The organism is Buchnera aphidicola str. APS (Acyrthosiphon pisum), from assembly GCF_000009605.1.
Taxonomy (GTDB): Bacteria; Pseudomonadota; Gammaproteobacteria; order Enterobacterales; family Enterobacteriaceae; genus Buchnera; species Buchnera aphidicola_I.
This window is the reverse complement of record NC_002528.1, coordinates 115,343-173,013: the sequence shown is the minus strand read 5'-3', so window position 1 is coordinate 173,013 and position 57,671 is coordinate 115,343. Positions and strand designations below refer to the sequence as shown.

The window sequence follows — 57,671 nt, the reverse complement described above, 5'->3', positions numbered from 1 at the left end:
TGATCATATCGTGGTCTTGGCAAAGCTGCTCGGATTAAAATAAAAAGAAAAATAAAAAAAATAATTTTTAAAATAAACCAAATACAACTGGGAATCCAAGGACCTAACCAACCACCAAAAAAAAGTGTAACTATTAATGATGAAACGGTAATAATAGAAATATATTCGCCAATAAAAAATAAACCAAACTTCATCCCAGAATATTCAATATGATAACCATCAGCTAATTCTTGTTCAGATTCAGGTTGATCAAAAGGATGTCTATGACAAACTGCTAAACCGGCTATGAGAAAAGTTAAAAAACCAAAAAACTGTGGAAAAACATTCCAGATATATTTTTGACTATTGACAATATCAGATATTTTAAAAGATCCTGACTGAGCGACTACACCCATTAATGATAAACCTAAAAATACTTCATAACTTAATGTTTGCACACATGCACGCATAGCTCCTAATAATGCATACTTATTATTACTTGACCAACCTGCAAATAATATTGCATAAACAGATAAACTGGCCATCATCAAGAAAAATAAAATCCCTATATTTAAATCAATAATAACAAAATGAGATGTAAAAGGAATAATAGGAATAACACACAGTAAAGAGGTAAAAGCTATTACTGGTGATAAAACAAAAATAAATTTTCTGCTAAAAGGAGGAATCCAATCTTCTTTAAATAAAATTTTAATCATATCAGCGCATAATTGTAAACTCCCCATCCAACCAACTCGATTAGGGCCATATCTATTTTGAAATACGGCTAATAGTCTTCGTTCAACTATACTCAACATAGCACTAGAGAATACTATTAATAATAAAATAAAAATAACTTTAAAAAAACAAAAAGTTATTTTAATCATGTTCTCTTCTAACCAAATCATTTAATAAATTCCTATAAAAATTCAATTTTTTCACCAACAAGTGCAAGAGGAAATCCTTTTCTTCCAATAGGCAAACCTATTTGTTTTTCAGTTAAATACTTAGATACTTGAACTGGCAAACAATAATCTTTTTTTAAACAGTTAAATTCTACTATAGAATCTTTTTTCAAACCCATCTTAATGGCATCTGATAAACCAATTAAAGCATACTCTAAAGGAGTATTTTCTTGTATTATAGAAGAATATTGAGTTAATTCTTCATTGCCAAATAGATGATAATAGGGGATTATATTCCAGTATTTTTCTTTTATAGAATTTTTTAAAACTATATTTGAATATACATCTGTTTTTTTTTCATATTTTTTAAAAATATGTATACCTGAATCACCAGATATTAAGTTTCTACCTACTTCTACCTGAAATTTATTCCATGCTTGAGGTGAATTCCATCCGGGGAACCAAGCAAAGGGAATATTCGATACAGACGAATTAGGTTGATTGTATCCTTCCATAGAAAATGCAAACATAGTATTAATATCTTTAGGCTGACAAGGTTCATGAACATCGATATTAGAACGCAAAGATGTTCTGCCACTAGAACGAATAGGTGACCGAGAAATTTTTTGACCATGGATACGAAGATTAGAATTTAATTCGTTTGTTTTTATTTGTTTAAAAATAGAATATTTTTCAGCATAGGAATTGATTACATCATCTAAATTAAACCAACATATTTCTGTATTATTAATTTTTGATTTGATAGTATGCAACCATTTCCAACTATCACATAGACAATTACTTTTATCATAAAAATTAGGATCATAAACTTGAAAAAAACGCTGTGCTCTTCCTTCAAAGTTTATTACCGTTCCAGAACTTTCAGTAAAATTTGTTGAAGGTAAAGATAACATGGATTTTTTAAAAGTTTGTGTGTACTGATGATCGAGAGTAATTATATTATCTTTATTCTTAAAAAAATACTCACAGTCATATTCAGATACAGAACGATACAAATCGTATTCCATAAAAATTACAGCATCTGCTTTTTCTTTTTTAAGATCATCTAATGCAGATTCTATAGACATGCCTCCAAGCAACTCTGCACCTAAAGAATTAACAGATGACGTTAACAAAGTCACACCAACATGGTGATCGGGAGCGCGAAATTTAATAGCTTTAGCTATATTTATTGATGCTTTAATAATAGAATCACTAAAAGAATGAGAACCTGAAATAATTAATGTTTTTTTAGATGAAATTAATCTATCAGAAATTAACAACACTTTTTCTTTTAATTCAGAATCTAAATTTGAAACTTTTGGTGAACTTTTATCTATCTCATAAGCGATAGAAGATGCTAAATTAACTTGTTTATCAATAGAAGCGAAATAAGACCATTCAGAAATATCATCTAATTTACTTTCATGTGTATGCATAATATATAAAGAATTTTTAAATTTTTCTGAAATATGAATATTAGATGATGTATTCCATTTCGGAATACCATATAAATTTTTTATATCTTGAACTTTTTTTTTCACTGCTTGACGCACTGCTAAAGCAACACGAGAAGATGTTTGTGTTAAATCTTCTCCAAGAACTAAAATTACATCATAACTTTCAATTTCTTTTAAAGATGGGATATATATATAATTATTTTTTAAAAATTCTAAAATCGATTTGATACATTCCTTCTCTTTGTTAGACATTCCGTTAGAAAAATTCTCTTTTCCTACAAGTTCTTGTAATGCAAAATTATTCTCTATACTTGATCTTGCAGAACCGACACCAATTACACGCTTATATCTTTTAAAAAAATCAACTCCGATTTTTATTGCTTCATTAAAATTTAATACATTAAGATCATTATACTTATTAACATATGTAGGTTTTTTAGGACGTGTATTCAAATTGGTATGTGAATACCCAAAACGACCAAGGTCGCATATTAAATAATGATTTATATTTTCATGATATCTATTTTCTATTCGACGTATTTCACCATAACGTTCTCCAATACTAATATTACAGCCGACACTGCAATTATGGCATATTCCTGGAGCGTATTGCATATCCCATTTACGATTATATTTTTTAGAATGAGTTTTATCAGTAAATACTCCAGTAGGACATAATTCTATTAAATTTCCAGAATGTTCACTTTCTAAGACACCATCTTCTATACGACCAAAATAAACATTATTATTGGAACCATAAACTCCAAAATCTACACCATCTGCATATTCATTATAATATCGAACACAACGATAACATGCAATACAGCGATTCATTTCATGTTTAATAAAAGGACCTAAATATTGATTTTTATGTGTTCTTTTTTTAAATCTATAATTCCGCATACTATGTTTGACCATAACGGTCATATCTTGCAAATGACAATGACCACCTTCTTCACATACTGGACAATCATGGGGATGATTAGTTAATAAAAGTTCAACAATAGCACTTCTAAAAACTTCTGATTCAGTACTTTTGATGGAAATTATAGCTCCATCAGTTACAGGAGTCATACAAGACATAATTAACCGACCTTTACGATCTTGAAAATTATCATATTGTGTAACAGCACACTGACGACATGCACCTAAACTTCCCAATAAAGGATGCCAACAAAAATAAGGAATATTTATACCCACTGATAAACAAGCTTGCAGTAAATTATCTGATTCGTTAACATTATATATTTTACTATCTACATAAATCTTAGCCATAAGAGAATAATTCCAAAATCTTTTATTCAGATAAATTTATATAAAAAAATTTATTTAAAATAAATATTTTCTATAAAAATTTCAATGTTTGAATTAAATACAATTAGATTGAATCCCAATAATTTTTTTATTTAAATCTCTTTTTCTTATATTGATTCCAGATTCAAATTCAGATCGAAAATATTTAATAGCACTTTGCAATGGTTCTATTGCCCCGGGCGCATGAGCACAAAATGTTTTTCCTGGACTTAAATGAGAGCATAGTTTTTCTAAGTTTTTCACATCATTTTTATGACCTTTATTTTGTTCTAAACTTTTTAATATTTTTACAATCCAAGGCAACCCATCTCGACATGGTGTACACAAACCACATGATTCTCGTGAAAAAAATTTTTCTATATTATATACAAGAGAAACCATGCTAGTTTTATTATCAACAGCCATAGAAAGAGCAGTTCCTAAACGACTTCCAGCCTGACTGATATTTTTAAAATCCATTGGCAAGTCTAAATGTTCTTCAAGCAAGAAATCTGTTCCCGCGCCACCTGGCTGCCAAGCTTTTAAAGAAAAACCGGACTTCATTCCATGAGCATAATCTTCTAAAATTTCACGAGCAGTGGTGCCAAAAGGTAATTCCCAAACACCGGGATTTCTTACATTTCCTGAGAACCCCATTAATTTAGTACCTGTATCAGAACTTTTAGATAAATTTTTATACCAACTTACACCGTTCAATATAATACATGGAACATTAGACAGTGTTTCAACATTATTCACACAAGTAGGTTTTCCCCACAAACCAAATACTGCTGGAAATGGCGGCTTCGATCTAGGATTAGCTCTACGACCTTCTAAAGAATTAATTAAAGCAGTTTCTTCTCCACAAATATATCGTCCAGCCCCAGTATGTAAAACTAACTCGATATTAAAATTGCTTCCTAAGATATTTAATCCAATAAAACCAAAATTAATTGCTTCCTGTATAGATTGTTTTAAAATATGCTCAGCTTGAACATATTCTCCTCTTAAAAAAATATAAGCACGAGAAACGTTTAATGCGTATGCGGACAATATTATTCCTTCAATTAATTGATGAGGAATCTTTTCAATTAATAATCTATCTTTATACGTACCAGGTTCCATTTCATCAGCATTACATATTAAGTAACCACGTTCTCTTGTATAAGAATGGTTTTGAGACATTAGACTCCATTTTAATCCAGTAGAAAATCCTGCACCTCCTCTTCCTTTTAAACCAGATTCTTTTACTATATTAATAACATCTTCTGGAAGCATTTCTTTTAATGCTTTCTTTAAAGATAAATAACCATTTTTATCACAATATTCTTTAATCCAAACAGTTTTTTGATCATCTCTTAACCGCCAAGTTAAAGGGTGCGTTTCTGAAATTCGTAAAATTCTATTCATTTATATGATTCCAGTAAACTTGGTATGGATTCTGGAGTTAAAACAGAATATGTATCTTCATTAATCATGATGGTTGGACCTTTATCACAATTTCCTAAACAACAAACTGGTAATAAAGTAAATCTATCGTCTTTAGTTGTTTCTCCTATCTTTATTTTTAAATAATTTTCTAGAGCTATTTGAATCCTTTTATAACCTGTCAAAAAACAAACTACACTATCACAATAACGAATAATATTACGACCCACAGGTTTACGAAAAATTTGACTATAAAAAGTAGCGACTCCTTCAACATCACTGGGGTTAATATGCAGAATTTCTGCAATAGCATAAATAGCTTGATCAGAAACCCAACCTCGTTTTTTTTGAACAATTTTTAACGCTTCTATAGAAATAGCACGAAAATCTTCATAGTATTTTTTTTGATTTTCTATTGCATTTATTTCTTCATTAGTTAATTTAAATTTTATAGAAATTTCTTGCATTTGACTTTTTTTTTATACATGATTATCTATCCACGTCAGACATTACAAAATCGATACTACCTAAATATACAATTAAATCAGATATCAAACTGCCACGAATAACTGAAGGTATTTGTTGCAAATGTGGAAAACTAGGTGTACGTATTCTTGTACGATAACTCATCGTACCACCATCACTAATTAAGTAATAACTATTAATTCCTTTTGTTGCTTCAATCATTTGAAAACTTTCATTTTCTGGAATTACTGGACCCCAAGACACTTGTAAAAAATGAGTAATCATAGTCTCAATATTTTGCAAAACACACTCTTTAGAAGGAGGCGTAGTCAATGAATCTTCAGATTTAAAAGGACCTGATGGCATATTACATAAACATTGTTTTAAAATAAAAAGACTTTGATAAATTTCTTCTACTTTAATCATTACTCTTGAATAACAATCACTAATTCCCGAACCCACTGGTACTTCAAAAGTATAATTTTGATATCCAGAATATGGCCTCCATTTCCTTACATCAAAATTTAATCCTGTAGCACGTAAACCTGCTCCAGTGACACCCCACTGCAATGCTTCTTTTTTATTATACTCAGCAATTCCTTTTGATCGATGGATTAAAATACTATTTTTTAAAGCAGTGTTTATATAGTATTTTAACCTTTTTGGCATCCAGTCAAGAAATTCTTTTAATAAAATATTCCAACCCTGTGGTAAATCATTAGCTACTCCACCAATACGAAACCAAGCAGGATGCATACGAGCACCTGTAATTGCTTCAATTAAATCATATATTTTTTGACGATCAGTGAAAGCAAAAAAAACTGGAGTCATACAACCTACATCTTGAATAAAAGTAGAAATATATAATAAATGACTATTTATACGAAACAATTCTGACATCATTACTCTAATTACTTCTGCTTTTTCTGGAACTGAAATATTTGCTAATTTTTCTACAGCTAAAACATAAGGAAGTTCATTTACACAACCACCCAGATATTCAATGCGATCAGTATATGGAATATAACTATGCCATGACTGCCGTTCTGCCATTTTTTCAGCTCCGCGATGATGATACCCAATATCTGGAACACAATCTACAATATTTTCACCATCTAACTGTAAAACAATTCTAAAAGCACCATGAGCAGAAGGATGATTTGGACCTAAATTTAGAAACATAAATTCTACATTGTCGTTCTTGCGTTTCATACCCCATAACTCAGGTTTAAATTTTAAACCTTCCATTTCTAAATCTTCTTTCTGCTCATTTAAGAAGAAAGGTTCGTATTCGGTTGCTCTTGCAGAATAATTTTTTCTTAATGGATGTCCTTTCCATGTACTAGGCATAATAATACGAGTTAAATTAGGATGATTATTAAAAATAATCCCAAACATATCCCAAGTTTCACGTTCATACCAATTAGCATTAGGAAATAAACCAGTAAAAGTTGGCAAGATCAAATCGTTTTCTAATAATGGTACTTTAATCATAATATCAGAGTTGCGTTCAATAGATATTAAATGATAAAAAACGGAAAAATCAGCTTTAGGTAAATCTTCTCGATGCAATCTAATACGTTCATCTACGCCATGTAAATCATAAAGCATGATATAAGGTTGAGATAAATGATATAAAAATTTTCCAACTTCTATTAATAATGTCTTATCAATCCAAATTATAGGAAAACCGGTTAAGGTAATTTGATGAAAACAAAATTCTTTACCAAAGAAATCAAATAAATTATTAATTACTGAATTATTTGAGTCTTCTTTATATTTTTTTTTTAATAAAAATGTATTTTTTTTTGGCATTAAATCAATCATATATCTCTCACCACTCAGTTTAAAATATAATAATATTATCATCTAAAAAATCAGTAATATTAAAGAAATTTATATATTTTAAATATATTATTAAATTTTTTCTGAAGTTGAAAGATTGATAATATTAATTCTTTTGCTTCTTTTTTGAACTCTTTCAGATGGCATCTTTTTATGATAAACACCTTGTTCTCCAATTACCCAGGATAACGGCCTTCTTTCTTCATTGATCAATTTTTGCAACAGTATTAAAGCTTGCATATACGCTTCAGGACGAGGTGGACAACCAGGAATATAAATATCAACCGGCAAAAATTTATCTACTCCTTGAACAACAGAATAGATATCATACATTCCGCCAGAATTGGCACATGCTCCCATAGAAATAACCCATTTTGGTTCTAACATTTGATCGTATAATCTCTGAATAACAGGCGCCATTTTTATAAATGGCGTACCTGCTATCACCATGACATCAGCTTGTCTAGGAGACGCACGTAATACTTCAGATCCAAAACGTGCAACATCATGAACGGAAGTAAAAGCAGATACCATTTCCACATAACAACAAGACAGACCAAAATTATAAGGCCATAAAGAATTTTTTCGACCCCAATTAACTAATTTATGTAATAATTGAGTAATTTTACCCATAAAAATATTCTTTTTTAAATATTCTTCTAGAGGATCTGAAACAGACTCAATCGTTTGTTTTGGATATTTTTTATTATTGTTATCAGAATCTGCTTTAGTTAAAGTATAATTCATTTTATGCCTCATTAAGGTAAAACATATTATATGTTAAAATAGTTGAATATTATTTTTAACTGAAGATGACCAGTTTAATGCTCGAATACGAACTAAATAGAACAATCCTAATAAAAGAGATATTCCAAACATTAAGGCTTCGCTAAATCCTATCCATCCAGATTCTTTTATACTGACAGACCAAGCATATAAATATAGTGCTTCAACATCAAATACAACGAAAAACATAGCAATTAAATAAAATTTTACAGAAAAATAAAGATTAGTATTACCGGATGATACAATCCCTGACTCAAAAGGGGTATTTTTATATCGAGAAGAAGACCTGCCTCCTAAAATCCAACTTAAACAAAGCATAAAAAAACATAATCCTAAAGAAAAAAATATAAACATAAAAAAGGATAAGTATTCATTAACTGCTTCAGTATTTATTAACATTAATTACCCCTGAAAATTTAAAAATATCTATAGCATTAAATATAGATTGTTTATATATATAAATATATAAAAAAACTATGTTATTAAATATATTAACGAATATGTTATTTTTAATAAATAAAAAACTTATAATTTTCAGTTATAGTTTGGTAAAACTTTATTTTTTTTTCTACTGCCCCTTGATGAGCGAAAAAGCGACCCCATCTAATAATCATTAAACATTTCAGATGCAAAGTATGATAAAACTTATGTAACTAATTAAAAGCCAAAAAAGTGGCCGCATAAAGGTTGCAAAAAACCCAATTTATCAAAATATTAAATAGGAGAAACTTTAATGGGTAAAATTATTGGTATTGACTTGGGAACAACCAACTCTTGTGTTGCCATTATGGATGGCAATAAACCACGTGTTTTAGAGAATGCGGAAGGTGATCGTACTACACCGTCAATTATTGCATATACTCAAGAAGGAGAAGTTTTAGTAGGACAACCTGCTAAACGTCAAGCTATAACTAATCCAAAGAATACACTTTTTGCTATAAAACGTTTAATTGGCAGAAAATTTAAAGATGATGAAGTACAACGTGATATAAAAATCATGCCTTATAATATTGTAAATTCTGATAATGGTGATGCATGGATTGATGTAAAAAAACAAAAAATGGCACCTCCTCAAATTTCTGCAGAAGTATTAAAAAAAATGAAAAAAACTGCAGAAGACTATTTAGGAGAAACAATTAAAGAAGCAGTTATTACGGTTCCTGCTTACTTTAATGATGCTCAACGTCAAGCAACTAAAGATGCAGGTAGGATAGCAGGACTAGAAGTAAAAAGAATCATAAATGAACCAACAGCTGCAGCACTAGCTTATGGTTTAGATAAAGGAAAAGGAAATAGAACAATAGCTGTATATGATTTAGGTGGTGGAACCTTTGATATTTCAATCATCGAGATTGATGAAGTGGATAAAGAAAAAACATTTGAAGTTCTTGCTACAAATGGAGATACACATCTTGGAGGAGAAGATTTTGATAGTAGACTAATTAATTATTTAGTAACAGAATTTAAAAAAGAACAAGGAATAGATTTAAGAAATGACCCATTATCCATGCAACGCTTAAAAGAATCTGCGGAAAAAGCAAAAATAGAATTATCATCCGCACAACAAACAGATGTTAATCTTCCATACATCACTGCAGATTCCAATGGACCTAAACATTTAAATATAAAGGTTACTCGAGCAAAATTAGAGTCTTTAGTGGAAGATTTAATATTACGTTCAATTGAGCCACTAAAAGTTGCATTAAAAGATGCAGGATTATCAGTAACAGACATAAATGATGTGATATTAGTTGGTGGTCAAACTAGAATGCCTATGGTGCAATCTAAAGTTGCTGATTTTTTTGGAAAAGAACCTAGAAAAGATGTAAATCCAGATGAAGCTGTAGCAGTTGGAGCTGCAGTACAGGGAGGAGTTCTCTCTGGTGATGTTAAAGATGTCTTATTACTTGATGTTACTCCTCTATCCCTAGGAATTGAAACTATGGGTGGAATAATGACATCACTGATAAATAAAAATACCACTATCCCTACTAAACATAGTCAAATATTTTCAACAGCAGAAGACAATCAATCAGCAGTTACTATACACGTGCTTCAGGGTGAACGTAAAAGATCTTCAGATAATAAATCATTGGGACAATTTAACTTAGACGGGATTAATCCAGCTCCTAGAGGAACAGCACAAATTGAAGTAACATTTGATATTGATTCCGATGGAATATTACATGTATCTGCAAAAGATAAAAAAACTGGAAAAGAACAAAAAATTACCATTAAAGCATCTTCTGGATTAAATGAAGAAGAAATTAAAAAAATGGTAAATGATGCAGAAGCTAATTCTGAAGCAGATCAGAAGTTTGAAGAATTAATTCAAACAAGAAACCAAGGTGATCAACTAGTTCATAGTATCAAAAAACAACTAAATGAAAATAAAAATTCAATTGAAGAAGAGAGTAAAAAAGATATTCAATTAGCTCTAAATAAACTAGAAAATGCATTAAAAGGAGAAGATAAGTCTGATATCGAAAAGAACATACAAAATCTTTTAAAAATATCTTCTAAGCTAACAGAAATCAATCAAAAAAAATCAGAAAAAGATCAAAAAGACAACAATATGTCAGCTAATAAAAAAGATGAAAATGTTGTAGATGCAGAATTTGAAGAAATTAAAGATCCGAAGAAATAATCAATTTTAATAAAATATTGAAAGATAATTATTATAGACTTTAAACTAGCACGGGCGTAGATAAACTTCTGCGCCCGTGTAATTATTTTTAAATCAGGTAGAGTAAGTTAGAATGGCAAAAAAAGACTATTATCAAATTTTAGGCATTCCAAAATCGGCTGAAGAGCGTGAAATTAAAAAAGCATATAAAAAACTAGCGATGAAATATCATCCTGACCGTAATCAAGGAGATAAAACCGCTGAAGGAAAATTCAAAGAAATAAAAGAAGCTTATGAAATTTTAATTAATGAAGAAAAAAGAAGTGCATATGATCAATATGGACATGCGGCTTTTGAAAATGGTCAGTCTAATAGTACATACAGCACTTTTACTAATTCCGCAGATTTTAGTGATATTTTTGGGGATGTTTTTGGTGATATTTTTGGTGGAAACAGAACTCAAAGAGCTAAAAAAGGAGCTGATTTATGCTATAATATGGAAATTACATTAGAAGAAGCAGTAAAAGGAATAAAAAAAGAAATTCAAATTCCAACGCTTCAAAAATGTAAAACATGTTACGGAAGTGGTACAAGAACGGGTACTAAACCTCGTTCATGTTCTACATGTCACGGCAAAGGACAAATACATATTAGAAAAGGTTTTTTTACAGTACAACAATCATGTCCTACATGCCATGGTAAGGGGACAATAATTACTGATCCGTGCAATTTATGTCATGGACAAGGGCGTGTTGAAACATATAAAATATTATCAGTAAAAATTCCACCAGGTCTAGATACCAATGATCGTATTCGTTTGAATAATGAAGGAGAAGCAGGTGCTAATGGCGCACAATCAGGAGATCTTTATGTTCAAATTACAGTCAAAAAACATCCTATTTTTGAAAGAGAAGGAAACAATCTATACTGTGAAGTACCGATAAATTTTACAATGGCAGCACTAGGTGGAGAAATAGAGGTGCCTACTCTAGACGGTAGAGTTAAACTAAAAATACCATATGAGACACAATCAGGAAAACTTTTTCGTATTCGTGGAAGAGGAGTAAAATCAGTACAAAATAGAAATCAAGGTGATCTATTATGTCGTGTTGTAGTCGAAACCCCTGTAAATCTTAATGAACAACAAAAAAACCTTTTGCATGAATTAGGTAATAGTTTTCACGGTTTTCGCGGCGAAAAAAATAGTCCTCGTTCAAAAAGATTTTTTGATGGTGTTAAAAGATTTTTTGATGATCTGACAAGATAAGATTCTATAAGTATTGCTTCTAAAAATTAGAGGCAATACTCTAAAAAAAATTATATTTTAGATATTTTTTTAATTTGTAATGATAAATTAGATTTATAGCGTGCAGCTTTATTTTTATGTATCAAACCTTTATTCACATGACTATCAATAATAGGTTGCATTTTTTTAAATGCATCTTCTGCTGTTGTTTTGTTTCCAGACATAATTGCTACTCGTACTTTTTTTACAAAGGTACGAATCATTGAACGTCGACTAGAATTTTTTTTACGACGTTTTTCAGAAGTTAATGCATCTTTTTTAGATGCTTTTATATTGGCCAATTTTTACCTCTAAATTTTAAAAAATTAAACATTTATTTGAAAAAACAATATTAATGAATATACTGAAAAAATATTATTATTTTAATTTTTAATTTCATTAAAAAAATTTTTTTTTAAAAAAATACTAAGAAATATTATATAAAAAAAACTATAAAATTTTTTTATTAAAAATTTTTCAATGTAATTTGCTTCATTTAATAAGGTCAACCTAATAATGAAGATTATACGAGGTATTCATAATATCAAGGAAATAAATTCTAATTCAGTTGTTACTATTGGAAATTTTGATGGGATACATTTAGGTCATCAAAAATTGTTTTCACATATATATCAAATAGGTCAAAAATATAAATTATCAACTATAGTTGTTTTATTTGAACCCCAACCGTTAGAATTTTTAAGAAAAAATAATGCTCCTGTTCGGATTACAAAGTTCCGTGAGAAAATAAGACGTATTAGTTCCTACAATTTTGATAGTATATTGTGTGTTAAATTTAATAAATCTTTTCAATCTCTAAGTGCAAAAGATTTTATCATAAATATATTAATAAATAAACTACACTTAAAATTTATAGTCATAGGAAATGATTTTAGATTTGGCTTTCAAAGAAACGGCAATATCAATCTATTAAAAAAACTAGGATATAAATATCAATTTAACGTCATAAAAATTCGACCATTATATAAAAACAATATAAAAATCAGTAGTACTAATATTAGAAAAGCATTATCTGAAAATAATATAAAATTAGCTTCTCTTCTCCTGGGTCGTGTATTTAGCATATCTGGCAGAGTAATCCATGGAAATAAAATAGGAAGAACCATGAATTATCCTACAGCAAATATACTTTTAAGTAAAAATTTTTTATTAACTAATGGAGTATATGCAGTTAAAATAAAATATTGCCCGAATAAATACGCCATAGGAATTTCTAATATTGGAATCAAACCTAGTTTTTCCAATACTCAAAAAAATAAATTACTTGAAGTGTATTTGTTTGACATAAAAATTGATTTATACGGAAAATATATAGAAATTTTTATATATAAAAAAATACGGGATGAACAATTTTTTCCTTCAAAAAAAGAATTAAAAAATCAAATATCACAAGATATTTTAATAGTTCAAAAATATTTTAACATTCATAAAAATTAATAAAAAAGAGAACAGAATGGATGATTATAAAGACACTTTAAATTTACCTAAAACACTATTTTCTATGAGAGGAAATCTTTCAAAAAAAGAACCAAATATATTAAAAAGTTGGAACGAAAATAATTTATATAAATTAATTCGAAAAAAAAACCAAGAAAAAAAAATATTCTTTCTTCATGATGGGCCACCATATGCTAATGGGAACATTCACATCGGACATGCAGTAAATAAAATTTTAAAGGATATTATTATAAAATCTAAAAATATGTCAGGTTTTGATGCACCTTATATTCCCTCTTGGGATTGTCACGGCTTGCCAATTGAACAGAAAGTTGAGGAAAAAATCAAGTCTAATCAAGGGGAAATATCGACTACAGAATTTCAAGAAAAATGTAGAAAATATGCGCAAGATCAAGTTGAAAAACAAAAAAAAGATTTTATTAGATTAGGGGTAATAGGTGATTGGGATAATCCCCATCTAACAATGAACTTTAAAAATGAAGCTAATATAATTAAGACCTTATCGAAAATTGTACAAAAAAAACATTTATATCAAGATTTTAAACCCATACATTGGTGCCTTAAATGTGCATCATCACTATCTGAAGCTGAAATTGAATACTCTAAAAAAAAATCAGATTCTATTATAGTTGGTTTTAAATTTAAATATAAATCAATTATAGAAAAATTATTTGATTTTCAAATTTCTAACAAAAAAGAAATTCATCTACTAATCTGGACAACAACACCATGGACTCTCCCTTCTAGTAAAGCTATTTCAATACATCCAGATTTTCAGTACCAATTAATAGAAACTGAAAGATGCTATTTAATCATAGCAAAAGAGTTAGTTGAAAAGACGTTAAACACACTAAAAATAAAAAAATCAATAATAAGAAATTATGTAAAAGGAAGATTTTTAGAAAAAATGATATGTTTGCATCCATTTTTAAAAAATATTGATTTGCCTGTAATTTTAGGAAAACATGTAACTCTTGAATCAGGAACAGGAGCTGTTCATACGGCACCAGATCATGGATTAGAGGATTATATTATTAGTCAAAAATATAATATTAAAACAAGTAATATAGTAAATTTTAAAGGGGAATACATCTCTAATACACATGACAAATTAGACGGTGTTAATGTTTTAGAAGCTAATTCAATTATTATAGAACTATTAATTAAAAATAATACATTCTTTCATCATGAATCTCTCATACATAGTTACCCACATTGTTGGAGACATAAGAGTCCGGTGATATATAGAGCCACTCCACAATGGTTCATAGATATCGATCAGAAACAATTACGTATTAAATTATTACAAGAAATAAAAAAAGTACGATGGATACCTGAATGGGGAGAATCAAGAATAGGAGAAATGATTAAAAAAAGACCAGATTGGTGTATTTCGAGACAAAGAAAATGGGGAGTTCCAATGTCTATCTTTATACATAAGAATACAAGAAAGATACACCCTAATACTTTTGTTTTTATGAAAAAAATAGCAAAAAAAGTAGAATTAGAAGGACTACAGGTATGGTGGAATATAGATTCAAAAGAAATACTAGGTGAAGAATATCAATCATATGAAAAAATTTTAGATATATTAGATGTGTGGTTTGAATCGGGAAATACACATACTACAATAAACTACAAGAACAAAAATTATACTAAAAAAAATGCAGATATGTTTTTAGAAGGATCTGATCAACATCGAGGTTGGTTCATGTCTTCACTAATAATATCAACTTTAATCAGTGAAAAAAAACCATATTCTGAAGTATTAACTCATGGATTTGTTGTTGATGGAAAAGGACAAAAAATGTCTAAATCTATAGGTAATACTATAAGTCCTAATGAAATAGTTGATACATTAGGAGCTGATATCTTAAGACTATGGGTTGCATCTTCTAATTATTCTAATGATATTTCGATTTCTAATGAAATATTAAAGAGTTCGTCAGATATATACAGAAGAATTAGAAACACGGCTCGTTTTATGTTAGCTAATATCAGTGATTTTGATCCTAAAAAAAATATAATATCTAAAGAAAATATGGTTCTTTTAGATAAGTGGGCTATAGGACAAACTAAAATAGTTCAAGAAGAAATTATTCAACATTATAATAATTATAACTTTCATGCGGTAATACAACGTTTAATGTATTTTTGTTCAATAGAAATGGGTTCTTTTTATCTTGATATCATAAAAGACAGGCAATATACTTTAAAAAAACATAGTCAGGAAAGACGTAGTTCTCAAACAGCTATATATTATATCATTAATTCTCTTGTACGATGGATAGCTCCAATTCTATCTTTTACTGCAGATGAAATATGGAGCTATTTACCAGAAAATAATTCTCAATATGTATTTATGGAAGAGTGGTTTGACAAATTATTTTATTTAGATCAAGATGACTTATTTAATTATCAATTTTGGAATGAAATAATTACAATTAAACATGAAATTAATAAATTTTTAGAAGAAGCAATACAAAATAAAACTATCAATAATTCACTTGAAACTTCTATTATTCTATATGTTTCACATGAATTATCAAATAAATTAAAAATATTAGAACAAGAAACAAAATTCATCTTTTTAACATCAGATATACAAATTAAGTTATATGATACAGCACCTAAAAATGCAAAAAAAAGCAAAATCGTCCCTTATTTGAAAGTTTCTTTAGAAAAAATTAAAGGAAAAAAATGTCCGCGATGTTGGCACTACTTTAATTTTACTAAAAAAAATATAAAAAATAGTGATATTTGTAATCGTTGTATTTTAAATACTATAGGAAATGGCGAAAAACGTATATTCATATAATGAAACAGAAATATTCTAAAAAATCAAAAAAATGGATTTATATAACCACAATAATTTTTATTCTTATTCTCGATATATCCAGTAAACGCTTGATCATAAAATATATAAAAACTTATGACACAAAAAAAATTTTTTCGGTGTTAAATTTTTTTCATGTACATAATCACGGTGCAGCATTTAGTTTTTTATCTGATCAAAACGGGTGGCAAAAATGGTTTTTATCAACTGTTAGCATACTGACTATACTAGTAATGACAAGAATTATTACTAAATTAAAAAAACAAGAAACAAAAAAAATAACTGCTTATTCTTTAATTATTGCAGGTGCAACGGGCAACTTAATAGACCGAATTTTTTACGGATTCGTAGTAGATTTTATTGACATACATATTAATGATTGGCATTTTGCTACATTTAATATAGCTGATTGTAGTATATTTATTGGAATTATTATACTTATGCGAATAAATTACTCAACATAAAAAGTTAAATGGTTTTTATATAATATTCAATTATTATTAATATAAATGGTTTGGAGATTATGTAATGAACATCATATTAACTAATCCTCGAGGTTTTTGTGCTGGTGTTAAAAGAGCAATTTTAATAGTTGAAAATGCATTAAAAGTTTATAAAAAAACAATTTATATTAGGCATGAACTAGTACACAATCAATATGTTATTAACACACTGCGTCAAAAAGGAGTTGTTTTTGTTGAAAAAATTGAACAAATTCCAGACTATTCAGTAGTTATTTTTTCTGCACATGGTGTATCAAAAAAAGTTGTACAAGAAGCTGTGAAAAAAAAATTAATTATATTAGATGCTACTTGTCCACTAGTAGAAAAAGTACATATAGAAGTCTCAAAATCTAGTGAAAAAGCAATAGAAACAATTCTTATTGGTCATAGAGGACATCCTGAAGTAGAAGGAACGATAGGGCAATATAATAATAAAAATGGAAAAATATATCTCGTTGAGTCTATAGAAGATGTACATAATTTATCTGTCCAAAATAGTAAAAAATTAAATTTTTTTACACAAACAACTTTATCTATTACAAATACAAAAAAAATTATTGCTGCTTTAAAAAATAAATTTCCAGAAATTTCTGGTCCCAATAAAGAAGATATATGTTATGCCACAACTAATCGTCAAATAGCGGTTCGTCAATTATCTAAAATTGCTGATATAATATTTGTAATAGGATCAAATAATTCTTCTAATTCTAATCGTCTTGCAGAATTAGGAAAAGAAACTGGAACATTTACTAAACTTATTAGTTCTTTTCTTGATATTAAAAAAAAATGGCTAAAAAATGTAAATTATATAGGTATTACGGCTGGTGCTTCAGCACCAGAGATATTAGTTACAGAAGTAATTCAATATTTAAGGAAAATAGGTGCTCATAAACCAATAGAAATGATAGGTGTTAGAGAAAAAAAAATTTTTAAAATTCCTAAAAAATTATTAAATATTAAAACAATTTTAGATGAAAACGGATAAAACATGAACAAAAAAACCCGTATAGCAATTACTGGTCCCATTGGTCGTATGGGTCGTATGCTTATTAAAGAAATACAAAACAATAAACACTCACATTTAACAGTTGCAGTGGTCCAAAAAAAACATCAATTAATTGGTCAAGATATCGGCCGAATTATTGGAATAGGAGAAATAGGTGTTCTTATTAGCGATGAGTTAAATATAAAAAAAAATGACTTTGATGTTTTAATTGATTTTACTAGGCCTGCAGGCACACTAGAATACTTGAAATATTGTAATAAATTCAAAAAAAATATTGTTATTGGTACTACAGGATTTTCAAAAGAAGAAATTGATATTATCAAATCATATTCTCAAAAAATTGCTATAATTATAGCATCAAATTTTAGTATTGGTATTAATTTGCTGTTTCAATTAATCAAAAAAACCACTCAAATTATAGGAAAAGATTCGGATATTAACATTCTTGAATATCATCATCGTAATAAAATAGATGCTCCTTCAGGTACAGCTTTGGAGATTGGAGAAGTAATATCAAAAGTAATGAATTGGAATTTAAATCAAGATTCTATATATTATCAAAAAGGAATAACTGGAATTAGAGATGCAAAAAAAATTGGATTTTCTATTGTACGCGCCGGTAATATTGTTGGGAAACATACTGTGATGTTTTCTAGTTATGATGAAGAAATAAAAATTACTCATACTGCGTCTAATAGAATGTCTTTTGCTCGAGGTGCTATACAATCAGCTCTATGGATTCATAAAAAAAATACGGGTTTATTTGATATGACAGATGTACTATCATTGTAATTAGGACTAAAAAAAATAATCTAGTTAATATTTTTTAGTTACCATACATGGTTATAATTAAAATGTATTTTATATTAGATAGAAAAATATAATTTTTAAGAACTTGCAAATGTATATCATGATAATAGACAAAAATATTAATTTTAGTTAAGATAAAATGTAATTAATACAATAGTAACAAAAACTCACATATAAAAAAAGTGTTTTTAATGGAGGGTGTTTTGAGCCAATTAGCAGTACTGGTTTTAGAAGATGGGACTAAATTTCATGGACGAGCTATTGGAGCTAAAGGAATAACTGTAGGCGAAGTTGTTTTTAATACATCAATCACTGGTTATCAAGAAATAATAACTGATCCTTCTTATTCACATCAAATTGTGACATTAACTCATCCTCATATTGGTAATGTTGGTACTAATTCTAATGATGAAGAATCATCCAAAATTTACATTAAAGGTCTTATTATCCGTGATTTATCACTCACTGCAAGTAATTACCGAAATAAAAAAAGTTTTTCTTCCTATTTAAAAGAAAACAATATTATTGCAATATCGGATATTGATACAAGAAAATTAACACGTATTTTGCGTACCAAAGGTTCACAAAATGGATGTATTATAGAAGATAAAAAACAAAATTATTCTATAGCATATAACAAAGCTAAAAATTTTATTAGTTTACAAGATTTAGATTTAGCAAAAAAAGTATCCACTAAATCTATTTATAATTGGGATCAAGGTAGTTTTACTTTTAAAAAAAATAATTTTTTTTCTATAAACAAACAAAAATTTTTATTTCATGTCGTTGTTTATGATTTTGGAGTAAAAAGAAATATACTTCGTATGCTTGTAGATAGAGGCTGTTATTTAACGGTCGTCCCAGCTATAACTGATCCTAAAACTGTATTAAATTTATCTCCAGACGGTATTTTTTTATCTAATGGACCAGGTGACCCGAGACCTTGCGATTACGCTATTCATGCAATTCAATATTTCTTAAAAACTAATATTCCTATTTTTGGGATATGTTTAGGACATCAGCTACTTGCCTTAGCTAGTGGAGCTAAAATTGTTAAAATGAAATTTGGGCATCATGGAGGCAACCATCCTGTTAAGGATATTAAAAACAACCGAGTAATTATAACATCTCAAAATCACAGTTTTACTGTAGATACTGAAAACTTACCCAATAATATAGAAATTACACATAGTTCGCTTTTCGATGGAACATTACAAGGACTATCCTTAACTAATAAATCAGCTTTTAGTTTTCAAGGTCATCCAGAAGCAAGTCCCGGACCACATGATGCTTCATATTTGTTTGATTATTTCATTAAATTAATCGTTTCTCAAAAAACTACACTCAGTAATTAATTAGGGAAAAAAAATGCCTAAATCTACTGATATAAAATCAATTTTAATTCTTGGGGCAGGTCCAATAGTAATTGGACAAGCCTGTGAATTTGACTATTCAGGTACACAAGCTTGTAAAGCTTTAAAAGAAGAAGGTTATAGAATTATTCTTCTAAATTCCAATCCCGCTACTATTATGACAGATCCTGATATGGCTGATGCTACATATGTCGAGCCGATCCATTGGGAAATAGTAGAAAAAATTATCCAAAAAGAAAAACCAGACGCACTACTTCCGACTATGGGAGGTCAAACAGCTTTAAACTGTGCTTTAGAATTAGATCATAAAGGTATTTTAAAAAAATATGGTGTTCAAATCATAGGTGCAACAGTAGACGCAATAAAAAAAGCTGAAAATAGAAAATTATTTGAACATTCAATGAAGAAGTTAAATTTAGAAACTGCGAAATGTGGTATCGCACATAACATTCAAGAAGCATTTTTGGTTTTAAATAACGTAGGTTTTCCATGTATTATTCGTCCGTCTTTTACCATGGGTGGACATGGAGGGGGAATTGCTTATAATCATGAAGAATTTGAAAAAATATGTGAAAGAGGACTTGAATTATCTCCAAGTACAGAACTTCTAATTGATGAATCGCTAATTGGTTGGAAAGAATATGAAATGGAAGTTGTTCGAGATAAAAATGACAATTGCATTATCGTATGTTCAATTGAAAATTTAGACCCTATGGGTATTCACACAGGCGACTCGATTACTGTAGCACCTGCGCAAACTCTTACTGACAAAGAATATCAAGTCATGAGAAATGCATCTATGTCAATTTTACGTGAAATAGGTGTAGAAACAGGCGGTTCTAACGTGCAATTTGCAATCAATCCCAAAAATGGTCGAATGATTGTTATTGAAATGAATCCTAGAGTTTCTCGTTCTTCCGCTCTAGCGTCTAAAGCAACAGGATTCCCGATTGCAAAAATTGCAGCTAAATTAGCTATCGGGTATACATTAGATGAACTTGCAAATGATATCACCGGAACAAATACTACTGCATCATTTGAACCATCAATAGATTACATAGTAACAAAGATTCCTAGATTTAATTTTGAAAAATTTCCTGGATGCGATGATAGATTAACTACACAAATGAAATCTGTCGGAGAAGTTATGGCGATAGGTCGTACTTTCCAAGAATCTATACAAAAAGCTATTCGTGGTTTAGAAGTCGGCGCTAGTGGTTTTGACTCTAAAATATCTTCTCGCGATTCAGAATATTTAATTAAAATTAGACGCGAATTAAAAGATGCAGGTTCTGAACGTATTTGGTATATAGGTGATGCATTTCGATATGGTATGTCTATAAACGATGTATTTGATTTAACATCGATTGATCCATGGTTTCTTGTTCAAATCAAAGAAATTATTCTCTTAGAGAAAAAAATTATAAAAAATGGATTTATTGGCTTAAAATACGACTTTTTTTATTTTCTAAAAAGAAAAGGTTTTTCTGACCAACGTATTGCAATACTTACTAATAAAAATGAAAGTGAAATAAGACAACTACGTTATAAACTTAATTTGCATCCTGTTTATAAAAGAATTGATACATGTTCAGCTGAATTTTCTACCGAAACAGCATATATGTATTCAACATGGGAAGATGAATGTGAGTCTCATCCAAGTAAAAATAATAAAAAAATAATCATATTAGGTGGTGGTCCTAATAGAATAGGACAAGGTATAGAGTTTGACTATTGCTGTGTACACGCGGCTCAAGCTTTACGAGAAGATGGTTTTGAAGCAATTATGGTTAACTGTAATCCAGAAACAGTATCTACCGATTATGATATTTCAGATAGATTATACTTTGAACCAATTACATTAGAAAACGTTTTAGAAATAGTCAGAATAGAAAAACCAAAAGGAGTTATCATTCAATATGGAGGTCAAACCCCATTAAAATTAGCGCATGAATTTGAAAAAGAAGGTGTTCCTATAATAGGAACCAGTCCAGATTCGATTGACACAGCAGAAAATCGTTATCGTTTCCAAAAAACTGTTAATAAATTAAGATTACAACAACCTTTAAACGCAACTGTCTTGACTTTAGATGAAGCTTATAAAAAAGCTGATATAATTGGCTATCCAATAATGGTACGACCATCTTATGTTTTAGGTGGAAGAGCAATGGAAATTGTTTATGAACCGTATGGTTTAGAAAATTACTTTAAAACAACACTAAAAAAGAACAATACAACACCTATTTTATTAGATCAATATCTAGACTATGCAACAGAAGTTGATGTTGATGCCATCTGTGATGGAGAAACTGTTTTAATTGGTGGTATAATGGAGCACATTGAACAGGCTGGAGTTCATTCTGGCGATTCTGCATGCTCATTACCTGCATATACTCTTACTAGTAAAGTGCAAAATGAAATTAGAAGACAAGTAAAAAAGCTAGCTTTTGAATTATCTGTAAAAGGACTAATGAATATACAATTCGCTATTAAAAATAATAAAATCTATATCATTGAAGTAAATCCAAGAGCTGCACGTACAGTGCCGTTTGTCTCAAAAGCAATAGGTCTTGCATTAGCAAAAATTTCTGTACGTGTAATGTGTGGTAAAACACTATTAGAACAAGGTTTTATTAAAGAAATAATTCCTCCTTATTTTTCAGTAAAAGAAGCAGTTCTTCCATTTGATAAATTTCAAGGTGTTGATCCTATACTAGGTCCAGAAATGCGTTCTACTGGAGAAGTCATGGGAATTGGAAAAAACTTTTCAGAAGCATTTTCTAAATCTATGTTAGGAGCACATACTAATATGAAAAAATCAGGTCGTGTTCTTCTGTCTGTAAGAAATAATGATAAAAATAACATTATTAACTTAGCAGTAAAATTAAAAAAACTCGGTTTTAAAATAGACGCCACTAAAGGTACTTCTGTAGCTTTAAAAAAATCTGGCATTTCATCTAGATTAGTTAATAAAGTACATGAAGGACGTCCCCATATACAAGATCGTTTAAAAAACGGAGAATATTCTTATATTGTTAATACTACATCTTGCTATCAAGGCATAAAAGATTCAAAATTAATATGTCGCAGTGCTCTACAATATAAAGTACACTATGATACGACAGTTAATGGTGCTTTTGCAACTGTTATGGCACTAAATGAAAATCCAATAAAAAATATTGAAACTTTACAAAAAATACATAAAAAAATACAATTATTTTATACGAAAAAATAATTGACTGATACTTAAATAACAAACAATTTTTATAAATATGTTGTGAAACATATTTATAATTTATATGAAGGGATGTTCTCTATATTCACATGAATATAAGTTTAATTGCTGCTATATCTAAAAATTTAGTTATCGGATATAAAAATAAAATACCTTGGTATCTTCCAGAAGATTTAAAATGGTTTAAACAAAAAACGATTAATAAAAACATAATTATGGGTCGATTAACTTGGGAGTCTATTAAAAAAAAACCCTTACCAATGCGTAAAAACATAGTTATTAGTAGCAATGAAATCAAACAAGAGGGTATTATTTGGGCTGATTCAATATCTAATGCAATTATATCTGCACAATACAATCAAGAAATTATGATTATTGGTGGTGCTAAAATATATAAAGAAATGCTATTTTATGCTAATAAATTATATTTAACTCATATAGATATTGATATTGTTGGTGATGCTTATTTTCCTGAATATAAGTTATATCCATATTGGAAAACATTATTTAGAAAAAAAAATACCAAAAATAAAATGAATCCATACAATTATTCATTTGAAATTTTATCAAGATAAAACAATAATTTTAAAACATCAATTTCTTATATGCATTTTTTTGATAAATAAGCTTGCGAAAACCATTTTCCATCTTCCCATCGCAACATAACTAATTCTTCACCCCAACAACAACCAGCATCTAATGGGAAAAAAGGTTTAGGTACATGAGTTCCTTTTAAAGAAGACCAGTGTCCAAAAAAAATAGAATAAACTTTAGAAATACTGGATGGCATTAAAAACCATGGGCGTAACGGGTATTTTACAAAATCAGGAGATTTTTTACAAAACATATTTAATCGACCATCAGGATAACAATATCTCATTCTTGTAAAAGAATTCATGGAATATCGTAGTCTATCTAATTGATTTAAGTTCAATCTCCAAAAATCTATATTATTATGATATATTTCTTTTAGAAATAAAGCATAATTTTTATGAGACAAGCGATCTTCAATTTCTAATGCACAAACTTTTGCTATATTAATATCCCATTGTGGACTAATTCCAGCATGTGACATAATAATTTTTCGTTTCTCATCAACTTTTAAAAAAGATTGACAGCGCAGCCAATTTATGAGCTCCACGCTATCCGGTGAAGATAAAAATTCATCAAAATAATTTTCTTTTTTATTATCTTTTATACCAGCATGTACAGCAATTAAATTTATATCATGATTCCCTAAAACTATTTGTACTCTATCTTTTAATGAATAAAGATATTTTACAACTTTAAGAGAGTCTGGACCCCTAGAAACTAAATCACCTGCGATCCATAAATAATCTTTTTTATCATTAAAAGATGATTTTTCTAAAAGAATTCTAAATTCTTCGTAGCAACCATGTATATCACTTATAAAATAAGTACTCATATATTATGATCTCTATAAATAAATGTAAAATTTTAAAAAATAATTTAATTAATTTTTAAAAGATTATTCGATTTTTTATACAAATAATTAGCTAATTTACAATAATGTGACACAGAAACATTTTCAGCTCGTAAATTGGAATTAATTTCTAATTTAATTAATTCTTTTTCAGAAAATAAATTTTTCAAACTATGACGTAATATTTTTCTTCTATTTTGAAAGGCATCTTTTGTAATAGCACTTAGAATATTCACATTATAAACAAAATAAGGAGAATTAGTATGAGGTTTTAAGTTAATAAAAACAGAATGTACTTTAGGGATAGGTCGAAAATCTTCAGGTGAAACGTTTAATAATATTTTAATATCACAGTAATATTGGGATATAATACTTAAACGACCATAAGATTTATTCCCAGGGGTAGAAATTAATCTTTCGGCAACTTCTTTCTGCAACATAAAATTCATATCTTGAATAACTTTGATTTGTTTGAATAAAAAAATAATCAAAGACGTGGAAATATTATATGGCAAATTTCCAAAAATACGAATTAATTGTTTTTTTTTATGAAATAAATTTAAAAAATTAAAATTTAAAGCATTTTGATAAAAAACTATCAATTTTGAGTAAAAAGAACGTTTTTTTAATAAAAACAATAAATCCTGATCTATTTCAATAACAATTAATTCTTCTAACAATTCACACATGGGTTTAGTTAATGCAGCCAATCCTGGACCAATTTCGACTAATGTTTCTGTTGTCTTAGGATCAATAATTTTAATAATATTTTTAATGGTATCTTTATTTATAAGAAAATTTTGTCCGTATTTTTTTAGAGGCAAATGTTTTTTAAAATTTTTTGGCATCATAAATTTATAGTTAATTATTAAATATTTAAATATTTTAAAAAAAAAGATATTTATGATCTTATAATTTCTATATAAGCAGTATTTTTCAGATCTTCTATCCAATGATTTTTTTCCGATATTATTTTTTGGTTTAATACAATATTAAAAGCTTGGTTTTTTTTTAATTTATAAAATGCATCTACTTGACGTCGATCTAATATTTTAAATATATGCCATCCCCAATTAGACTTAACAGGCTCGCTTATTTCATTTTTATCTAAAATTAAAAATTTCTTATTTAAATCAAAACCCAATGATTCTTTTGAAATCCATCCCAAATCACCTTTTTTGTTAGATGAATAATAATCATCAGATAAATTTTTGACTGCATCATCAAAAGTATAAATTCCTTTTTTGATATTTTCATATATATTAAAAATCTTTTTCTTTGCTTCTGTGTTTGTAAGAATCACAGAAGGTTTTATCAAACAATGTTGCATGTAAAATTCAGTGACGATATTTTCTTTTTTATGATGAATATCATTAACTTTTAAAATATAAAGTCCTTTATCTCCAACAATAGGTCCTAAAATCTGTCCTTTTTTAAAAATATTTAAAGTTTTAAAAAAACTATTTTGTATATCTAAAAGAGGTTTCCAAAACATTTTCTTTACTATAAAAGTAGATTTATTTTTTTCACACTCTATTAACAATTTTTCAAAATCGTAACCTTTCTTTAGTTTATATACGATATTTTCTGCTATTTTTGTTCTATTTCTAACTGCATTATCAGAATCTTGTTTTAAAGAAGGAAGTAAAATATAGCTTAAATTTATCTTTTTAAATTTTTCATTGTCTTTTATAAGTTTTTTAAAAATAGTGTTAACTTCTTGTTCCGAAATATTAATACGTTTGTGCAATTCGTAATCTTGAATTGTTTTCATTTTTAATAATATTTCTATTTTTTTTATGAAATTGTCATAATAAGAAGGATTTTTAATATTTCGTAATAAAATCTGTTTTTTAAAGTGATCAACACTAATATGTTTTTTCAAAGCAATATTTTTGATTACAGTGTCAATTTGTTCTTTAGTTATATTAATATTCTTACTATTTGCTTCTTGTAATATTAAAGAATCTACAATTAATTTTTCAAGGACTTTTTCTTTTAAAAAATCACTTTTTAGAGGAATTATAAACTTTTTCTTTGATTTTTTTAAAAAAACAAGAATTTCATTTACATCGCTATTTAATATGATTTCATCGTTCACAATAGCTGTAATATTGTCTACTTGATTATTTTTAGCTAAAACATAAAAAATACTACTAAAAATATAAAAAAATATAAAAATACATATTTTCATTCAAATTCTTCTTTTTATAAATAAGGTGTTTAACACTAAAATATTTTTATAATTTATTTCCAAAGGATTAAAAAAAATAAATTTAAAATATTTTCTTGAGGTTGTTTTAAAAAAAATATAAAGTATAAAATATTTACGTAAAAATTTAGTTTTAATATAAAAAAACCTATAAAATAATGAGAATTTATGGAATCTTGGTTAACATCTTTTATAACACAGTCATTAGTATACTCTCTCTTGGTAGTTGGCATCGTTTCTTTTTTAGAATCTCTTGCATTAGTAGGATTATTGCTTCCTGGTATTATTTTAATGACTACATTAGGAACATTTATCGGTGATGGAAAATTATCATTTTATCCCGCTTGGATATCTGGTACAACAGGATGTTTATTAGGAGATTGGATATCATATTATATCGGGTTGTATTTTAAGAATTGGCTATATAATTTTAATTTTTTGAAAAAAAACCAAAAATTACTCGATAAAACTAAATCTTTTTTAGATAAACATAGCATGCTGACTATTATTCTCGGACGATTTATAGGACCAACAAGACCTTTAATTCCAATGGTTTCTGGAATGTTAAAACTCCCATTAAAAAAATTTGTCTTTCCTAGTATTATTGGGTGTATATTATGGCCTCCAGTATATTTTTTTCCTGGTATAGTCACAGGTATCGCTATAAAAATACCTGAAAGTTCTCAAAGTTATTATTTTAAATGGTTGTTATTACTTATTTCAATTTTAATATGGCTAGGAATATGGCTAATATCAAAATGGTGGAAAATGAGAAAAAATCATATAGATAATAGAACTTCTTTTTTCACTAAGAAGAAAATAGGATGGTTAGCAATTTTAACTATGTCCTCTGGAATTTTAAGTTTGATTGCGATACAATTTCATCCTACAATGTTAATTTTTAGAGAAATTTTCTCTACTATATTGTTAGGAACATAATAAAAAAATTAGAAAAGAATATATTTCTTAAAAAAATAAGTGCGATTACAATAATAATATTAATTGTACCTATTCGACATACAAAAAATCAATATGTAATAATTTTGATTTAAACGAATGTCGCTGAATGGCTTGCACTTTAACTTTATATTTTTTATCCTGAACACACAATAGCAAATTTTCTTTATAAAATTCTATCTTTTTTTGTAAATTAAAGGTGGTGTTATGATCTAATATAAGTAAAATTTCAGTTTTTTTGACTCCATATAAGACTGCTGGAAATTTATTATGAATACGTAGTCGTCTACTAAATCCAGTACCTTTTTCTTTTCTTGTTTCTGCTTGAAGTGTTAACATATTTAAGCCTCTTAAAATGTATTAAATTTTTTAATTATAATTTTTTTTGAGATCTCAACCAATCAATTTCTTCTTCCCATATCATAGGGTTTGCTGTTTCTAAAATAATTGGAATATTAGAAAAATTTTCATTTTTTATAATCCATGTAAAAGCTGCTGTTCCAATTTCACCTAATCCTAAACTTTCATGACGATCAACACGACTATTAATTTTTTTCTTGGAATCATTTAAATGTATTCCTTTTAAATATTTTAAACCTATTAAACTATTAAATTTTTCAAATGTATTTTCACAGTCTTTCTTAGTACGTAAATCATATCCTGATGCAAATAGATGACAAGTATCAATACATACTCCGACTCTAGATTTATCGTCAATATTTTTAATAATTTCAGATAAATGTTCAAAACAATATCCTATATTAGTCCCTTGTCCAGCTGTATTTTCTATAACTGCAATTACATTTTGAGTTTTCTCTAAAGCTATATTAATAGAATCAGAAACCCTTAACAAACAAGCGTTTTCAGTGATTTTGTTTAGATGACTACCAGGATGAAAATTTAAAAAAATTAAACCGAGTTGACTACAACGAATCATTTCATCAATAAAAGATTTTCTAGATTTTCTTAGTAATTCATCAATAGGATGACCTAAATTAATCAAATAACTACTATGAGGTAAAATTTGTTGGGGTTGAAAGCTGTATTTGATGCACATTGCTTTAAATTGATCTATTTTTTTTTGAATCAATGGAGGAGAGAACCATTGACGCTGGTTTTTAGTAAAAAAAGAAAAAGCTGTTGCTTTTATTTGAATGGCACGTAATACTGTTTTTTCTAAACCCCCAGAAGAACTAACATGTGCACCAATATAGTTCATTTTTATTTTTTCCTATAAAAAAACTTATATTGTAATATTTTTGAAGAAACTTAAAAAATAAAACAGAATAACATGATAGAAAAATATGAATATTAGTCAAAATTATTTTTATTTCTAATGAAAAAAATAAATTTTTTATATTAAAAATAATATGATACTGAGAAAATATATTTTAATCAATAAAAATAAAGTGAATATTTTTAATTCATTGTTTTTTATAAAAAATTCATAAAAAAATTGGCAATACACGGGAATTAATTTTTTCTTATCATATAACGATAGAATGGTTTGACTTACATAATAATATTTATTAAAAATAGTTAATAATATATTGCTAACTATAATAATTTTTATTGTACTATATTACATCACCCACAATAGCAATTTTACAAAATACTATTTTGTATATAAAAACTATTTTATTTATGAAAGAATAATTATTGAAATGAATTAAAAGTATTATAATTAGTTTCATATATTTCTTCGTTAATAATTTTCTTTCTTTTTCATTTATATCATTGTATTCTTTTAATATAAGATTTCTTAATCTTTTTTTTAAAGAAAAAATGCTTTAAAAAAAGACATACTTCACTAAATTAAGAATTATTCTTATAAAGTGAAAAAATATTTTTTAATAGTACTAAAAATTTTAAATTTATAAAGTATGTTTTTCAATATTCTGTCTGGATTTTTAATGAAAAATTATCATAATAACTTTCATAAGTTAATTACAATTTTACAAGAATACTGGTTGCAGCAAGGATGTACTATTTTTCAACCATTAGATCTACCAATAGGAGCAGGTACGTTTCACAATATTACTTTTTTAGGAACGATTGGACCAGAACCTATTAATGCTGCATATATACAATCTTGTCGTCGTCCTTCTGACGGGAGATACGGAGAAAATCCTAATCGTTTGCAACATTATTACCAATTTCAAGTTATTATAAAACCTCCTCCAAATAATATTCAAAATATTTATCTAAATTCATTATATTTATTAAATATAGATGAAAAAATACATGATATACGTTTTGTAGAAGATAACTGGGAAAATCCTACTTTAGGTGCGTGGGGTATTGGTTGGGAAGTTTGGTTAAATGGGATGGAAATCACTCAATTTACTTATTTCCAACAAGTAGGTGGATTAGAATGCAAGCCTGTCAGTGTAGAAATAACATATGGTTTAGAAAGAATAGCTATGCACATGCAAAACAAGTCGAATGTATATGATCTTATTTGGAATGAATATAACCATAAAAAAATAACTTATGGCGATATTTTTCAACAAAATGAAAGAGAACAATCACAGTATAATTTTCAATATTCTGATGTTAATTTTTTATTTGATTGTTTTAAAAAGTATGAACTAGAAGCAAAAAAATTAATAAATTTAAAAGAACCATTATTATTAGTATCATATGAAAAAATACTGCAAGCAAACCACATATTTAATTTATTAGATGCAAGAAAATCTTTATCTTCAAATGAACGTCAAAGTTATATTTTACGCATTCGAAAATTAACTTCTCAAGTTGCAATAAAATATTTAAATTTAAGAAAAAATTTAGGCTTTCCGTTGTGTCATAAAAAAAGAGAAATACATGACAAAGAAAATATTATTAATTGAAATAGGGACTGAAGAACTACCTGCTAGACTGCTTTCAAAAATATCTTTATATTTTTATAAAAACTTTATTAAAGAATTAGATTTTCATAATATTTCATACAAAAACATTAAATATTTTTCTACACCAAGAAGACTTGCATTAAAAATTAAAGATATTGATATAACAGAGAGGTTTGTAGAAATAAAAAAAAGAGGTCCATCAATAATAAATTCTTATGATAAAGATGGATTTTTAACAGAAGCAGCTACACGTTGGTTGAAACATTGTGGAATCAATATAAATCAAGCTATACGTTTGAAAAATGAAAAAGGTGAATGGTTGTTTTATAAAACAAGAAAAAAACAGGAAAACATTGAATCATTAATTCCCAAAATCACTGAATCTGCTCTTAAAAATATTTCTATTAAAAAATCTATGAGATGGGGACAAGATAATCAGAAGTTTTCTCGTCCTATTCGTAACATTGTGATTTTATTGGACAAAAAAGTTATTCCAGGAGATGTATTTAATATTACGTCTAAAAACCTTCTTCAAAATCATCTTTCTTCAAAAGATAGTCAAATAAAAATAAAAGATGCAAAAGATTACCCTAAAATTCTTCTTGAAAAAAATAATATCATTGCTGACTATTTCATTAGAAAAGAAAAAATTATAGAAGATATTGAAAATATTGCAAAAAAAATTAAAGGATTTATAAAAAAAAATAACGTATTAATAGAAGAAGTAACAGCTTTAGTAGAATCGCCAAAAGCACTTTTAGTAAATTTTCAAGAAAAATTTCTTCAAATTCCTAAAAAAATACTAATAAATACCATAGAAAAAAAACAAAAATGTTTTCCAATATATAATTCTGAAAAAAAACTTCTGCCATATTTTATTTTTATCTCTAATATTCAAACACAAGAATCAGAAAAAATTATTATAGGAAATCAAAGAGTAATGCATGCACGACTTTCAGATGCTGAATTTTTTTTTAAGAACGATAGAAAAGTAAAATTAGAATCTCGTCTTTTATCTCTTAAAAAAGTTTTATTCCAAAACAATCTTGGTTCGTTATATGAAAAAACATTACGTATTAAATTACTTATAAAATGGATTGCTAAATATAGTTCTAGTGATGTAGAAGATTCAATAAGAGCTGCACTTTTATCTAAATGTGATCTTGTAACTGATGTAGTATGTGAATTTCCAGAATTACAAGGTAAAATAGGCATGTATTATGCTCTAGAAGACAAAGAAAAAAAAGATGTTGCTACTGCTCTTGAAGAACAATATTTACCCAGGTTTTCAGGAGATAAACTCCCGTGTACTCCTATAGGTTGTGGATTATCAATTGCTGATAAAATGGATACTTTATCAGGAATGTTTTATATAGGAAACATTCCAAGTTCAGATAAAGATCCATTTGCATTGAGACGTTTAGCTATAGGAATAATACGTATTATTTTAGAAAAGAATATACCATTAAATCTAGAAGATTTGATTAAAAAAAGTCTTTCTCTATATAACAAAAAAAATGAAGATGATTTAATCTTATTTGACAAAATGATCAAATTTTTTATGATAAGACTATTTCACTGGTATGAAGAAACAGGATATAGTGCAAAAATTATTAAATCAGTATTGTCATGTAAATCAATCGAACTAATAGATATTCATAAAAAAATACAAGCTATATCTTTTTTTAAAAAATTAAAAGATTCACAATCAATAATATTGTCTATTAAAAGAATATCTAACATTTTAGCAAAAGAAAAAGAAAAAATTAATGGAGATATTAATAAAAAACTAATGATTGAAAAAGAAGAAATCATATTATTTAATAATATAGAAGAATTTGATAATTATACAAAAAATTTATTTTTAGAAAAAAAATATAATGATATTTTAATAAAAATAAAAAGTTTTGAAAATCCCATATATAATTTTTTTAAGAAAGTTAAAATATATCATTCTGATTCTAAAATACGGTTAAATCGATTGCTTTTACTAAGTAAATTAAAAAAAATTTTTTTTAAAATAGCAGATTTTTCTTATTTATACTAAATAGACATAAAAATAAAAAAATTGTCATATATACATTATTTTTTAAAAAAATTATAAAGATTTCAAAGTACCTTTAGGTAACAATGATACTATAAAATCTTGTTTTATAAATACTTCAGTGGTCTCGTTTAATTCAAGTAAAATATATCCATTTTTTGTAATTTTTTTTATTCGTCCCAATAAACCACTAGTTGTTATAACTTCATCTCCCTGAACAAGAGAATTGATAAGATTTTTATGTTCTTTGTCTTTCTTTTGTTGAGGACGGAAAAGCATAAAATAAAAAATCAATAAAAATATTACAGCCATAAATATTAATGAATATGAATTACTGCTTTCCGATGTTCCATTTACTACAGCATTAGCATTTTGAATAAAAAAACTCATATATTTCTCCTGTAAACTATCTTTTTAAAAATCAATTTTATTTTTTTGTTTGTAAAAGTTCACTGAAAATTGCTCAAATGTATTATTTTTTATTGAATTTCTTATATTAGACATCAATGTTTGATAATAATGCAAATTATGTATTGTATTTAAACGTGCTCCTAAAATTTCATTACAAGCATCTAAGTGATGTAAATAAGACCGACTATAATATCGACAAGTGTAACAAACACAAGTATTATCTAAACAAGATAAATCCTTTTTATATTTTTTATTTCTAATTTTAATTACACCATTAGTAACAAATAAATGTCCATTTCTAGCATTTCGAGTAGGTATAACACAATCAAACATATCCACACCTCGTCTTACTCCTTCTATTAAATCTTCTGGTTTTCCTACTCCCATTAAGTATCGAGGTTTATTTTTGGGTATTTGAGGACAAATATGATCTAATAATTTATACATTTCTATTTTTGGTTCTCCAACAGCTAGACCACCTAATGCATATCCATCAAAATCAATTTTAATTAATTCTTGTAATGATATATCACGTAAGGATGGATATATACCTCCATGAATAATACCAAATAATGAATTTTTATTTTTATAAGAATCAAAATATATACGACTTTTTTTAGCCCAATATAGTGATCTTTCCATTGCGTTTTTTGTTTTTTCCCAATTTTGATTATATTCAATACATTGATCAAAAATCATAACAATATTAGAACCTAAATCTGATTGAATTTTCATAGAAATTTTAGGAGTTAAAAAAGTTTTTTTTCCATCAATATGATTCTGAAAAATAACTCCTTCTTCATTTACTTTGCAAAATCGTGAAAGACTAAAAACTTGAAATCCTCCAGAATCAGTAAGAATAGGTCCTGACCAATTCATAAAATTATGCAAGTTGCCATGTAATTTTATTATTTCAAGCCCAGGTCGAAAATATAAATGAAACGCATTGGATAAAATAATTCTGCTTCCGGTATTTTTAATTTCTTCTGTACTGATACTCTTCACAGCACCATAAGTACCTACTGGCATAAAAACAGGTGTTTCTATTATTTCTTGGTTAAAATTAAATACACCACATCTAGCATTGTTATCCTGATATAAAACTTTAAAATTCATTTTTTCAGTTATCCTTTTTTATATTTTTTTTTAAAGCATACTAGATTATAAAATTTTCATAGGGAGCTAATTTATTATGAGTGATATACATAGCATCACCATAACTAAAAAAACTATATTTATTTACTATTGCTGTATTGTAAGCATTCATTGTATTTTTATACCCTAGAAAAGAACAAACCAGCATAATTAAGGTTGATTCAGGAAAATGAAAATTAGTAATTAATGCATCGACAATATTATGTTTATAACCAGGATATATAAAAATATTAGTATCACTAATAAAATCTTGGCTATCACTCCATTCAGAAGAGTGATATGCACTTTCTAGAGCACGAAGTGTACTTGTACCAACTGCAATAATACGACCACCTTTTTTTTTGCAAGATTTGATCTTTTGAATAACTGAGGAAGACACTTCAACTGATTCAGAATGCATAATATGTTCTTCGATTTGAACTCTTCTAATAGGTTGAAATGTACCAGAACCTATATGAAGAGTTATATAATCTATATCTACACCTTTATTGTGTAATGCCTCTAACAAAGGTAAGTCAAAATGCAATCCAGCAGTAGGTGCAGCAATAGAACCTGTTTTTTTTTTATATACAGTTTGATATAAATCAACATCCAGTTTATTTCGAAATCTTTTAATATAAGGAGGCAGAGGAATTTCGCCTATATTATTAATAATATCAATAGCTGAATCAATATTGTCATGAAAAAAAATTTCAAAAAAAGAATTTTTACAATCCACAACAGAACCTTTAATTTTGTCTTTATATCCAAAAAAAATTTTACTGCCAATATTGATATTTTTAGAATTTTTAATACTTGCCAATATATTATTAATACCTAATATTTTTTCAACCAAAACTTCAACTTTACCTCCGCTTTCTTTTTTTCCAAAAAAACGAGCTGGAATCACTTGAGTATTATTTAAAATAATTAGATCACCAGAGTTAATTTCATCAATAATATTGAAAAATCGTTTATGGAATATCATTCCGGTATGTCCATACATAACCATTAAACGACATGTACTACGAATAAAATAAGGATGAAAAGATATAAGTGATTTTGGCAAATCAAAAGAAAAATCAGAAAGTTGCATGCTTTACTTCTTTTTAAAAAGAAAAAATTATTCTAATACAATTAGAAATTGTTATTTTTTTTTATTAAATAATTGTTAATTTTATTTTTTAGTTTTTGACCGGCTTTAAAAGTAACTACTCGTCTAGCTGTTATAAGAAAAATTTCTCCTGTTCTAGGGTTTCTACCAGGACGAGCTTTTTTTTTCTTTATTTGAAAATTTCCAAATCCAGATAGTTTAACAGCTTCTCCTTTTTCTAGAGATTTCCTAACTTCTTCAAAAAAAAATTCCACGAATTCTTTTGATTCTTTTTTAGTTAATTGCAATTTCTCAAATAAATTTTCTGAAATAGCAGCTTTTGTAAGCACCATAGGTTTATTTCCTTAAAACGGCTTGAAATTTTTTCTGTAGTACTCCTATACAATCATCTATCATTAAATTAATTTCATTATCTTGAAAAGTTCTTTTTTTATTTTGAAAAATAAAACTAATACCCAAACTTTTCTTATGATTATGCGATTCTTTATAAGCATATATATCAAATAAATTAATTTCTACTTTTTCATTTATAAAAAATATTTTACACTGCTCTATAACATTATAAGCTGCGATTTCTTCTGATATTAATATTGCAATATCGCGTCGAACAGTTGGAAATTTTGAAATCTCTTCAACTTTTAATGGTTTAATATCTGAAAAATTATTTAATGATATTTCAAATAAAAATGTAGTGCTAGATACATTTAATGCTTTTTCTAACCTTGGATCAATTGCTCCAATACTACCAATTAAATAATTTCTAAAATATATAGATGCACTTTGTTCTGGATGCAATCCATGTATTTTTTTACGTCGAAATTCTATCTCATTTAATTGACATATTGATTCTAATATAGATTCTAAATCACCTTTTAAATCATAAAAATCCATTTTTCTTATGTTATAATACCAATTTTCTTTAATATAATTCCCACTAATTGCTGCTGCTAAAAAAATTTCTTGTCTGATGCCAAGATTTTCTCTTTTATCTATTGAAAAACAGAGTCCACTTTCAAAAATACGGATACTTTTTTGCTGACGATTTTTATTATAAGAAATATTTTTAAGCAAACCAGGCCACAAAGATAAACGCATACATGACATATCTTGAGAAATAGGATTAGATAATAACAAATTTTCTTCGTTTGGGAAAATTAAATTTTGTATTTTAGGATCAATAAAACCATAATTTATAACTTCATGATAACCTTGATTAATTAATATCACAGCAGATTTTTTTAATAAGGAATCTGTTAGTTCATTTTTTTTACTACAGTTCAAAAACTCTTTTAATGGTATTAAATGAACATTATTATACTCGTATATTCGCAGAATATCACCGATTACATCTTCTTCAATTAATATGTCGAATCTCCAACTAGGAGAAATAACGTCCCAAAATGTTTTTTGAAATTTCAATTGATAATCGAGTCTATATAAAATTTTTGAAATAACACTTGTATCAATAAAAAAACCAATTATTTTGTTTAATCTTTCATGATGTAATCTTATTGTATTATTTTTGTGGATCTGAAAATTACATTTTTTCTCATTGATAGGACCAGGAACACCACCACAGATTTTTAAAATCAAATCAGTTGCATACTCAATAGCATAATTTTGAAGGAAAGGATCAACACCATAATAGTGATATTCTAATACTGTATTCATATTCATTTTTTTTATAATATAAGAAATATATTTTCTATTAATCAAATATGAACTAAGAAATATATTTTTAGTATTTTTATCGACATCAACAATATTAGAATTAATATTTCCAGGGAGAGATAATATTTTATTTGAATCAGAAAAAACTAATATATTTTCATTTAAACTTATTTTTATATTATTTTTTAAAAATAAATCCTCTTCATGCCTTGCCATGCGCACTATAATAGAATCATTAATATTATCTGCATCCAATATATTCAATGGTTGTCCCAGTTCAATTAATACATAATGAATAATATTAGTTATAATATTTTCTGACAAAACGTTAGAAAAAAATAATTTTTTTTTCATCCAAAAAGGAGTATCAACATTTATATTGATGTTTTCTATAATTCTACCAAAAAAATTCATACATTCTTTATCAGCTTGAATATCAATATTAATTTTTTTTTGAATAACTGCAGGAACTAAGCGATTTTTTAAAGGTGATATTCTTAAATCATTAATAGCAGCTATATTACGAGATAATCCTAAAATACTTAAGCCATCTGGACGATTTGATGTAATAGAAACTTTAATAATATTATCTTCTAATAAAAAATAATCATAAACATTAATACCTACCAACGTTTCTTTAGGAAATTCGATAATTTTATTATCATTTAAAAACAGGCCTAATTCAAAAAAAGAACATAACATACCTTCAGACCATGCTCCTTTTAAAATTTTCTTATTAATAGTAATATTTTTTGGTAAAGTAGCGCCAACAGTAGCTACTGCAACCTTTATACCATTACGACAATTAGATGCACCGCATATAATATTTAATAATTTTTTTTTGCCTATATCTACTTTAAGTACTTTTAAATTATTAGATTCATTATGAAAAGTACATTGCACTATTTTACCAACTACAACACCATGAAATTCAGATTTAAAATTCTCAACATGTTCTACTTCAATACCAGAATTAGAAATTTGTTCATGTAAAATCTTACTACTAACTTGTGGATCAATCCATTCACGCAACCATTTTTCGCTAAATTTCATTTTGTCTCACTAATTATATTTAAATTGTTTTAAAAATCTTATATCGTTTTCAAAAAAAGATCGAATATCAGTTATTCCATAACGCAACATTGCAATTCTTTCAATTCCTAATCCAAAAGCACAGGCAGAATATATTTTTGAATCAATATTAACATTTTTTAAAACATTAGGATGTACCATGCCACATCCTAATATTTCTAAGGATTTTCCATTATGATCAATGATATCCACTTCTGCAGAAGGTACAGTAAAAGGAAAGTACGATGGACGAAATTTAATCAAAACCTCTTTTCCAAAAAAGTCGTATAAAAATTTATATATAATCCATTTTAAATTAGAAAAATTAATATTTTTGTCAACTATTAACCCTTCAATCTGATGAAACATAGGTGTATGTGTAATATCGTAATCATTACGATATACTTTTCCGGGGAAAATAAATCTAATTGGAGGTTTTTCTTGTTTCATAATGCGAATTTGCATACTAGAAGTTTGCGTTCTTAACAATCGATTACGATCAAACCAAAAAGTATCATGACTATCTCTAGCTGGATGATATTTAGAAATGTTTAAAGCATCAAAATTATGATATTCATCTTCTATTTCAGGACTATTTATTGATTGGAATCCTAATTTTAAAAAAAAATTCTTTATATAATCAATAGTATTTGTTATAGGGTGAAAACCACCATGTTCAGTACGACGTCCAGGTAAAGATATATCAATAGTTTCTGATTTAATACGCTGTTCTAAGATATACACGCTGAGTTTTTGTTTTTTTATATTTATTTTACTAATAATTTCTTGTTTTTTTTTATTAATAATAATACTGTGTTTCTTTTTATCTTCATAAGAAAAATCTTTTAACTTCTTCATAAAAGCAGTTAAGACACCCTTCTTTCCTAAATATTTAATACGAATTTTATCTAGTTCGGAAATTTTTTTTGAATTTTGTATATCTATTTCTATAATTTCAAATAATTTATTTAAATTTAACATTTTACACGCTTTTTTTGGGTTTTAATTATGTTTAATATATTAAACATACTAAAAAGCTTCCATACAGGAAGCTTATTTTAAAATTAACTATTCTAAAATGGAAAAATAAAAAAAATTTTATTTAGTATTGTTAATATTTTTAGAATGGAGGGGAGATTAATTTTCCCCTCTTATTATGTATTAAAATTTTATATTTACAACAAAGCTTCTTTTGCTTTTTTAACTAATGCATTAAATGAAAGCAAATCAAATATAGCAATATCAGATAATATTTTTCGATCAATATTAATTGAAGCTTTTTTTAAACCAAAAATAAAATTACTATAAGACATTTTACTTTGACGAACAGCGGCATTAATACGTGAAATCCATAACTGACGAAATTGTCGTTTTCGTTGTCTTCTATCACGATAAGCATATTGACCAGCTTTAATTACTGCTTGATGTGCCACCCTGTAAATACGAGAACGAGCTCCATAGTAGCCTTTTGCTTGTTTTAAGATTTTTTTATGACGAGCGTGGGCAATTACACCACGTTTTATACGAGCCATTTATGCTCTCCTATTCGTAAAATCTTAATAAAATAAGTTAATTTACGCATATGGTAAAAAAGATTTAACTCTATCCATATCTCCTGTAGACACTAAAATCTTAGGACGAAGATGACGTTTTTTAGTTGTAGTTTTTTTCGTTAAAATATGACGTAAATTTGCTTGTTTACGTTTAAATTTACCAGAGGCAGTTATTTTAAAACGTTTAGCTGCACTTTTTAAAGTTTTAATTTTTGGCATAGACTATTTCATTTAAATTATAAAAAAATGTAAAGAATTGTTTAAATAATGGATACATTAATGATAAAAAATTTAATTAAAAATTACTACTTCTTCTTAGGTGCTAAAATCATTATCATTTGTCGACCTTCAATTTTAGATGGAAAGTATTCCACAGTTGCTAATTCAATCAAATCATTTTTCACTCTATTTAACACATCGACTCCAATTTTTTGATGTGCCATTTCACGACCTCTAAATCGTAGAGTAATTTTAGCTTTATCACCATCTTCTAAAAAACGTATTAAATTGCGCAATTTAACTTGATAGTCACCTTCATCAGTTCCAGGGCGAAATTTTATTTCTTTTATGTGAATAACTTTTTGTTTTTTTTTCTGTTCCTTAGATGATTTACTTTTTTCGTAAAGAAATTTACCATAATCCATAATACGACAAACGGGTGGTTCAGCATTTGGACTAATTTCAACTAAATCCAATCCTAATTCCTCAGATTTTTTTAAAGCTTCACGTAAATTAACTATCCCAATTTGATCGCCTTCGACGCCCGTAAGACGAACTTTTATCGCACGTATTTCACTATTAATACGATTAGGACGTGTTAATTGAACTATTTTTCCACCTTTAATACTTTATTCCTCCATTTGATAAAAGTTACGAGTGATTATTTCCTTTTGCAACTTTTTAATAAAAAAATCAACATCGATCATTCCAAAGTTATGACCTTGTCTGTTGCGAACAGATATTTTTTTAGAACTGCTCTCTTTTTCACCACAAATTAATATATAAGGAATTCGACGTAGTGTATGCTCTCGAATTTTAAAACCTATTTTTTCATTTCTTAAATCACATTCTATACGAATATTAACGTCAGAGAATTTTTTAAATAATTCTTTAACATATCCTGAACTAATATCAGTGATGCTAATTATTACTACTTGTACTGGAGATAACCATGTTGGTAAATTACCTGAACACTCTTCAATTAGTATACCAATAAAACGTTCTATTGAACCCAATATAGCTCGGTGAATAATTACAGGCACTTTTTTTTCATTTTTCTCATTAATATAAAATGAACTTAAACGCAATGGTAAATAAAAATCAAGTTGAATTGTCCCACATTGCCAATTTCGATCTAAAGAATCTTGTAAAATAAATTCGATCTTGGGTCCGTAGAAAGCACCTTCTCCCGATTGATATTCAAATGATAAATGATTTTCTATTAACATGTCAGATAAATCTTTTTCTGATTCATTCCATAAAGAATCAGTACCAATACGTTTTTCTGGACGAGTAGATAGTTTCACTAATATTTTTTTAAAATGAAAGGTGCTATATAAATCATATATCATTTTAATACAATCGTTAATTTCAGAACGAACCTGTTCTCTAGTACAAAATATATGTGCATCATCTTGAGTAAAATTGCGTACTCGCATCAAACCATGCAAAGAACCTGAAGGTTCATTACGATGACAACTTCCAAATTCTGCCATACGAATAGGTAAGTCTCGATAAGATTTTAATCTACTATTAAAAATTTGTACATGTCCAGGACAATTCATCGGTTTAATACAATATTCTCGATGTTCTGATAACGTAGTAAAAATAGCATTTTTATAATTATCCCAGTGTCCGCTCTGTTTCCAAATTAATTTATCTATCAATAATGGTGTTTTCACTTCTTCATATTTATATTCTTTTAGTTTAACTCGAACAAAATTTTGTAATTCATTAAAAATAATCCAACCTTTGTTATGCCAGAAAATCATACCTGGAGATTCTTCTTGCATATGATATAATTGAAGAAATTTTCCAATCTTTCTATGATCTCTTTTTTCTAATTCATTTAAATAATCAAGATGTTTATCAAGTTCCTGCTTATTAGTCCAAGCAGTACCATAAATACGTTGTAACATTTTATTATTTTTATTTTTTTTCCAGTAAACACCTCCAATTTTTTGTAATTTAAAATATTTACAAAATTTTATATTAAAAACTTGTAGTCCTATATCAATGTCTGCATAATTTTCATGATAATATAAAGAAACTTTACTATTACAATTAATATTTTCATCTATTAAAGAAACTTTATATTTTTCAAAACATTTTTGAAATATTTCTCTAGCTTCAGAATAAGAAATTAGTTTATTTAAAATATTATATTCACGTTTTACGAGCATCTTCATCTGATTTTCTAGTAAAATCAAGTCTTTTTCTGAAATACTTCTTTTAAAATCTATATCACAATAAAAACCATCTTCTATAATATTACTTGTAGCAATTTGAGCCAGAGGCCATATATTTTTTATAGCATAGCTTAAAAGCTGCGCGCAGGAATATCGAATGATATTCAATGCTTTATAATTTTTTTGATCAACAAATTCTATAAAAGCATCTTCTCTTATAAAAGTATTTAAATTTGAAAAATGATTATTAACAGAAATTGCAATAAGAGATTTCATTATACTAGGTTTTTTGTTTTTAATAATCTCTATTAATGAAACAGAATGCTCGTACACCTGCTGACTTCCATCATAAAATCTTATTACAGGCATTCTTTTAATCCTTAATTAAAAATATTAATTGTTTTTCCTATGAAAAAATCAATCATTAAAAAAATACTTATATATTTTTTATATACTGACTATAAAAATAATTTTAAAAATTGAAAAAATGCTAGCCAAGTGTTTTTGACTAGCATGTGAATTAAAAACGAGCATCTACGGCATCTGCTAATTGTTCGATAATTAAAACACTGTCTTTCCAATTTAAACAGGCATCAGTAATCGATTTACCATATATTAATGGTTGATTATTCGTTACTGTTTGAAAACCTTCTTCTAAAAAGCTTTCAATCATAACACCAAAAATAGCTTTCGAACCATGAGAAATTTGATATGAAACAGACTTAGAAACATTTTTTTGACGAAGATGTTCTTTTAAACAATTACCGTGACTAAAATCAATCATTAAATGTTCTAATAGATCAAATTCACGTAAATGCTTTACTGCTGAGTTAATATCATCAGGATGGTAATTCGGCGCACGACCACCTCGCATGATTATATGCCCATATGGATTGCCACTGGTATGATTAATCGTCATTTGACCATCTTTATTAGGCGCGAAAAATAAATGTCTAACTTTAGCTGCGCGAATAGCATCAATTGCAATGCGTATATTACCGTCAGTTCCATTTTTAAAACCTACTGGACAGGAAAGAGCGGAAGCCATTTCTCTATGAATTTGACTTTCAGTAGTTCTTGCTCCAATAGCACCCCAACTAATTAAATCTGCTATAAATTGTCCTATAACTATATCGAGAAACTCTGTTGCTGCAGGCATTCCTAATGCATTAATATCTAATAATAATTTACGTGCTACGGCTAATCCATGATTAACTCGAAAACTACCATTTAAATCTGGATCAGAAATCAGCCCTTTCCATCCAACAACTGTTCTTGGTTTTTCAAAATATGTACGCATTATAATTTCAAGACGATCTTTATATTTTACTCGTAATTCATACAATCGATGTGCATATTCTACTGCTGCGATAGGATCATGAACTGAACATGGTCCTATTACAACAAGTAGTCGCGCATCTTGTCCAGTCATAATACGAGCAATATTTTGTCTTGTTGCGATAACAGTGTCCATGATGTCTGAAGTGATCGCGTACTGCCTTGCTAATTCAGCTGGAGTTATTAATGGATCAATTCGTATTGTACGTAGTTCATCTGTTTTTTTCATTTTGTTCTCTAAAACAAGTTTTTTATTCTGGAAAGAATATGAAGGTTTCATAACAATCACAAAAAACTAACCAGTTATAATCTCATTTCTAATAGTTTTTTAAAATACTTGATAGAAAAAACTTTCATAATATTAGGGAGAATAATTTTTAATAGTATACTTTAAATAATATGACGGAAGTTTTAAACAGAAAAAATAAAGATGATGTCTTATATAGTTATAGAATATAATTCTTTTTCTGTTTAGTGAATATTGAATATAACTAAGTTATCTTGCACATATTATCATAATTTAGATTATATTTAATTAAAAGTATTTATTTTCTCTATTATCTAAATACTAATTAAAATTTTATTTTAACGATGTATTTTCTAAAAAAGATGCAATTGAAATTCCGTATATCCAAGATATTGTTAAACGATAAAATATCACTAATACTACTGGACCAATAAACAAACCAATCATACCAAAAGTTAATAAGCCACCAATGACTCCAGATAAAGTTAATAAAATAGGTAAATCAGCTCCTATGCGTATAAAAAACGGTCTAAGTATATGATCAAGTATAAATACAAAACAACTCCAAATTAACAATATTGTACCCCAAGTAGTATCATCGTTCCAATAAAGCCATATAATTGAAGGTATTAAAATAGGTAATGGTCCTAATTGTATTAAACAAGAAAAAAAAATTATTATCATTAATAGAGCCCAATAAGGGACGCCAGAAACTAATAATCCTATCCCAGATAATAAAGCTTGAATTAAAGCTGTTACTGCAACACCTAATGCAACAGCTCTAACCGCTTGAGTAGCCAGTAAAAGAATAGCTTTACCATTTTTTTCGCTCAGTCGATATGCAAAATGATGAATAGAAATGCTAATTTTTTCACCATTCCAATACAATAGAGCACTAAAAAATAACATTAATATAGAATGTACAATAAATAATCCGCAATTTCTAACTTGTATTATAAAAAATTCAGTTGCATGTCCCATATAAGGTCGTATTTTATGAATTAATTCACCCCCATCACTATTTAATAATGTTTGATAACTATTAAATATTTTTCTTCCCATAAGAGGAATATTCTGTAACCATGCTAATTCTGGTAATTCTAGATCATTGGAACCTAGCCAATGAATAATAGGTATACTTGTTGCAATTAAACTGTTTACTAGAAAAAATACGGGGATAATAAATAAAAGAAGCAAAATTATAATCATAATTATCACGGCAAGAGAACGTTTTCCACCTAAAATTTTTTGTATTTTCAACATAAGAGGCCAAGTCGCAATTACAATCATACTAGCCCAAAAAAATCCTAATATAAATGGATGAATTACTAAAAAACTTATTACACCCATAGAAACAATAAATATCAGTGATAAAATAGACTGCGATAAATCCATTTTCTCTTTTGGATTTTGCATATAATTGTTGTACCTCAATATTTTTATATTATAGATAATTTTTTTACAATTAATGTAATTTTATAAAATTCTATATTTTCTTAAAAAGAATTATAACATTAAAATTTATAAAAATAATTAATAAACAATAATATTGTTTAAAACATAAATATTTCTGTACAATACAAGTATTTTTTAAATATTTTTTTATTTTTATAAATATATTTTTAAATAAGAGAACATCATGAATAAAAACGAAGTTAAAACCTACTTATTAAAAAAAAATACATTTCAAAATATTTCAATCACCAAAGATGCTATAGAACAAATTTTATTTTTAATTAATTTAAATTCTGATAATATAGGAATAAGATTAAGCATAAAAAAATCAGGATGTGCAGGGTTTCGCTACAGTATGAAATTACTAAAGGCTTCAGAATTGAAAAAAGAAAAAGATGAAAAAGAAGTTAGTTTTTTTTATCAAAATATTTTAATATATATTTATTCTAAAGATATACCATTTTTAGAAGGTATTAGAATAGATTTCGTAAAAAATAACATCAATAAAATATTTAAATTTTATAATACCAAATTAGAAAAATTTTGTGGTTGTGGTGAAAGTTTTTCAATAAACTAAAAATTAATTACCAACACAATAAAGAATGTTGTTTTTTGCCTCTAGATAATAGAGTAAATTTTCCAAATAATTTATCTTTTTCATGAAAAATATGATTTTTTCTAATTTTTTCAGTGTTAATAGATATAGAATTTGAAATTATCATATTTTTAGCTTGAGTTCGGGATTGCGCTAATGAAGTTAATACTAATGCTTCTTGTAAATCTTTTACATTACTAACTTCAATAAATGGTATACCATCTTGTTTTAACTGTTGCAAATCAGATTCTTCAATATGAGTAGTATTCTTTAAAAATAAAAACTTTGTAATTCTTTCTGCCGCTAGTAATTTTTCTTTTCCATGTACTAACTGGGTAATATGTTTAGCAAGTAAAGATTTGTCGTTAATTATTTGATTTTTAATATTTTTATTTTTTTCTAGTTTATTAATTTCTGACACTTTTATAAAAGTAAATAGTTTTAAAAAATAATAAACATTAGCATCTTCTATATTCATCCAAAACTGATAAAATTTATAAGGACTAGTTTTATTTGAATCTAACCATATAGTTCCTGATTCTGTTTTACCGAATTTGATTCCATTAGACTGAATTAGAAGAGGTACAGTTAAACCATATACTACTCTCTTAGTTTTTCGGTGTATTAAATGCATTCCTGAGGAGATATTACCCCATTGATCAGCTCCTCCGATTTGAAGATCTGCCTGATATTGCTGATTTAAAATAAAAAAATCATATGCTTGTAATAAATTATAAGAAAATTCTGTAAACGAAATGCCTTGGTCTGGCCTTGTAATTCGTTGTTTAACTGCTGCTCGATTAATCATAGTATTAACTGAAAAATATTTTCCAACATCTCGTAAAAATGATAAGATATTAATCTGTTTGAACCATGTATTATTGTTTAATAAAACAGCACTATTCTTACCACAATTAAAATCTAAAAAACAAGAAATTTGTTTAGTAATTTTTTCTGTCCATATATTAACGTTATAATTAGAATTGAAAACACGTTCTTTTTCTTTAAAACTAGGGTCTCCAATTAAACTTGTCGCTCCTCCTATTAAAATTATCGGTCTATGACCAGCTATTTGAAATCTTTTTAACATAATTAAAGGTAAAAGATGACCTATATGAAGACTTTCTTCTGTAGGATCAAATCCACAATAAAGAGAAATTGATTTATTTTCAATGAGTTTACTTAAATTATCTTCATTTGTAATATGAGATATTAGACCTCTATTGTGCAATCTACTGATGAAATTAAATTCACTCATTAAAGCCTCTTTTTTATTATTAATATTTTAAAAATTAATTATTTTTTTTATTTATATCTTACAAGTTCTTGTAAAATATTTTATGCTAATTTTATTAGAAATTCAACGAGTAAAAGAGCAAATTACTAATTATTTATTATAATATTTTTCTATTTTATTTTAATTTGGTTCAATATCTATAAACCATTTAACCCGTTTTGAAATAGTGAAAATATTAATTACATCAATCGATTCATTTAATACATTATTAAGAGCAACACGTGAAGAACATTGAATTAATAATTGATGAAAATATTTATGTTTATTGATTGATAAAAAAGCATTATTAGGACCTAAAACCCATAAAAAACAATTATATTTACGAGATTTTTTTTGTAGTATTTTACGCATTAAACTTAAAAAAATAATATTATATTTAGTATTTGTGCTTGCGGAATAAACAATAGTTTGAAAACTCCAAGGAGGTAATAAAAAACTTTTTCTAATTGCCATTGCTTTCTTAGAAAAAGAAAAATATCCGTTGTTACATATTTCTTTTAAATTTATATCATTAGGAAATGATGTTTGTATAAATATTTTGCATGATTTTTTTGTACTTCTAGTTAATTGATTTAAATTAATATAAAACTGAGCAAAATATTCCATAGCTCGATAGTTAAAAGAGAGAAAATAGTTATCAATACAAATTAAACTAATCAATTTTACATGAGGAAAATAGTAATTTTGTACTAATTCTTCTGTTACGATAATAATACAAGGACTGGAAATAGCAAATTCAAAACTTTTAGTATTTAATATGTTTTTATTAATATTTTTTTCATTTAGAAAGAAAAAAAATGGGATTTTTGGAAAAATACTATGCATTTCTTTTTTAATTTCTTCTGCGCCTATTTTAAATACAATTAGAGAAAAAGATCCACAATTGTAGCAAAAAATTGGCTTTTTAATTTGAATTAAACAAAATTTGCAAAATAAAATATTACGATATTGATTAATTTCAAAATAATCATCACAATTAGTACATTTAAATATCTCATTACATTTCTGACACATTAAGACAAAAAAAAATAAAACAAATTTATTAAAAATTAATAAAACTTGTTTTCCTGTAAAATTTTTATAAATTTCATTTATCAAAGTTAAGGATAAACCAAATTTTATTTTCTCTGTTTTTAAATTAATAATATTATTATTTATTTGATTAACATGATTATATTTATTTAATTTAATGTAAAAACATTTTCTATGTAAGACGTTATTTAATGTTTTCAATGAAGGAGTTTCTGAATCTAAAATAATCGGTATCTTTTCTTTATATGCTCTAAGTATTCCTAAATCTCTAATATTATATCTGCATTGGTTTATACTTTTATATTTTAAATTATGCTCTTCAAGTAAAATAATGAGACCCAACTTTAAAAAAGGTAAAAAAATACTTTTTCCTGTTCCAATAACAATTGAATTTTCACCATTTTTAGTTCTTACCCAATTTGAAAAATATTTAGAAGACGTTAATTTTGAATGCATGACATCAATAGACGCATTAAAATATTTTTCTAAAAAAAATGCAATTGTATTTATATTTTTAATATAGGGAACTAAAATTAAAATTTGCACACCCTTATATAATACCGACTGAATTAAACCTAGATAAAATTTAACTTTTAAATATAAATTAACTCTAGTTAATAACCAAGATGAAAAACATTGTTTTTTTAGAACATCATTGAGAACAATTGATATTTTTTTATTGAAAAATAATTTTTTTTTCGTCCTAATAATTTTTCTTTTAAAAGATATTTTATAATTTAAGTTTACTTTGCATAATTCTTGAATTTCTAATTTCTTTAAAATAATTTTAGATATATTATATTTTTTTAATTCAGTGCTCAAAATATGTTTCTTCTTTAAAATAAGAAGCACATACAATTGTTTTTTTCTTCTTTTAAAATAATTTAGATTCAATTCTTGTCCTTTTTTTGTAATACTCCACTGACAGATATATTTGTTTTTTATAATATAATCAGAATGTAAAATTTTTGGTAAAATAGAAAAAAATAAATTACCAGCCGGACAATGGTAATTGTTACTTATCCACGATATAATATCTAGTACCATATTACTATAAAGTGACTCAGTATCAATCAATGCTTTAATATGTTTAAAATTTGCTTGGTCTACATTATTTTTTTTATAAAAAGAAGCCACAATTCCTATTACATCTTTTGAATTAAATGGGACTAAAATTCGACCCCCAATAATAGGACACATAAAATCAGGCATAAGATATGTAAAATATTGTCTAATAGGGATGGGCAAAATAACTTTTACAATAATCACTTATAGATCCATAAAAAATATATTAAAAAATTTTTTGTTTAAATTCACATAATTTAAAAATTAAACATATATTACATTTAATTTTCCGTGCAGTACAAATATATCGGCCATGTAAAATAAACCAAGAATGAAAGTTTAGTTTAAAAATACTAGGAACTACCTTAATCAACTTCTCTTCGACTATCTTGACATTTTTTCCTTTAGCAAAATTAGTACGATTGCATACTCTAAAAACATGTGTATCTACGGCAATAGTTTTTTTTTTAAATAATATATTTAAAATAATATTAGCTGTCTTCCTTCCTACACCAGGAAGTGATTCTAATTCGATACGATTATTTGGAACAATACTATTATATTTAGTTAATATGATAAAAGAAGTTCTAATAATATTTAATGCTTTGGTATTATACAAACCGATATCTTTAATATAATTTTTAAGACGTTCTAGTCCTAATAAAAAAATAGTTTCAGGAGTGTTTGCAATTTTAAATAATATTTTAGTTGTTTTATTTACAATAAAATCAGTAGATTGAGCAGAAAGAATTACAGATAATAATAACTCAAAATCAGAAGAAAAAAACAATTCTATCTTAGGTTCAGGATTGTTGCGAGATAATATCGATAAAATCTCATAACGTTTTTTTTTATTCATTTTAATATTGTTACTTTATTTTATTAGAACAAGAACATTGTTCAATATTTTTTATAGTATTTTTTTTATAATATAAATCTATAAAATTCTTAATGGCAATTAAGAAGCCTAATATAAGAAAACCACCAGGAGGAAAAACAGCCAAAATTATAGTAAATTTTTTATCTAGTAATGTAAAAAAAACAGAACTATGTATATTAGAGATAATTTTATTGGCTCCAAAAAACAAAGTTCCATTACCTAATATTTCTCGTATAGAACCAACTGCAAACATAGCAAACATTGAACCTAATCCTATAAAAATACCATCAAAAAAAGATTCTACTATAGAACTTTTATAAGCAATAAGATCTGCTCGCCCTACGATAATACAATTGGTAACTATTAATGGGATAAAAATACCTAAAGATTGATATAAATTAAACGTATAAGCATGAAGCAACATTTCTATAGATGTAACAACAGAAGAAATAATCATCATATAGATTGGAATTCTTAAATCTTTCGGTATAATCTTTCTAAAAGAAGAAATTATAGTATTTGTAATAGTTAATACTAAAGTAGTTGTCATTCCTAATCCTATAGCGTTAATGGCATTAGTTGTCATTGCTAAAACTGGACACAATCCTAATAACTGTACTAAAGAAGAATTGTTTTTCCATAATCTATTATTTAAAAAACTTTTGATATTCATAAATACCCTTATTTAAAAAATCAAATATGAACGGTATCTTTTTAATAAAAACAACCGTTCTTTTGATAGAATTTGTTACTGATTGCGGTGTTATTGTAGCACCTGTAAACTGTTCAATTTTTCCTCCATATTTTCGCAATTTAAAATCTTTATCTTCTATAGAAGCTACATACATGCCAGTAAATCTAGTGATCCAATTAGAAATAGATAAGTCAATTTTATCTCCAATTCCTGGTGTTTCTTTATGAGATAGCACTCTTGCATTAATAATTTCTCCATTAAAATATGCTGCAACTAACATATTAATGGCACCAGAATATCCATCAGGAGCTGTAGTTTCTACTATTGCAGCTACAGGTTTTTTATTTTTAAATAACACCCATAAATTATGAATTTTATGATCTCCTAAAAGTTTATTTTTGATTTTATATGATTTTTTTTCAAATGTATGATATATATTAGAAGGAATAACTTCTTTTAATATTTTTTTTTTTCTTGTTCTTTTTGATTAATAATTTTGTTTTTTGTTATATTATTTATCAATGTGATGCCTGCTATAGATATAATGGAAAAAAGACTCATTAAACAAGCATGTTTTAATATTTTTTTTAATGCTTTCATATATTATTACGACCATATCCAGAGGATTTTGTATAGTAATCTACTAACGGCACAGTCATGTTTGCAAATAAAACAGAAAAAGCAATTGCATCCGGATAATCACTATAATTACGAATAATCCAAACTAAAAAACCGATAATAATACCAAAAACTATTTTTCCTACATTATTACAAGCAGCAGTTACTGGATCTGTAGCAATAAAAAAAGCACATATCATAGTTCCTCCTGAAAAAAAATGGACTTGAGGAGACATAAATAATTCTTTTGAATAAAAATAAGTTATAATTGATAACATTCCTAAAGAGGATAAAAAACTAATTGGAATACGCCAGCAAATAATTTTTGTAAACAACAAAAAAATACCACCTAAAAAAAAGCTTATATTTATACATTTCCAACTAGTTTGAATGGAAACTTCTTTATTTTTAATAATATTTTCTTTTAGAAAAAAGTCATCTTTTAAATGAGATTTAATCTTAAAATTGTTTAAAGGTGTAGCTGTTGTAAAAGCATCTGGGATAATATTTAAATAACTACTACTAACAGTAGTTATATCATTTTTAAAAAAAATAATATATGCAGATTTTTTAAAATCATTAAAAAAAGATAAAGAAAAATCTCTTTCATTCCAATTATTCATATAAACTGGAAAAGATATTAATAATACTGCGTATCCAACCATAGCCGGATTAAATATATTTTGACCAATCCCACCATATAAATGCTTAGCAACAACAATAGCAAAAAATAAACCAATACTTGTCATCCACCAAGGAAGCAAAGGGGGGATACTAACTCCAAATAATACTGAAGTTAAAACTAAAGAAGTATCTTGTAAATAATTTTTAATGTTTTTAGAACGTATCTTTAAAATAATAATTTCTAGTACTAAAGAAATAAATATAGAAAAAAAAATTTGTATCAAAGTACCAATACCAAAAAAGTAATACTTGGCAAAAATACCTGGAAGACAAGCTACAATAACAAGAAACATTATTTTTCTAATACTATAAACATGATATATGCAGGGAAAGTTCATTTTTTTCTCACGTTATGTATTAATATATAATATATTTATATAAAACTTTATTGTTTGGATTTCATACGTTCTATAGCATCTTGAAGTGTTTTTTTTAGCACTGTTTTTGTGATATTATTGATTTTTTTATCCTTTTTTTTCATAAGAAATGTATCATTATTTTCATGTATCATTCTTTTTTCATTGAATAAGCGTTGTTCTCTTGTTTTAAAACGAATTAATGACATTTTTTTGCGATTATTTTCTAATGTAATATTTTTTAAAATATTTTTCTCTTGAATAAAATATTTTACTAGCGGAATATAACTGGGACACACTTTCTCACACGCTTTACATTCAATACAATCTAAAACATAATGCTTTTTTGTTTGTACATGATTCTTATTTTTAATATACCAATAAAGCTGTTGAGGAAGCAAATTTACAGGACATACATATGAACAATAACCACATCGAATACAAGTTTTTTCAGAAATACTTTCATTTTTTTCTTTTTTATGTGTAATAAAAATAGAATTTGTTTTCTTTAATATAGAATGATTCAAATTATTAATCTTCTTACCCATGAATGGACCTCCTAAATATACAGATGCAATAAAAGATTGTTTTAATTTATTACTTGTTAAAAAATATTTTATTGGAGTCCCAATTCTAACCCAAAAGTTTCCAGATAAAAGGTTTTTATCACTCATTAAAGTCACTACACGTTCTGTTAGTGGTTTTCCATTAATAATGGCTCTTTTTATTGAAAATATTGTAGCAACATTAAATATAAGGTATCCTATATCTATAGAATGTTTACCATGAGGTACTTCTTTTCCTGTTAAAGATTTTACAAGTACTTTACTACTACCCGCGGGATACTTCTTCTTAATAATACAAATTTTAAACAATGATTTATTTTTAATCAAATGTTGTATTTTAGAAATTGATTGAATATTATCTTCTTGAATCGCAATAAGAACTGTTTTTATTTTAGTTATCCAGCAAATTATCTTACATCCTATCAAAATTTCAGATATATGATTATATATCAAGCAGTTATCTGATGTTATATAAGGCTCGCTTTCTACGGCGTTTACAATTAAAGTATGTGCTCTATTAATGCTAAATATTATTTTTTTTGAAGAAGGAAACTGACCTCCTCCAAGACCAACTACACCTGATTGATGAATAATTTTAATTAATTTTTCCGGAGCGTATTTTTTATAATCTTTAATAGGATTCAATCTAATCCATTGATCTAAGTAATCAGGAGAAATTACAATTTTTATATTTTTTTTAATAGAATCGGAATTAAAACAAATATTTTCTATTAAACCAGAAGTTGGAGCATGAACAGGAACATTGAAATCATCACTGAAAATCAAAGGTTGTCCACGTAATACTTTTTCGTTTATTTTAACACGTAATTTTACATTATGATAATCGTCTTGTATGAAGAGAAAAAATTTATCGGGTAAAGGCAAAGATTTTAATAATACATAATCAGATTGATTTTTTTTAAATGAACATTTTAAACCACCCTTAAAATTATATTTTTTTTTACATTAAAAGCAGAAAAAATCAATTTTTTCCATGATTTTATAGAAAAGAATTTTTTAAAAATTTTTTTTATTTCTAATAATTTTTTATTCTTCATAAGTCTCTTTTTTTATTTCAATACAATTAGTTGGACAGTGTAATAAACAAATATTACAACCAGTACAAAATTCTTGCAAAACTGTATGTATAAAATTAGGCGCTCCCACTATTGCGTCTACTGGGCAAAAAGAAGCGCATTTTGAACATCCAACACAGTTACTCTCGTTAATCAATACAGTATTATTTTTTTGTTTTTTATGTGTGATGATTAAATTTTTTTCAGGTACTTCTATACTTAATACACTAGATATTGCTGAAATAAGATCAGTTCCACCAGGAATACATTTATTAATTTTTTCAGAATTTTCTACTATTGCTTTTGCGTAAGGATAACATCCAGAATATCCACATTGAGCACATTGACTTTGGGGCAATAGTTCATTAACAATTGCTACAATTGGATCTTCTTGAGATCGAAACTTATAAGCAGTAAAACTTAATATAATTCCTAATAAAAAAGACAAAAAACTAAAAATAATAAGTGTTATCATAATCAAATTTTTATCAAACCCTTAAAACCCATAAATGTAATAGATATTAAACTTACAGTAATTAAAATAATAGGAGCACCTTGAAATGGCAAAGGAATATCAGATAATACTATACGTTCACGAATACAAGAAAAAATAATCATCACTAAAGCAAATCCTAACGATGCACTTAACCCATAAAATATAGATTCTAAAAATGTATGATGTTCATATAAACTGAATAATGGAATAGCTAACACTGTACAATTAGTTGTAATTAATGGGAGAAAAATCCCAAGTAAACGATATAAAATAGGACTCGTCTTTCGTAACACTATTTCTAAAAATTGAACACTAACTGAAACAATTAACATATAAGCAATAATTCTCAAATAAATTAAATCCAGAGGTAACAAAATGAAAAAATTAACACACCATAATAATACTGATGATGTGAGTATAACGAAAGTAGTTGCGCAACTCATTCCAAAAGCAGTTTCAATATTACTCGACGCTCCTAAAAAAGGACACAAACCGAGAAATTTTACTAGAATAAAATTTTCAATTAATATATTAGAAATAAAAAATAAAATATAATGTTTCATTTATAATTCCAAGATAAAGTATATTAATTTTCAATGTTAATCATACAATGATTTTAAATTATTATTGATTAATCGTTCTGTAGTATCTACAATTGTTTGAGTATAAAAATCTATTTCAATATTTACTAAACTACCGTTCTTTTTATCTTTTATAGTAGTGAAAAGGAAAGTATAAGGTATAATATTAACGCAAAATTCATTTTTAATAATATCATTGACAGTGAGACTAATCCCATCAACACAGATAAATCCTTTATAGAAAATATACTTCATTAAAGACATATTATTCATTTTTAACCATATTACACAGTTATTGTCTGACTTTGACATTTTAGAAATTTCAGCGGTATTCATAACATGACCAGATATTATATGACCACCGATTTCATCGCCATATTTTATAGATCTTTCAATATTAATACTATCTCCAATATTTAATATTCCTAAATTAGTACTCTTTAATGTCTCTTGAATAACATCACATATTATAAAAGAATTATTAATTAATTTTACAGTCAAACAACATCCGTTATGTGATATTGAGTCACCTAACTTTAAATTTTTAGATAAATTTGATGGAAGTTCAACTGTATATCTATATTTTTTTTTTTTCTTTTCTATATAAACAATAGTAGCTGTTCCATTTATAATACCTGTAAACATAATCTTTCCTCAAAATAATATCTTTAATTTATATTTATTAATGATAAAAAATATTTGTATATTATATTAATAATAATATATAATTAAAATCATAAAAATATCAAAAAATTTTTAAATATTTTACGTTCGTAGCTCAATTGGTTAGAGCGCTACCATGACATGGTAGAAGTTAGTGGTTCAAGTCCACTCGAACGTATTAAAAAAATTAAATTATAGGTAATTTTTTTGATTAAAGAAATTATTAGTCAATATCAAAATAAATCATTCTTAGTCGCTTATAGTGGTGGATTAGATTCAACCGTACTTCTTTATAAATTGCTGGAAATAAAAAAAAAATACTACATTAAAATACGTGCTATTCATATCAATCATAATCTTACTTTACTATCAAAAAAATGGTCAGAACACTGTAAAAAAATTTGCAATATAAATCATATCCCATTGATAGTTGAAAATATTAACATTAAAAACAAAACAAATAATCTTGAAGAAAAACTCAGAATAAAACGATATAATATTATATATAATCATCTATTTTCTGACGAAATACTGCTAACTGGTCATCATATAAATGATCAATGTGAAACTTTCTTTTTATCTTTAAAAAGAGGAAGTGGTCCTACTGGTCTTTCCAGCATGTCTTTTGAGACTTTATTTGGGACTAAAAAAATAGTTCGTCCTTTTCTAAAAAAAACAAAAATAGAACTACAAACATGGGCTAAGAAAAAAAAATTACACTGGATTGAAGATTTTAGTAATTTAAATATTGATTATGATCGTAACTTTATACGAAATGAAGTTATCCCTATATTAGAAAAAAGATGGTCTTATTTTTTAAAAAATTGTTTTCGTACAACTATTATATGTCAACAAGAAACAAGATTATTAAATGATTTTCTTCGTGAAAGAATATACAAACTTATAAAATTTGATGATTCTTTAAATATCGAGAATTTTAAAAATATAAAACAAGCAATGTGCACAGCTTTAATTAGATACTGGCTTTTGTTAAAAAAAATTAAAATGCCATCATACAAAAATATTCAATGCATTTATCGTCAAATGATTTTCAGTCGTATAGATTCAAATCCTAAAATTATTTTAGGCAAACATGAAGTGAGACGTTATAAACAATCACTTCATTTTATAAAAACTCAACCGAGTCTCAAAAATACTTTATTGTTTTGGCATAAAAACAATATAAAACTAACACTTCCTAATAATTTAGGATATTTAATAAAAAATAACAACGGCACTGTACTTCCCGGTCCTAAAGAAAATGAATTAATTAATATTCGTTTTCAATACGAAGGATATGTCTTAATTTTAGGAAGAAGTAAAAAAAGAAAAATAAAAAAAATATGGCAAGAAAAAAATATCCCTCCTTGGTTGAGAAATCAAATTCCCCTATTATTTTATAATAATTATTTTATCAGTGCCATAGGAGTCTTTGTTGTTAATATAAAAAACAAAAATAGAACAAAGTGCATAATATCCTGGCAAAATGATTTAAAATCAACTACTAATAATTTTTTTTCATTTTATTAAAGTAATTAATTAGGAAAAATTGTCATACTTTATAATAAAATTTATTATTATCTACATATATTCATGAATTCAAACATTTTTTCGACATCAATTCTTTTATATAATGGAAAAAATTTATTTATCTGATGAGATAATAATGGTTTTTTAATACCATCCCAAGTCAATTTAGAAATCAAGAAAGACTCTGTTTTGATTGCTAAATCAGGTACTATAGGTTTTAAAAAAATCATTATAATTCTAAATAAATTAATACCCATTGTGCAAATATTTTGTAATTCCCTGATATTTTCTTCTGTTCTTTTAATTTTCCATG

Annotated in this window: 51 protein-coding genes, 1 tRNA gene and 1 pseudogene (2 of these 53 running past the window's edge); 16 read left to right on the top strand and 37 right to left on the bottom strand. The window is 26.6% G+C overall.

Going from position 1 to position 57,671, the window contains the following annotated elements:
• The 7 genes from nuoH to ndhC all read right to left on the bottom strand — a co-directional run.
• Window positions 1-887, bottom strand: the 5' portion of a protein-coding gene (gene nuoH / locus BU_RS00865) for an NADH-quinone oxidoreductase subunit NuoH (RefSeq protein WP_010895978.1). The gene continues 82 nt to the left of window position 1, outside the view; the window shows 887 of its 969 coding nt (coding positions 1-887); the start codon lies at window positions 885-887; its stop codon lies off the left edge, out of view.
• 11 nt (window positions 888-898) lie between these two features.
• Window positions 899-3,619 carry an NADH-quinone oxidoreductase subunit NuoG gene (gene nuoG, locus BU_RS00860; protein ID WP_010895977.1) on the bottom strand — a complete coding sequence of 907 codons (2,721 nt, stop codon included), beginning with the start codon at window positions 3,617-3,619 and terminating at the stop codon, window positions 899-901.
• A gap of 93 nt (window positions 3,620-3,712) precedes the next feature.
• Entirely contained in the window at window positions 3,713-5,047 is a 1,335-nt protein-coding gene (gene nuoF, locus BU_RS00855) for an NADH-quinone oxidoreductase subunit NuoF (RefSeq protein WP_010895976.1), read from the bottom strand.
• Complete coding sequence (gene nuoE, locus BU_RS00850) at window positions 5,044-5,532, bottom strand: NADH-quinone oxidoreductase subunit NuoE (RefSeq protein WP_009874113.1); 489 nt, start codon at window positions 5,530-5,532, stop codon at window positions 5,044-5,046. The genes nuoF and nuoE overlap by 4 nt, the downstream gene beginning before the upstream one ends.
• A 22-nt stretch (window positions 5,533-5,554) precedes the next feature.
• Window positions 5,555-7,357 (bottom strand): NADH-quinone oxidoreductase subunit C/D, encoded by a 1,803-nt coding sequence (gene nuoC / locus BU_RS00845; protein WP_010895975.1) that lies wholly within the window; start codon window positions 7,355-7,357, stop codon window positions 5,555-5,557.
• Window positions 7,358-7,447: 90 nt separating this feature from the next.
• Window positions 7,448-8,122 (bottom strand): NuoB/complex I 20 kDa subunit family protein, encoded by a 675-nt coding sequence (locus tag BU_RS00840; RefSeq protein ID WP_009874111.1) that lies wholly within the window; start codon window positions 8,120-8,122, stop codon window positions 7,448-7,450.
• A gap of 33 nt (window positions 8,123-8,155) precedes the next feature.
• Window positions 8,156-8,560: an NADH-quinone oxidoreductase subunit A gene (gene ndhC / locus BU_RS00835; RefSeq protein WP_009874110.1), complete on the bottom strand. Its 405-nt coding sequence runs from the start codon at window positions 8,558-8,560 to the stop codon at window positions 8,156-8,158.
• Between the two features lie 334 nt (window positions 8,561-8,894).
• Here ndhC and dnaK point away from each other — a divergent pair, with 334 nt between their 5' ends.
• Window positions 8,895-10,808, top strand: coding sequence for a molecular chaperone DnaK (gene dnaK, locus BU_RS00830; protein WP_009874109.1), 1,914 nt, complete (start codon window positions 8,895-8,897; stop codon window positions 10,806-10,808).
• A 112-nt stretch (window positions 10,809-10,920) separates the two neighbouring features.
• Window positions 10,921-12,054, top strand: coding sequence for a molecular chaperone DnaJ (dnaJ, locus tag BU_RS00825; protein ID WP_009874108.1), 1,134 nt, complete (start codon window positions 10,921-10,923; stop codon window positions 12,052-12,054).
• A 50-nt stretch (window positions 12,055-12,104) separates the two neighbouring features.
• Here dnaJ and rpsT read toward each other — a convergent pair whose 3' ends face one another.
• Window positions 12,105-12,374: a 30S ribosomal protein S20 gene (gene rpsT, locus BU_RS00820; RefSeq protein ID WP_009874107.1), complete on the bottom strand. Its 270-nt coding sequence runs from the start codon at window positions 12,372-12,374 to the stop codon at window positions 12,105-12,107.
• 214 nt (window positions 12,375-12,588) lie between these two features.
• On the opposite strand from rpsT, the gene ribF reads away from it, so the two are divergent.
• The 8 genes from ribF (at window position 12,589) to folA (ending at window position 23,889) form a co-directional block, all read left to right on the top strand.
• Entirely contained in the window at window positions 12,589-13,530 is a 942-nt protein-coding gene (gene ribF / locus BU_RS00815) for a bifunctional riboflavin kinase/FAD synthetase (protein ID WP_009874106.1), read from the top strand.
• A gap of 16 nt (window positions 13,531-13,546) precedes the next feature.
• Complete coding sequence (gene ileS / locus BU_RS00810; RefSeq protein WP_010895974.1) at window positions 13,547-16,369, top strand: isoleucine--tRNA ligase; 2,823 nt, start codon at window positions 13,547-13,549, stop codon at window positions 16,367-16,369.
• A complete protein-coding gene (lspA, locus tag BU_RS00805; protein ID WP_010895973.1) occupies window positions 16,369-16,851 on the top strand; it encodes a signal peptidase II in 483 nt (160 codons plus the stop codon). Before ileS ends, lspA begins: the two co-directional genes overlap by 1 nt.
• 64 nt (window positions 16,852-16,915) lie before the next feature.
• A complete protein-coding gene (ispH, locus tag BU_RS00800; RefSeq protein ID WP_009874103.1) occupies window positions 16,916-17,875 on the top strand; it encodes a 4-hydroxy-3-methylbut-2-enyl diphosphate reductase in 960 nt (319 codons plus the stop codon).
• A gap of 3 nt (window positions 17,876-17,878) precedes the next feature.
• Window positions 17,879-18,688: a 4-hydroxy-tetrahydrodipicolinate reductase gene (dapB, locus tag BU_RS00795; protein WP_010895972.1), complete on the top strand. Its 810-nt coding sequence runs from the start codon at window positions 17,879-17,881 to the stop codon at window positions 18,686-18,688.
• Between the two features lie 221 nt (window positions 18,689-18,909).
• Window positions 18,910-20,061, top strand: coding sequence for a glutamine-hydrolyzing carbamoyl-phosphate synthase small subunit (gene carA, locus BU_RS00790; RefSeq protein ID WP_407843035.1), 1,152 nt, complete (start codon window positions 18,910-18,912; stop codon window positions 20,059-20,061).
• A 13-nt stretch (window positions 20,062-20,074) separates the two neighbouring features.
• Entirely contained in the window at window positions 20,075-23,314 is a 3,240-nt protein-coding gene (gene carB / locus BU_RS00785) for a carbamoyl-phosphate synthase large subunit (protein ID WP_010895970.1), read from the top strand.
• Window positions 23,315-23,403: 89 nt separating this feature from the next.
• Window positions 23,404-23,889, top strand: a complete 486-nt coding sequence (gene folA, locus BU_RS00780) for a type 3 dihydrofolate reductase (RefSeq protein WP_009874099.1) — start codon at window positions 23,404-23,406, stop codon at window positions 23,887-23,889.
• A 26-nt stretch (window positions 23,890-23,915) separates the two neighbouring features.
• Here the strand turns inward: folA and apaH are convergent, their stop codons facing one another.
• Genes apaH through BU_RS00765 form a run of 3 tightly spaced genes read right to left on the bottom strand, consistent with a single transcriptional unit; the run spans window position 23,916 to window position 26,952 of the window.
• On the bottom strand, window positions 23,916-24,740 hold the full coding sequence (gene apaH, locus BU_RS00775; RefSeq protein ID WP_010895969.1) for a bis(5'-nucleosyl)-tetraphosphatase (symmetrical) ApaH: 825 nt from the start codon (window positions 24,738-24,740) through the stop codon (window positions 23,916-23,918).
• Window positions 24,741-24,784: 44 nt separating this feature from the next.
• Entirely contained in the window at window positions 24,785-25,606 is an 822-nt protein-coding gene (gene rsmA / locus BU_RS00770) for a 16S rRNA (adenine(1518)-N(6)/adenine(1519)-N(6))-dimethyltransferase RsmA (protein WP_010895968.1), read from the bottom strand.
• Window positions 25,607-25,659: 53 nt separating this feature from the next.
• Window positions 25,660-26,952: a peptidylprolyl isomerase gene (locus BU_RS00765; protein WP_010895967.1), complete on the bottom strand. Its 1,293-nt coding sequence runs from the start codon at window positions 26,950-26,952 to the stop codon at window positions 25,660-25,662.
• A gap of 186 nt (window positions 26,953-27,138) precedes the next feature.
• Between BU_RS00765 and BU_RS00760 the strand changes: the two genes are divergently transcribed.
• Window positions 27,139-27,909, top strand: a complete 771-nt coding sequence (locus tag BU_RS00760; protein ID WP_009874095.1) for a DedA family protein — start codon at window positions 27,139-27,141, stop codon at window positions 27,907-27,909.
• Between the two features lie 69 nt (window positions 27,910-27,978).
• Here the strand turns inward: BU_RS00760 and rplY are convergent, their stop codons facing one another.
• Together rplY and nfo are read right to left on the bottom strand one after the other, a co-directional pair.
• Window positions 27,979-28,266 (bottom strand): 50S ribosomal protein L25, encoded by a 288-nt coding sequence (gene rplY, locus BU_RS00755; RefSeq protein ID WP_009874094.1) that lies wholly within the window; start codon window positions 28,264-28,266, stop codon window positions 27,979-27,981.
• Window positions 28,267-28,300: 34 nt separating this feature from the next.
• Window positions 28,301-29,146 carry a deoxyribonuclease IV gene (nfo, locus tag BU_RS00750; protein WP_009874093.1) on the bottom strand — a complete coding sequence of 282 codons (846 nt, stop codon included), beginning with the start codon at window positions 29,144-29,146 and terminating at the stop codon, window positions 28,301-28,303.
• Window positions 29,147-29,840: 694 nt separating this feature from the next.
• Here nfo and glyQ point away from each other — a divergent pair.
• Both glyQ and glyS read left to right on the top strand, forming a co-directional pair.
• Window positions 29,841-30,779 (top strand): glycine--tRNA ligase subunit alpha, encoded by a 939-nt coding sequence (gene glyQ / locus BU_RS00745; protein WP_009874092.1) that lies wholly within the window; start codon window positions 29,841-29,843, stop codon window positions 30,777-30,779.
• Window positions 30,754-32,826 carry a glycine--tRNA ligase subunit beta gene (glyS, locus tag BU_RS00740; protein ID WP_009874091.1) on the top strand — a complete coding sequence of 691 codons (2,073 nt, stop codon included), beginning with the start codon at window positions 30,754-30,756 and terminating at the stop codon, window positions 32,824-32,826. The genes glyQ and glyS overlap by 26 nt, the downstream gene beginning before the upstream one ends.
• Before the next feature lie 51 nt (window positions 32,827-32,877).
• Here glyS and yajC read toward each other — a convergent pair whose 3' ends face one another.
• From yajC to ydiK, 12 genes are all read right to left on the bottom strand, one after another.
• Window positions 32,878-33,213: a preprotein translocase subunit YajC gene (gene yajC / locus BU_RS00735; RefSeq protein WP_009874090.1), complete on the bottom strand. Its 336-nt coding sequence runs from the start codon at window positions 33,211-33,213 to the stop codon at window positions 32,878-32,880.
• A 24-nt stretch (window positions 33,214-33,237) separates the two neighbouring features.
• Entirely contained in the window at window positions 33,238-34,350 is a 1,113-nt protein-coding gene (gene tgt, locus BU_RS00730) for a tRNA guanosine(34) transglycosylase Tgt (protein WP_010895966.1), read from the bottom strand.
• Window positions 34,351-34,390: 40 nt separating this feature from the next.
• Window positions 34,391-35,464: a tRNA preQ1(34) S-adenosylmethionine ribosyltransferase-isomerase QueA gene (gene queA / locus BU_RS00725; protein ID WP_010895965.1), complete on the bottom strand. Its 1,074-nt coding sequence runs from the start codon at window positions 35,462-35,464 to the stop codon at window positions 34,391-34,393.
• A gap of 41 nt (window positions 35,465-35,505) precedes the next feature.
• A complete protein-coding gene (locus tag BU_RS00720) occupies window positions 35,506-35,814 on the bottom strand; it encodes an integration host factor subunit alpha (RefSeq protein ID WP_009874087.1) in 309 nt (102 codons plus the stop codon).
• 4 nt (window positions 35,815-35,818) lie between these two features.
• Complete coding sequence (pheT, locus tag BU_RS00715; RefSeq protein ID WP_010895964.1) at window positions 35,819-38,206, bottom strand: phenylalanine--tRNA ligase subunit beta; 2,388 nt, start codon at window positions 38,204-38,206, stop codon at window positions 35,819-35,821.
• Window positions 38,207-38,215: 9 nt separating this feature from the next.
• Window positions 38,216-39,205, bottom strand: coding sequence for a phenylalanine--tRNA ligase subunit alpha (pheS, locus tag BU_RS00710; RefSeq protein ID WP_010895963.1), 990 nt, complete (start codon window positions 39,203-39,205; stop codon window positions 38,216-38,218).
• Between the two features lie 194 nt (window positions 39,206-39,399).
• Window positions 39,400-39,756, bottom strand: a complete 357-nt coding sequence (gene rplT / locus BU_RS00705) for a 50S ribosomal protein L20 (protein ID WP_010895962.1) — start codon at window positions 39,754-39,756, stop codon at window positions 39,400-39,402.
• A 42-nt stretch (window positions 39,757-39,798) separates the two neighbouring features.
• Window positions 39,799-39,996 (bottom strand): 50S ribosomal protein L35, encoded by a 198-nt coding sequence (gene rpmI, locus BU_RS00700; protein WP_009874083.1) that lies wholly within the window; start codon window positions 39,994-39,996, stop codon window positions 39,799-39,801.
• An 86-nt stretch (window positions 39,997-40,082) separates the two neighbouring features.
• Window positions 40,083-40,622, bottom strand: a complete 540-nt coding sequence (gene infC / locus BU_RS00695; RefSeq protein ID WP_010895961.1) for a translation initiation factor IF-3 — start codon at window positions 40,620-40,622, stop codon at window positions 40,083-40,085.
• Between the two features lie 3 nt (window positions 40,623-40,625).
• Entirely contained in the window at window positions 40,626-42,554 is a 1,929-nt protein-coding gene (gene thrS / locus BU_RS00690; protein ID WP_010895960.1) for a threonine--tRNA ligase, read from the bottom strand.
• A gap of 151 nt (window positions 42,555-42,705) precedes the next feature.
• Window positions 42,706-43,752, bottom strand: a complete 1,047-nt coding sequence (locus BU_RS00685; protein ID WP_009874080.1) for a 3-deoxy-7-phosphoheptulonate synthase — start codon at window positions 43,750-43,752, stop codon at window positions 42,706-42,708.
• Between the two features lie 351 nt (window positions 43,753-44,103).
• Window positions 44,104-45,186: an AI-2E family transporter YdiK gene (ydiK, locus tag BU_RS00680; protein ID WP_010895959.1), complete on the bottom strand. Its 1,083-nt coding sequence runs from the start codon at window positions 45,184-45,186 to the stop codon at window positions 44,104-44,106.
• 223 nt (window positions 45,187-45,409) lie between these two features.
• On the opposite strand from ydiK, the gene BU_RS00675 reads away from it, so the two are divergent.
• On the top strand, window positions 45,410-45,802 hold the full coding sequence (locus tag BU_RS00675) for an iron-sulfur cluster assembly accessory protein (protein ID WP_009874078.1): 393 nt from the start codon (window positions 45,410-45,412) through the stop codon (window positions 45,800-45,802).
• Between the two features lie 7 nt (window positions 45,803-45,809).
• Here BU_RS00675 and tyrS read toward each other — a convergent pair whose 3' ends face one another.
• From tyrS to BU_RS00625, 11 genes and pseudogenes are all read right to left on the bottom strand, one after another.
• Complete coding sequence (gene tyrS, locus BU_RS00670; RefSeq protein WP_010895958.1) at window positions 45,810-47,078, bottom strand: tyrosine--tRNA ligase; 1,269 nt, start codon at window positions 47,076-47,078, stop codon at window positions 45,810-45,812.
• Window positions 47,079-47,237: 159 nt separating this feature from the next.
• Complete coding sequence (gene priA, locus BU_RS00665; RefSeq protein WP_010895957.1) at window positions 47,238-49,418, bottom strand: replication restart helicase PriA; 2,181 nt, start codon at window positions 49,416-49,418, stop codon at window positions 47,238-47,240.
• Window positions 49,419-49,440: 22 nt separating this feature from the next.
• Window positions 49,441-50,073: an endonuclease III gene (gene nth, locus BU_RS00660; protein WP_009874075.1), complete on the bottom strand. Its 633-nt coding sequence runs from the start codon at window positions 50,071-50,073 to the stop codon at window positions 49,441-49,443.
• 10 nt (window positions 50,074-50,083) lie between these two features.
• Entirely contained in the window at window positions 50,084-50,767 is a 684-nt protein-coding gene (locus BU_RS00655; protein WP_010895956.1) for an electron transport complex subunit E, read from the bottom strand.
• Window positions 50,742-51,224 carry an RnfABCDGE type electron transport complex subunit G gene (locus BU_RS00650; RefSeq protein ID WP_231834389.1) on the bottom strand — a complete coding sequence of 161 codons (483 nt, stop codon included), beginning with the start codon at window positions 51,222-51,224 and terminating at the stop codon, window positions 50,742-50,744. Before BU_RS00650 ends, BU_RS00655 begins: the two co-directional genes overlap by 26 nt.
• Window positions 51,225-51,244: 20 nt before the next feature.
• Window positions 51,245-51,388, bottom strand: a complete 144-nt coding sequence (locus tag BU_RS03160) for a hypothetical protein (protein WP_009874072.1) — start codon at window positions 51,386-51,388, stop codon at window positions 51,245-51,247.
• Window positions 51,385-52,428 (bottom strand): RnfABCDGE type electron transport complex subunit D, encoded by a 1,044-nt coding sequence (locus BU_RS00645; RefSeq protein ID WP_010895954.1) that lies wholly within the window; start codon window positions 52,426-52,428, stop codon window positions 51,385-51,387. Before BU_RS00645 ends, BU_RS03160 begins: the two co-directional genes overlap by 4 nt.
• A 47-nt stretch (window positions 52,429-52,475) precedes the next feature.
• Window positions 52,476-53,957: pseudogene (rsxC, locus tag BU_RS00640) on the bottom strand (electron transport complex subunit RsxC); the annotation flags it as partial.
• Window positions 53,958-54,059: 102 nt separating this feature from the next.
• Complete coding sequence (locus BU_RS00635; RefSeq protein ID WP_010895952.1) at window positions 54,060-54,563, bottom strand: RnfABCDGE type electron transport complex subunit B; 504 nt, start codon at window positions 54,561-54,563, stop codon at window positions 54,060-54,062.
• 2 nt (window positions 54,564-54,565) lie between these two features.
• Window positions 54,566-55,147 (bottom strand): electron transport complex subunit RsxA, encoded by a 582-nt coding sequence (gene rsxA / locus BU_RS00630; protein ID WP_009874067.1) that lies wholly within the window; start codon window positions 55,145-55,147, stop codon window positions 54,566-54,568.
• A gap of 36 nt (window positions 55,148-55,183) precedes the next feature.
• Entirely contained in the window at window positions 55,184-55,810 is a 627-nt protein-coding gene (locus tag BU_RS00625) for a riboflavin synthase subunit alpha (protein ID WP_010895951.1), read from the bottom strand.
• A 122-nt stretch (window positions 55,811-55,932) separates the two neighbouring features.
• On the opposite strand from BU_RS00625, the gene BU_RS00620 reads away from it, so the two are divergent.
• Together BU_RS00620 and tilS are read left to right on the top strand one after the other, a co-directional pair.
• Window positions 55,933-56,006: transfer RNA gene (locus tag BU_RS00620), tRNA-Val, on the top strand.
• A gap of 29 nt (window positions 56,007-56,035) precedes the next feature.
• Entirely contained in the window at window positions 56,036-57,358 is a 1,323-nt protein-coding gene (gene tilS / locus BU_RS00615) for a tRNA lysidine(34) synthetase TilS (RefSeq protein ID WP_010895950.1), read from the top strand.
• A 47-nt stretch (window positions 57,359-57,405) separates the two neighbouring features.
• On the opposite strand, the gene metG is transcribed toward tilS, so the two are convergent.
• Window positions 57,406-57,671, bottom strand: partial view of a methionine--tRNA ligase gene (metG, locus tag BU_RS00610; protein ID WP_009874064.1) — the 3' end only. It continues 1,378 nt past the right edge of the window; 266 of the gene's 1,644 nt are visible here — the last part of the coding sequence; its start codon lies off the right edge, out of view; the stop codon is at window positions 57,406-57,408.

Excerpts from the sequence above, each read along its gene's own strand:
- nuoG (WP_010895977.1), bottom strand. The coding sequence starts at position 3,619 with ATGGCTAAGATTTATGTAGATAGTAAAATATATAATGTTAACGAATCA.
- nuoF (WP_010895976.1), bottom strand. The coding sequence starts at position 5,047 with ATGAATAGAATTTTACGAATTTCAGAAACGCACCCTTTAACTTGGCGG.
- nuoE (WP_009874113.1), bottom strand. The coding sequence starts at position 5,532 with ATGCAAGAAATTTCTATAAAATTTAAATTAACTAATGAAGAAATAAAT.
- nuoC (WP_010895975.1), bottom strand. The coding sequence starts at position 7,357 with ATGATTGATTTAATGCCAAAAAAAAATACATTTTTATTAAAAAAAAAA.
- BU_RS00840 (WP_009874111.1), bottom strand. The coding sequence starts at position 8,122 with ATGAATTATACTTTAACTAAAGCAGATTCTGATAACAATAATAAAAAA.
- ndhC (WP_009874110.1), bottom strand. The coding sequence starts at position 8,560 with ATGTTAATAAATACTGAAGCAGTTAATGAATACTTATCCTTTTTTATG.
- dnaK (WP_009874109.1), top strand. The coding sequence starts at position 8,895 with ATGGGTAAAATTATTGGTATTGACTTGGGAACAACCAACTCTTGTGTT.
- dnaJ (WP_009874108.1), top strand. The coding sequence starts at position 10,921 with ATGGCAAAAAAAGACTATTATCAAATTTTAGGCATTCCAAAATCGGCT.
- ribF (WP_009874106.1), top strand. The coding sequence starts at position 12,589 with ATGAAGATTATACGAGGTATTCATAATATCAAGGAAATAAATTCTAAT.
- ileS (WP_010895974.1), top strand. The coding sequence starts at position 13,547 with ATGGATGATTATAAAGACACTTTAAATTTACCTAAAACACTATTTTCT.
- lspA (WP_010895973.1), top strand. The coding sequence starts at position 16,369 with ATGAAACAGAAATATTCTAAAAAATCAAAAAAATGGATTTATATAACC.
- ispH (WP_009874103.1), top strand. The coding sequence starts at position 16,916 with ATGAACATCATATTAACTAATCCTCGAGGTTTTTGTGCTGGTGTTAAA.
- dapB (WP_010895972.1), top strand. The coding sequence starts at position 17,879 with ATGAACAAAAAAACCCGTATAGCAATTACTGGTCCCATTGGTCGTATG.
- carB (WP_010895970.1), top strand. The coding sequence starts at position 20,075 with ATGCCTAAATCTACTGATATAAAATCAATTTTAATTCTTGGGGCAGGT.
- folA (WP_009874099.1), top strand. The coding sequence starts at position 23,404 with ATGAATATAAGTTTAATTGCTGCTATATCTAAAAATTTAGTTATCGGA.
- apaH (WP_010895969.1), bottom strand. The coding sequence starts at position 24,740 with ATGAGTACTTATTTTATAAGTGATATACATGGTTGCTACGAAGAATTT.
- rsmA (WP_010895968.1), bottom strand. The coding sequence starts at position 25,606 with ATGCCAAAAAATTTTAAAAAACATTTGCCTCTAAAAAAATACGGACAA.
- BU_RS00765 (WP_010895967.1), bottom strand. The coding sequence starts at position 26,952 with ATGAAAATATGTATTTTTATATTTTTTTATATTTTTAGTAGTATTTTT.
- BU_RS00760 (WP_009874095.1), top strand. The coding sequence starts at position 27,139 with ATGGAATCTTGGTTAACATCTTTTATAACACAGTCATTAGTATACTCT.
- rplY (WP_009874094.1), bottom strand. The coding sequence starts at position 28,266 with ATGTTAACACTTCAAGCAGAAACAAGAAAAGAAAAAGGTACTGGATTT.
- nfo (WP_009874093.1), bottom strand. The coding sequence starts at position 29,146 with ATGAACTATATTGGTGCACATGTTAGTTCTTCTGGGGGTTTAGAAAAA.
- glyQ (WP_009874092.1), top strand. The coding sequence starts at position 29,841 with ATGAAAAATTATCATAATAACTTTCATAAGTTAATTACAATTTTACAA.
- glyS (WP_009874091.1), top strand. The coding sequence starts at position 30,754 with ATGACAAAGAAAATATTATTAATTGAAATAGGGACTGAAGAACTACCT.
- yajC (WP_009874090.1), bottom strand. The coding sequence starts at position 33,213 with ATGAGTTTTTTTATTCAAAATGCTAATGCTGTAGTAAATGGAACATCG.
- tgt (WP_010895966.1), bottom strand. The coding sequence starts at position 34,350 with ATGAATTTTAAAGTTTTATATCAGGATAACAATGCTAGATGTGGTGTA.
- queA (WP_010895965.1), bottom strand. The coding sequence starts at position 35,464 with ATGCAACTTTCTGATTTTTCTTTTGATTTGCCAAAATCACTTATATCT.
- BU_RS00720 (WP_009874087.1), bottom strand. The coding sequence starts at position 35,814 with ATGGTGCTTACAAAAGCTGCTATTTCAGAAAATTTATTTGAGAAATTG.
- pheT (WP_010895964.1), bottom strand. The coding sequence starts at position 38,206 with ATGAAATTTAGCGAAAAATGGTTGCGTGAATGGATTGATCCACAAGTT.
- pheS (WP_010895963.1), bottom strand. The coding sequence starts at position 39,205 with ATGTTAAATTTAAATAAATTATTTGAAATTATAGAAATAGATATACAA.
- rplT (WP_010895962.1), bottom strand. The coding sequence starts at position 39,756 with ATGGCTCGTATAAAACGTGGTGTAATTGCCCACGCTCGTCATAAAAAA.
- rpmI (WP_009874083.1), bottom strand. The coding sequence starts at position 39,996 with ATGCCAAAAATTAAAACTTTAAAAAGTGCAGCTAAACGTTTTAAAATA.
- thrS (WP_010895960.1), bottom strand. The coding sequence starts at position 42,554 with ATGCCTGTAATAAGATTTTATGATGGAAGTCAGCAGGTGTACGAGCAT.
- BU_RS00685 (WP_009874080.1), bottom strand. The coding sequence starts at position 43,752 with ATGAAAAAAACAGATGAACTACGTACAATACGAATTGATCCATTAATA.
- ydiK (WP_010895959.1), bottom strand. The coding sequence starts at position 45,186 with ATGCAAAATCCAAAAGAGAAAATGGATTTATCGCAGTCTATTTTATCA.
- BU_RS00675 (WP_009874078.1), top strand. The coding sequence starts at position 45,410 with ATGAATAAAAACGAAGTTAAAACCTACTTATTAAAAAAAAATACATTT.
- tyrS (WP_010895958.1), bottom strand. The coding sequence starts at position 47,078 with ATGAGTGAATTTAATTTCATCAGTAGATTGCACAATAGAGGTCTAATA.
- nth (WP_009874075.1), bottom strand. The coding sequence starts at position 50,073 with ATGAATAAAAAAAAACGTTATGAGATTTTATCGATATTATCTCGCAAC.
- BU_RS00655 (WP_010895956.1), bottom strand. The coding sequence starts at position 50,767 with ATGAATATCAAAAGTTTTTTAAATAATAGATTATGGAAAAACAATTCT.
- BU_RS03160 (WP_009874072.1), bottom strand. The coding sequence starts at position 51,388 with ATGAAAGCATTAAAAAAAATATTAAAACATGCTTGTTTAATGAGTCTT.
- BU_RS00645 (WP_010895954.1), bottom strand. The coding sequence starts at position 52,428 with ATGAACTTTCCCTGCATATATCATGTTTATAGTATTAGAAAAATAATG.
- BU_RS00635 (WP_010895952.1), bottom strand. The coding sequence starts at position 54,563 with ATGATAACACTTATTATTTTTAGTTTTTTGTCTTTTTTATTAGGAATT.
- rsxA (WP_009874067.1), bottom strand. The coding sequence starts at position 55,147 with ATGAAACATTATATTTTATTTTTTATTTCTAATATATTAATTGAAAAT.
- BU_RS00625 (WP_010895951.1), bottom strand. The coding sequence starts at position 55,810 with ATGTTTACAGGTATTATAAATGGAACAGCTACTATTGTTTATATAGAA.